This window comes from Enterococcus sp. DIV1767 (genome assembly GCF_050542585.1).
GTDB classification, from domain to species: domain Bacteria; phylum Bacillota; class Bacilli; order Lactobacillales; family Enterococcaceae; genus Enterococcus_D; species Enterococcus_D innesii.
Genome location: NZ_CP172936.1, coordinates 832,844 through 889,257 on the forward strand (window position 1 = coordinate 832,844; position 56,414 = coordinate 889,257).

The 56,414-nt window shown below is 39.3% G+C and carries 68 protein-coding genes, 3 tRNA genes and 2 pseudogenes (2 of these 73 running past the window's edge); 63 read left to right on the top strand and 10 right to left on the bottom strand.

Annotated features, from left to right (window positions below):
* Positions 1–199, top strand: partial view of an SIS domain-containing protein gene (locus IGI78_RS03900; RefSeq protein WP_430618478.1) — the 3' portion only. Its footprint begins 806 nt before the window's first position; only the last 199 of its 1,005 coding nucleotides appear in the window; the start codon falls outside the window, past its left edge; its stop codon occupies positions 197–199.
* A gap of 693 nt (positions 200–892) precedes the next feature.
* Here the strand turns inward: IGI78_RS03900 and IGI78_RS03905 are convergent.
* Positions 893–965: transfer RNA gene (locus IGI78_RS03905), tRNA-Lys, on the bottom strand.
* Between the two features lie 268 nt (positions 966–1,233).
* Here IGI78_RS03905 and IGI78_RS03910 point away from each other — a divergent pair.
* The 10 genes from IGI78_RS03910 to IGI78_RS03955 all read left to right on the top strand — a co-directional run bounded on the left by IGI78_RS03910 (position 1,234) and on the right by IGI78_RS03955 (position 12,041).
* Complete coding sequence (locus tag IGI78_RS03910; protein ID WP_034872437.1) at positions 1,234–1,800, top strand: DUF1836 domain-containing protein; 567 nt, start codon at positions 1,234–1,236, stop codon at positions 1,798–1,800.
* Positions 1,793–2,653: a DegV family protein gene (locus IGI78_RS03915; protein ID WP_195266035.1), complete on the top strand. Its 861-nt coding sequence runs from the start codon at positions 1,793–1,795 to the stop codon at positions 2,651–2,653. The genes IGI78_RS03910 and IGI78_RS03915 overlap by 8 nt, the downstream gene beginning before the upstream one ends.
* Before the next feature lie 132 nt (positions 2,654–2,785).
* Positions 2,786–3,490 carry a response regulator YycF gene (yycF, locus tag IGI78_RS03920; RefSeq protein WP_195266033.1) on the top strand — a complete coding sequence of 235 codons (705 nt, stop codon included), beginning with the start codon at positions 2,786–2,788 and terminating at the stop codon, positions 3,488–3,490.
* A 3-nt stretch (positions 3,491–3,493) separates the two neighbouring features.
* Positions 3,494–5,335 (top strand): cell wall metabolism sensor histidine kinase WalK, encoded by a 1,842-nt coding sequence (walK, locus tag IGI78_RS03925; protein WP_077453585.1) that lies wholly within the window; start codon positions 3,494–3,496, stop codon positions 5,333–5,335.
* On the top strand, positions 5,332–6,642 hold the full coding sequence (locus IGI78_RS03930) for a YycH family regulatory protein (RefSeq protein WP_142963012.1): 1,311 nt from the start codon (positions 5,332–5,334) through the stop codon (positions 6,640–6,642). Before walK ends, IGI78_RS03930 begins: the two co-directional genes overlap by 4 nt.
* Entirely contained in the window at positions 6,643–7,497 is an 855-nt protein-coding gene (locus tag IGI78_RS03935; protein WP_016620617.1) for a two-component system regulatory protein YycI, read from the top strand.
* A gap of 55 nt (positions 7,498–7,552) precedes the next feature.
* A complete protein-coding gene (locus IGI78_RS03940; RefSeq protein WP_005231151.1) occupies positions 7,553–8,359 on the top strand; it encodes an MBL fold metallo-hydrolase in 807 nt (268 codons plus the stop codon).
* Positions 8,360–8,401: 42 nt separating this feature from the next.
* Positions 8,402–9,139: a MurR/RpiR family transcriptional regulator gene (locus IGI78_RS03945; protein ID WP_175632039.1), complete on the top strand. Its 738-nt coding sequence runs from the start codon at positions 8,402–8,404 to the stop codon at positions 9,137–9,139.
* 153 nt (positions 9,140–9,292) lie between these two features.
* Positions 9,293–10,585, top strand: coding sequence for a PTS sugar transporter subunit IIC (locus tag IGI78_RS03950; protein ID WP_142963014.1), 1,293 nt, complete (start codon positions 9,293–9,295; stop codon positions 10,583–10,585).
* Between the two features lie 25 nt (positions 10,586–10,610).
* Complete coding sequence (locus IGI78_RS03955; RefSeq protein WP_430618482.1) at positions 10,611–12,041, top strand: 6-phospho-beta-glucosidase; 1,431 nt, start codon at positions 10,611–10,613, stop codon at positions 12,039–12,041.
* 43 nt (positions 12,042–12,084) lie between these two features.
* Here IGI78_RS03955 and IGI78_RS03960 read toward each other — a convergent pair whose 3' ends face one another.
* Positions 12,085–12,729, bottom strand: coding sequence for a CPBP family intramembrane glutamic endopeptidase (locus IGI78_RS03960; protein WP_430618483.1), 645 nt, complete (start codon positions 12,727–12,729; stop codon positions 12,085–12,087).
* Positions 12,730–12,946: 217 nt separating this feature from the next.
* On the opposite strand from IGI78_RS03960, the gene groES reads away from it, so the two are divergent.
* Positions 12,947–13,231 carry a co-chaperone GroES gene (gene groES, locus IGI78_RS03965; RefSeq protein ID WP_005225291.1) on the top strand — a complete coding sequence of 95 codons (285 nt, stop codon included), beginning with the start codon at positions 12,947–12,949 and terminating at the stop codon, positions 13,229–13,231.
* 32 nt (positions 13,232–13,263) lie between these two features.
* Positions 13,264–14,892: a chaperonin GroEL gene (gene groL / locus IGI78_RS03970; protein WP_005237384.1), complete on the top strand. Its 1,629-nt coding sequence runs from the start codon at positions 13,264–13,266 to the stop codon at positions 14,890–14,892.
* Between the two features lie 84 nt (positions 14,893–14,976).
* Here groL and IGI78_RS03975 read toward each other — a convergent pair whose 3' ends face one another.
* From IGI78_RS03975 to IGI78_RS03990, 4 genes are all read right to left on the bottom strand, one after another.
* Positions 14,977–16,116, bottom strand: a complete 1,140-nt coding sequence (locus IGI78_RS03975; RefSeq protein WP_430618485.1) for a tyrosine-type recombinase/integrase — start codon at positions 16,114–16,116, stop codon at positions 14,977–14,979.
* Between the two features lie 103 nt (positions 16,117–16,219).
* Entirely contained in the window at positions 16,220–17,161 is a 942-nt protein-coding gene (locus IGI78_RS03980; protein WP_430618486.1) for a DUF5067 domain-containing protein, read from the bottom strand.
* A gap of 90 nt (positions 17,162–17,251) precedes the next feature.
* A complete protein-coding gene (locus IGI78_RS03985; protein ID WP_123834873.1) occupies positions 17,252–17,608 on the bottom strand; it encodes an ImmA/IrrE family metallo-endopeptidase in 357 nt (118 codons plus the stop codon).
* A gap of 12 nt (positions 17,609–17,620) precedes the next feature.
* Positions 17,621–17,965, bottom strand: coding sequence for a helix-turn-helix domain-containing protein (locus IGI78_RS03990; protein ID WP_086294642.1), 345 nt, complete (start codon positions 17,963–17,965; stop codon positions 17,621–17,623).
* Between the two features lie 293 nt (positions 17,966–18,258).
* Here IGI78_RS03990 and IGI78_RS03995 point away from each other — a divergent pair, with 293 nt between their 5' ends.
* From IGI78_RS03995 to IGI78_RS04005, 3 genes are read left to right on the top strand one after another with little or no spacing between them, the layout of a single operon-like run.
* On the top strand, positions 18,259–18,447 hold the full coding sequence (locus IGI78_RS03995) for a helix-turn-helix transcriptional regulator (protein WP_086294643.1): 189 nt from the start codon (positions 18,259–18,261) through the stop codon (positions 18,445–18,447).
* 14 nt (positions 18,448–18,461) lie between these two features.
* Complete coding sequence (locus IGI78_RS04000; protein WP_162985197.1) at positions 18,462–18,749, top strand: hypothetical protein; 288 nt, start codon at positions 18,462–18,464, stop codon at positions 18,747–18,749.
* 15 nt (positions 18,750–18,764) lie between these two features.
* On the top strand, positions 18,765–19,505 hold the full coding sequence (locus tag IGI78_RS04005) for a phage antirepressor KilAC domain-containing protein (RefSeq protein ID WP_430618490.1): 741 nt from the start codon (positions 18,765–18,767) through the stop codon (positions 19,503–19,505).
* A gap of 43 nt (positions 19,506–19,548) precedes the next feature.
* Here the strand turns inward: IGI78_RS04005 and IGI78_RS04010 are convergent, their stop codons facing one another.
* Positions 19,549–20,271, bottom strand: a complete 723-nt coding sequence (locus tag IGI78_RS04010; protein WP_430618491.1) for a hypothetical protein — start codon at positions 20,269–20,271, stop codon at positions 19,549–19,551.
* Positions 20,272–20,402: 131 nt separating this feature from the next.
* Here IGI78_RS04010 and IGI78_RS04015 point away from each other — a divergent pair, with 131 nt between their 5' ends.
* From IGI78_RS04015 to IGI78_RS04070, 12 genes are all read left to right on the top strand, one after another.
* On the top strand, positions 20,403–20,591 hold the full coding sequence (locus tag IGI78_RS04015; RefSeq protein WP_430618492.1) for a hypothetical protein: 189 nt from the start codon (positions 20,403–20,405) through the stop codon (positions 20,589–20,591).
* The gene (locus tag IGI78_RS04020) at positions 20,584–20,736 is read left to right on the top strand and encodes a hypothetical protein (protein WP_430618493.1); all 153 of its coding nucleotides are present in this window, start codon (positions 20,584–20,586) and stop codon (positions 20,734–20,736) included. Before IGI78_RS04015 ends, IGI78_RS04020 begins: the two co-directional genes overlap by 8 nt.
* A 26-nt stretch (positions 20,737–20,762) precedes the next feature.
* On the top strand, positions 20,763–20,951 hold the full coding sequence (locus tag IGI78_RS04025) for a hypothetical protein (RefSeq protein ID WP_430618495.1): 189 nt from the start codon (positions 20,763–20,765) through the stop codon (positions 20,949–20,951).
* Entirely contained in the window at positions 20,948–21,640 is a 693-nt protein-coding gene (locus IGI78_RS04030) for an ERF family protein (RefSeq protein ID WP_430618496.1), read from the top strand. The genes IGI78_RS04025 and IGI78_RS04030 overlap by 4 nt, the downstream gene beginning before the upstream one ends.
* Positions 21,641–21,643: 3 nt before the next feature.
* Positions 21,644–22,558 (top strand): DUF1351 domain-containing protein, encoded by a 915-nt coding sequence (locus IGI78_RS04035; RefSeq protein ID WP_430618498.1) that lies wholly within the window; start codon positions 21,644–21,646, stop codon positions 22,556–22,558.
* Positions 22,555–23,280, top strand: coding sequence for a putative HNHc nuclease (locus tag IGI78_RS04040; protein WP_430618499.1), 726 nt, complete (start codon positions 22,555–22,557; stop codon positions 23,278–23,280). The genes IGI78_RS04035 and IGI78_RS04040 overlap by 4 nt, the downstream gene beginning before the upstream one ends.
* Complete coding sequence (locus IGI78_RS04045) at positions 23,273–24,118, top strand: helix-turn-helix domain-containing protein (protein ID WP_430618501.1); 846 nt, start codon at positions 23,273–23,275, stop codon at positions 24,116–24,118. The genes IGI78_RS04040 and IGI78_RS04045 overlap by 8 nt, the downstream gene beginning before the upstream one ends.
* Complete coding sequence (locus IGI78_RS04050) at positions 24,119–24,424, top strand: hypothetical protein (RefSeq protein WP_430618502.1); 306 nt, start codon at positions 24,119–24,121, stop codon at positions 24,422–24,424. It abuts the gene before it with no gap.
* A gap of 75 nt (positions 24,425–24,499) precedes the next feature.
* Positions 24,500–24,637, top strand: coding sequence for a hypothetical protein (locus IGI78_RS04055; RefSeq protein WP_430618503.1), 138 nt, complete (start codon positions 24,500–24,502; stop codon positions 24,635–24,637).
* Positions 24,638–24,646: 9 nt separating this feature from the next.
* Entirely contained in the window at positions 24,647–25,645 is a 999-nt protein-coding gene (locus IGI78_RS04060; RefSeq protein ID WP_430618504.1) for a tyrosine-type recombinase/integrase, read from the top strand.
* Positions 25,646–25,655: 10 nt separating this feature from the next.
* Positions 25,656–25,814 carry a hypothetical protein gene (locus IGI78_RS04065; protein WP_252709178.1) on the top strand — a complete coding sequence of 53 codons (159 nt, stop codon included), beginning with the start codon at positions 25,656–25,658 and terminating at the stop codon, positions 25,812–25,814.
* Positions 25,815–25,930: 116 nt separating this feature from the next.
* Positions 25,931–26,203 (top strand): hypothetical protein, encoded by a 273-nt coding sequence (locus IGI78_RS04070; protein ID WP_430618505.1) that lies wholly within the window; start codon positions 25,931–25,933, stop codon positions 26,201–26,203.
* Between the two features lie 178 nt (positions 26,204–26,381).
* Here the strand turns inward: IGI78_RS04070 and IGI78_RS04075 are convergent, their stop codons facing one another.
* Positions 26,382–27,059 (bottom strand): type 1 glutamine amidotransferase, encoded by a 678-nt coding sequence (locus tag IGI78_RS04075; protein WP_430618506.1) that lies wholly within the window; start codon positions 27,057–27,059, stop codon positions 26,382–26,384.
* 153 nt (positions 27,060–27,212) lie between these two features.
* Here IGI78_RS04075 and dcm point away from each other — a divergent pair.
* A pseudogene (gene dcm / locus IGI78_RS04080) lies at positions 27,213–28,419 on the top strand (DNA (cytosine-5-)-methyltransferase).
* A 383-nt stretch (positions 28,420–28,802) separates the two neighbouring features.
* Here dcm and IGI78_RS04085 read toward each other — a convergent pair.
* Positions 28,803–28,976 carry a hypothetical protein gene (locus tag IGI78_RS04085; protein WP_008377698.1) on the bottom strand — a complete coding sequence of 58 codons (174 nt, stop codon included), beginning with the start codon at positions 28,974–28,976 and terminating at the stop codon, positions 28,803–28,805.
* Positions 28,977–29,475: 499 nt separating this feature from the next.
* Positions 29,476–29,676, bottom strand: coding sequence for a hypothetical protein (locus tag IGI78_RS04090; RefSeq protein WP_008377702.1), 201 nt, complete (start codon positions 29,674–29,676; stop codon positions 29,476–29,478).
* Between the two features lie 660 nt (positions 29,677–30,336).
* Here IGI78_RS04090 and IGI78_RS04095 point away from each other — a divergent pair.
* From IGI78_RS04095 to IGI78_RS04260, 34 genes and pseudogenes are all read left to right on the top strand, one after another.
* Positions 30,337–30,525 carry a hypothetical protein gene (locus IGI78_RS04095; protein WP_430618577.1) on the top strand — a complete coding sequence of 63 codons (189 nt, stop codon included), beginning with the start codon at positions 30,337–30,339 and terminating at the stop codon, positions 30,523–30,525.
* Between the two features lie 3 nt (positions 30,526–30,528).
* Entirely contained in the window at positions 30,529–30,666 is a 138-nt protein-coding gene (locus IGI78_RS04100) for a hypothetical protein (protein WP_208788371.1), read from the top strand.
* A 115-nt stretch (positions 30,667–30,781) separates the two neighbouring features.
* Complete coding sequence (locus tag IGI78_RS04105) at positions 30,782–31,273, top strand: ArpU family phage packaging/lysis transcriptional regulator (RefSeq protein WP_430618507.1); 492 nt, start codon at positions 30,782–30,784, stop codon at positions 31,271–31,273.
* Positions 31,274–31,506: 233 nt separating this feature from the next.
* Positions 31,507–31,580, top strand: a tRNA-Pro gene (locus IGI78_RS04110).
* Between the two features lie 104 nt (positions 31,581–31,684).
* A tRNA-Ile gene (locus IGI78_RS04115) sits at positions 31,685–31,757 on the top strand.
* Positions 31,758–31,850: 93 nt separating this feature from the next.
* A complete protein-coding gene (locus IGI78_RS04120; RefSeq protein WP_430618508.1) occupies positions 31,851–32,666 on the top strand; it encodes a terminase small subunit in 816 nt (271 codons plus the stop codon).
* A complete protein-coding gene (locus tag IGI78_RS04125) occupies positions 32,651–33,946 on the top strand; it encodes a PBSX family phage terminase large subunit (protein WP_430618509.1) in 1,296 nt (431 codons plus the stop codon). The genes IGI78_RS04120 and IGI78_RS04125 overlap by 16 nt, the downstream gene beginning before the upstream one ends.
* Positions 33,947–33,959: 13 nt before the next feature.
* A complete protein-coding gene (locus tag IGI78_RS04130) occupies positions 33,960–35,399 on the top strand; it encodes a phage portal protein (protein ID WP_430618510.1) in 1,440 nt (479 codons plus the stop codon).
* Positions 35,392–35,595, top strand: coding sequence for a hypothetical protein (locus tag IGI78_RS04135; protein WP_086317145.1), 204 nt, complete (start codon positions 35,392–35,394; stop codon positions 35,593–35,595). Before IGI78_RS04130 ends, IGI78_RS04135 begins: the two co-directional genes overlap by 8 nt.
* A 12-nt stretch (positions 35,596–35,607) precedes the next feature.
* Positions 35,608–36,714, top strand: a pseudogene (locus tag IGI78_RS04140) (minor capsid protein); the annotation flags it as partial.
* 150 nt (positions 36,715–36,864) lie between these two features.
* On the top strand, positions 36,865–37,194 hold the full coding sequence (locus IGI78_RS04145) for a polymorphic toxin type 50 domain-containing protein (RefSeq protein ID WP_429961626.1): 330 nt from the start codon (positions 36,865–36,867) through the stop codon (positions 37,192–37,194).
* A gap of 1 nt (position 37,195) precedes the next feature.
* Complete coding sequence (locus tag IGI78_RS04150; RefSeq protein WP_142424825.1) at positions 37,196–37,402, top strand: hypothetical protein; 207 nt, start codon at positions 37,196–37,198, stop codon at positions 37,400–37,402.
* A gap of 197 nt (positions 37,403–37,599) precedes the next feature.
* On the top strand, positions 37,600–38,265 hold the full coding sequence (locus IGI78_RS04155; RefSeq protein ID WP_430618511.1) for a DUF4355 domain-containing protein: 666 nt from the start codon (positions 37,600–37,602) through the stop codon (positions 38,263–38,265).
* 19 nt (positions 38,266–38,284) lie between these two features.
* Complete coding sequence (locus IGI78_RS04160) at positions 38,285–38,611, top strand: hypothetical protein (protein ID WP_429961128.1); 327 nt, start codon at positions 38,285–38,287, stop codon at positions 38,609–38,611.
* Positions 38,612–38,633: 22 nt separating this feature from the next.
* The gene (locus IGI78_RS04165) at positions 38,634–39,656 is read left to right on the top strand and encodes a major capsid protein (protein WP_430618512.1); all 1,023 of its coding nucleotides are present in this window, start codon (positions 38,634–38,636) and stop codon (positions 39,654–39,656) included.
* Positions 39,657–39,667: 11 nt separating this feature from the next.
* Complete coding sequence (locus IGI78_RS04170; protein WP_121262110.1) at positions 39,668–39,928, top strand: conjugal transfer protein; 261 nt, start codon at positions 39,668–39,670, stop codon at positions 39,926–39,928.
* Between the two features lie 13 nt (positions 39,929–39,941).
* Positions 39,942–40,277, top strand: coding sequence for a phage head-tail connector protein (locus IGI78_RS04175; protein ID WP_429961130.1), 336 nt, complete (start codon positions 39,942–39,944; stop codon positions 40,275–40,277).
* The gene (locus IGI78_RS04180) at positions 40,274–40,624 is read left to right on the top strand and encodes a hypothetical protein (RefSeq protein ID WP_429961131.1); all 351 of its coding nucleotides are present in this window, start codon (positions 40,274–40,276) and stop codon (positions 40,622–40,624) included. Before IGI78_RS04175 ends, IGI78_RS04180 begins: the two co-directional genes overlap by 4 nt.
* Complete coding sequence (locus tag IGI78_RS04185; RefSeq protein WP_430618578.1) at positions 40,614–41,156, top strand: HK97 gp10 family phage protein; 543 nt, start codon at positions 40,614–40,616, stop codon at positions 41,154–41,156. The genes IGI78_RS04180 and IGI78_RS04185 overlap by 11 nt, the downstream gene beginning before the upstream one ends.
* The gene (locus tag IGI78_RS04190) at positions 41,156–41,518 is read left to right on the top strand and encodes a hypothetical protein (RefSeq protein WP_086294681.1); all 363 of its coding nucleotides are present in this window, start codon (positions 41,156–41,158) and stop codon (positions 41,516–41,518) included. Before IGI78_RS04185 ends, IGI78_RS04190 begins: the two co-directional genes overlap by 1 nt.
* Before the next feature lie 12 nt (positions 41,519–41,530).
* The gene (locus IGI78_RS04195; RefSeq protein WP_429968666.1) at positions 41,531–41,944 is read left to right on the top strand and encodes a phage tail tube protein; all 414 of its coding nucleotides are present in this window, start codon (positions 41,531–41,533) and stop codon (positions 41,942–41,944) included.
* Positions 41,945–42,267: 323 nt separating this feature from the next.
* A complete protein-coding gene (locus tag IGI78_RS04200; RefSeq protein ID WP_429961135.1) occupies positions 42,268–42,675 on the top strand; it encodes a DUF6096 family protein in 408 nt (135 codons plus the stop codon).
* Between the two features lie 23 nt (positions 42,676–42,698).
* The gene (locus tag IGI78_RS04205) at positions 42,699–43,073 is read left to right on the top strand and encodes a hypothetical protein (RefSeq protein ID WP_429961136.1); all 375 of its coding nucleotides are present in this window, start codon (positions 42,699–42,701) and stop codon (positions 43,071–43,073) included.
* Positions 43,074–43,083: 10 nt separating this feature from the next.
* Positions 43,084–47,979: a transglycosylase SLT domain-containing protein gene (locus IGI78_RS04210; protein ID WP_430618515.1), complete on the top strand. Its 4,896-nt coding sequence runs from the start codon at positions 43,084–43,086 to the stop codon at positions 47,977–47,979.
* Positions 47,980–47,992: 13 nt separating this feature from the next.
* Positions 47,993–48,349 (top strand): DUF6711 family protein, encoded by a 357-nt coding sequence (locus IGI78_RS04215; RefSeq protein WP_159151150.1) that lies wholly within the window; start codon positions 47,993–47,995, stop codon positions 48,347–48,349.
* An 83-nt stretch (positions 48,350–48,432) separates the two neighbouring features.
* Complete coding sequence (locus IGI78_RS04220; protein WP_430618516.1) at positions 48,433–52,731, top strand: gp58-like family protein; 4,299 nt, start codon at positions 48,433–48,435, stop codon at positions 52,729–52,731.
* 31 nt (positions 52,732–52,762) lie between these two features.
* Entirely contained in the window at positions 52,763–53,176 is a 414-nt protein-coding gene (locus IGI78_RS04225) for a DUF1617 family protein (RefSeq protein ID WP_430618517.1), read from the top strand.
* Positions 53,177–53,217: 41 nt separating this feature from the next.
* Positions 53,218–53,466 (top strand): hypothetical protein, encoded by a 249-nt coding sequence (locus IGI78_RS04230; RefSeq protein WP_430618518.1) that lies wholly within the window; start codon positions 53,218–53,220, stop codon positions 53,464–53,466.
* Between the two features lie 58 nt (positions 53,467–53,524).
* On the top strand, positions 53,525–53,989 hold the full coding sequence (locus tag IGI78_RS04235; RefSeq protein ID WP_430618519.1) for a hypothetical protein: 465 nt from the start codon (positions 53,525–53,527) through the stop codon (positions 53,987–53,989).
* A gap of 11 nt (positions 53,990–54,000) precedes the next feature.
* Positions 54,001–54,246, top strand: coding sequence for a phage holin (locus IGI78_RS04240; RefSeq protein ID WP_086299260.1), 246 nt, complete (start codon positions 54,001–54,003; stop codon positions 54,244–54,246).
* A gap of 38 nt (positions 54,247–54,284) precedes the next feature.
* Positions 54,285–55,067 (top strand): peptidoglycan amidohydrolase family protein, encoded by a 783-nt coding sequence (locus IGI78_RS04245; protein ID WP_430618520.1) that lies wholly within the window; start codon positions 54,285–54,287, stop codon positions 55,065–55,067.
* A 45-nt stretch (positions 55,068–55,112) separates the two neighbouring features.
* Positions 55,113–55,493, top strand: coding sequence for a transcriptional regulator (locus IGI78_RS04250; protein ID WP_167827155.1), 381 nt, complete (start codon positions 55,113–55,115; stop codon positions 55,491–55,493).
* 101 nt (positions 55,494–55,594) lie between these two features.
* The gene (locus IGI78_RS04255) at positions 55,595–56,251 is read left to right on the top strand and encodes a peptidoglycan amidohydrolase family protein (RefSeq protein ID WP_008377774.1); all 657 of its coding nucleotides are present in this window, start codon (positions 55,595–55,597) and stop codon (positions 56,249–56,251) included.
* Between the two features lie 22 nt (positions 56,252–56,273).
* Positions 56,274–56,414 carry the start of a lysozyme gene (locus tag IGI78_RS04260; protein WP_430618521.1) on the top strand. The gene runs 555 nt beyond the window's last position, so 141 of the gene's 696 nt are visible here — the first part of the coding sequence; it begins with the start codon at positions 56,274–56,276; its stop codon lies off the right edge, out of view.

Consider the following 56,414-nt stretch of genomic DNA (forward strand, 5'->3'; position numbering starts at 1 on the left):
ATTGCCAAGAATTTGTGGAAACTATACATTGATCGATACCAAGGATTATCCTGTTTCAGGAATCAGTGAGAAATATCGCGGCCGAGTGCTGTCCCACTTACTGATGCATTGTGTGACGCAGCGCATTGATGCCTATGTCGAACAAATGAATTGTCACCCAATGGAAATTCGGCGCTACTATCGCCAATTCGAGTACTGATAGAAAACCAAGAGGAATAGGATCGATAGAAAGATAACCCAAAAGAACACTGAAATATAATGTTTTTATGGAGTGGATAGGGAAGCTACCTTAATAAGAAAAAGTGATCTATTCTTAAACTTCATAAATGAAGAACACCTGAATTCATAATTTAACAATGTATAGAGCGTTTCGTTAACCAAATGTTGATGGAACGCTTTTTTGGTATTTATTGGAGGAGCAAAAAGAAACGAAAAGAAAAAGGGAAAGGATTTGAAGGGACTTAAACAGTTACTAAAATCTAATACTTCCTTGTTGATAACAAACTAACGAAAGGCAATTAAGTTAGTTTAAAGTTAACAGGAAAAAGAGGGAGGCTGAATCAAAAGGTTTCTAATATTTGTAATAAATGGCAGCAATCTATCATTGAAAGACGTCTGAGAAGTGGAAGTTCTTCCTAAAAAGTTAGATCGAATTACCTTGATTTTTGAAAAGAGCATAGCTGAACTACTTAGAAGCGAGGTGTTTTTTGGGGATAGAGATAAGTGTTAAGGAGAGTCATATAAGTTTCTGAATGATCAGCAGTGGAGAAGGAAACCCTGGTGCATCTTTTCAAGGTGATAAAAAAGGCTTAAACAAAAAAATGGAACAGCATAAATGTTTTCGAAATGCTTTCGCACCAACATTTACCTGTTCCGTGGGTTTGGCACCCAATGGGCCGTGAGGGGCTCGAACCCGCGACCCGCTGATTAAGAGTCAGCTGCTCTACCAACTGAGCTAACGGCCCGTACCAAAAGTACTTCATTATCTTAGCACTCCGTTGTTTAAAAATCAATCATTCTTTTGAAAAAAATGTGTGCTTTTTCAGTTGGAAAACAGAGGTTATCTTAAAAAAATACCATTCATTCTCCAATTTCAAATGATAGGAAATTCTTAAAAGATTGATCAGAATGCTTTAAAAACTCAGAAAGCCGTGATAAAATGTATCTAGTTATCGAAACTAGATGATTAGTTTGTGATAATCTAACCTTCTGTTAGTCAAAATGGAGGATGACATGGAAAAATTACAATCGGACATGAAAACATGGGGCGAATCGCTACTGGAATTCCATCTGCCTAGGTGGGAAGAATTACCGACCCTGGAACTGTATATGGATCAGGTAATCACTTTGATTGACCAATATTTATCACCAGTGATTCAAACAGAAAAACATCCGCTATTGACCTCGTCTATGGTCAATAATTATGTCAAAAAAGGGATGATCCCCGCACCAGAAAAAAAACGTTACAACCAAAAGCATCTCGCATTTTTGATCGCGATCACGATGCTGAAGCAAGTGTTGACGATTCCAGAAATAAAGACAGGCATCCTTTTTCAAGGGAAAGCTGTCGGAATCAGAAATGCCTATAATGTATTTTGTGAAGAACAAGAAAAAGCAATTCATCTTGTTGGCAAAGAAGCAATGGGAGAGCCCGAGCAAATGGCATCGGAACCAATCCCGATTGAATTAGTGGCCATGAAAGGTGCAACGCGTTCCTTTGCTAATAAATTGTTGGCAGAAAAAACAATCGAATTAGAAGTCATTTATTTAGAAACACATAAAGGAGAAGCCCATGAATAAAGAGAAAATTGCCCTATTAGTTGATTCAGGTACCGATGTTCCCGCACAGATCATGGAGCAATACGGCATGTATATGCTGCCATTGCAAATTATTTACAAGGATCGGACCTATACCGATAAAGTTGATATTACTGCCGAAGAAATTTATGAACGTTTGCCGCAAGAGATTCCTAGTACTTCATTACCTGATGGCGCGGCGATCGGGGAAATCTTTGATCGGATCAAAGCCGATGGGTATGAAAAAGTCTTTGCCGTAACCATCTCCAGCGGATTGAGTGGAACGTTTAATGTTGTTCGCCTGTTAGGTGAACAACGGACCGACCTTGAGGTTTTCGTGCTTGATACGAAAAATATCGGAATCGGTGCAGGGCTGCAAGCGATTCGTGCAGCAGAACTGTTAGAAAAAGGCGTGACCTGGGAAGAATTGCGGGCACAACTAACGAATGAAGTCCCGAAAAACAAAGTCTTTTTCAACGTAGCTACCTTAGAGTATTTACAAAAAGGCGGCCGGATCGGTCTTGTCGCATCCATCTTAGGTAATGCTTTAAAATTGAATCCCATCATTTCTTGTAATGAAGAGGGAATATACTATACGGTCGCAAAATCTCGTGGACGGAAGAAAAGCTTGGACAAAACCGTCGACTTGATCAAGCAATTCATCGGTGATCATCGCCATGTGCGTTTAGCTGTGGCCCAAGGTGATGCACTACAAGAAGCCAAAGAGATGAGGGCAAGATTAGAAGCCGAATTTCCAAAGGTCAAAGAAATCTTGTTTGGGCAAATCTCTCCCGCATTAGTTGTCCACACGGGTCCTGGGTTGTTAGGGATCGGTATCCAGCTTTTAGAAGAGTAAAAAAGAAAGGCCCCGTGCCTTTCTTTTTTTGTGCTTTCCTTAAGAATGAGGTGGCGGTTTTTGGGAAAGATGAAAAGCCTGTTTAAATAATGTATAATAAGTAAGAAACCAAAAAAAATTGAGGTGACATTTTTGAAAAAGATCCTAGTCGTGGACGATGAGAAACCAATTTCTGATATCGTCAAATTTAATTTAACCAAAGAAGGATATGAAGTATATACCGCCTATGATGGAGAAGAGGCATTAGAAAAAGTAACCGAGGTCGATCCTGATCTGATTTTACTTGATCTGATGTTACCAAAAATGGATGGGTTGGAAGTTGCACGGGAAGTGCGCAAAACCCATGACATGCCGATCATCATGGTCACAGCCAAAGATTCTGAAATCGATAAAGTACTAGGCCTTGAGCTTGGTGCGGACGATTATGTAACCAAACCATTTTCAAACCGGGAATTGGTGGCCCGCGTCAAAGCCAATCTGCGTCGCGGCTCGGCAGCTGCGAAGGAAGCAGACGACAATGCCAACAGCGAATTAACGATTGGTGATTTAACGATTCATCCTGATGCCTACATGGTCACTAAAAATGGTGCAGCCATCGAATTGACGCACCGGGAGTTTGAATTGATGCACTACTTGGCAAAACATCTTGGTCAAGTGATGACCCGAGAACATTTATTGCAGACTGTCTGGGGCTATGACTACTTTGGTGATGTCCGAACCGTTGACGTGACGGTGCGCCGTTTGCGTGAAAAAATCGAAGACAGCCCGAGCCATCCAAACTATTTGGTTACTCGTCGCGGAGTGGGCTATTACTTGCGGAACCCAGAACAGGAATAAGCTATGAAAAATAAGGTTCGCTTTTTTCAATCGGTGAACTTCAAAATCGCCCTGACTTTTATCTTGATCTTATTGATTGCGATCCAGATTATCGGGGCGTATTTTATTCGCGAATTGGAAAGAACAACGGTCGATGCCTTCAAACGCGACATGGAGGCACGGGCCAGCACGTTAGTGGTAACATTAGGCTCTGAATTGAGTCGCATGGACAATGATGACGGTTTGGATTGGGATTCCATGAATGCTTCCTTGAATCGAATCTTAACGAGTACCAACTCTTCGGAAATTTTGGAGATGCGGGTGGTGGATGAGCAAGGGATTATTCGTGCAACCACCAATATCAATGATCGTGGATCGGTGGGAGAAAAAAATGATTACCGTGATTACGATACGAACCGTAGTGAAGTCCTTTATGATGAATCGAGCGGACAACGGGTGTTCAATATCGTCCAGTCGATCCAATCACCGACAGGGGATACCGTCTTAGGAACCCTTTATTTACGGAGCAATCTTGAGTCAAAATACAATGAAGTTAGTACAACAGCGGTCATCTTTGTTACCGCCTCGCTGATTGCGGCAGTGATTTCGATCATTGTGGCACTATTGGTCTCTCGTTCCATTACCCAACCAATTGGAGAGATGCGGGAACAAGCGATTCGTATCGCCAAAGGAGATTATAGCCGCAAGGTCGCGATTCATGGAAAAGATGAATTGGGGCAACTGGCGGAAACCTTTAATCAATTAGGGGAACGAATCGAAGAGACCCAAGAGGCGATGGAGTCCGAGCGAAATCGGTTGGACAGCGTCTTGTCTCACATGACAGATGGGGTTGTTGCCACCGACCGACGAGGCAAAGTCATTACCATCAATGAGATGGCGATGTCTTTATTGAATGTCACTAACGAAGAAGCGATCGGGCAGTCGATTTTGACGTTATTGGAAATCGATGAAGAATACACGTTACGAAAGCTTTTGGAAAACCCTGAAGACATGCTATTGGAGCGTCCTAGCAATGATTCGACGGGAACAAATCTGATTTTGCGCATTGATTTCTCCATGATCCGTCGAGAGTCCGGGTTCATTTCCGGTCTAGTTGCCGTAATGCACGATGTCACGGAACAAGAAAAGAATGAGCAGGAACGGCGAGAATTTGTCTCCAACGTTTCTCATGAGTTGCGAACGCCTCTAACGAGTATGCGCAGCTACATCGAAGCGCTGAGTGAAGGGGCTTGGAAAGATCCAGAAATTGCACCGAACTTTCTGAAAGTGACCTTGGATGAAACGGATCGGATGATTCGCATGATCAATGATCTGTTGAGTTTGTCGCGGATGGATAGTGGCAATTCGCAACTGCAGTTGGAATATATCAATTTCAATGAAATGGTTAATTTCGTGTTGGATCGTTTTGACATGATGGTGACGAATGAAAGTAAAAAATATTTGATTCGCCGCGAGTTTACCAAACGAGAATTGTGGGTGGAAGTCGATACGGACAAAATGATCCAAGTGATCGACAACATCATGAATAATGCCATCAAATATTCCCCAGATGGTGGGATTATTACGGTGAAATTGATGGAGACTCATAACAACATCGTCCTTAGCATCAATGACCAAGGACTAGGAATTCCGAAAAAAGATCTCACGAAGATCTTTGATCGTTTTTACCGAGTCGATAAAGCTCGAGCCCGCCAACAAGGAGGCACCGGCTTAGGGTTGGCGATCTCACGTGAAGTCATCAAAGCTCATGGCGGTGCGATTTGGGCGGAAAGTCGAGAAAATCGCGGGTCAACATTTTACATCATGTTGCCGTATGAACCGTATGAGGAGGATTGGTGGGTATGAGAATCTCAGAAAAAATCATTCGTGTAGGCTTGATCGTGATGATCGCCTTGAGTTTTTATTTCTCCTATATGATTTGGCTAAATCCGACCGGGTTCAACAATGCCAGCACGGAAACAGACACTGGCGTCAATCCTTCGGTTCAAACCTACAAACAAAAAAGCGATTTGTTTTTGCCCCTATATCTGACTTGGAATGATGAAGAGGATATCAAAGAAACCAATTCTGAAGCGGTGATTCGAGAGATCCAAGAGGTGATCAACGAGGCAACGATCAGTGATTTGACCCTGCGGACCTATGGTGAGGAACAAGCTTTTTCAAAAGCCCAAGAAGTCAATCAAGGAATATCCTTAAACTACTATACGACGTTTTACTTGAAAGACTACGAGAAAACCTTTGATAAAGAGCTGTCCTTAGAGGACGAAAGTGAAACAGAGGATTTTCCGTTTTCTCGCATCCAGTTTGATCTCGAAGAAAACACGATCCAATTTGTTGACTTTACCCATCAACGAGTAGTTCGAGGCAAGATCGACTGGGATAAAAGCCAAGTAAAACACTTACTGGCAGACAATCCTCGGGAATGGACGGCAATGAGGACTGATCAAGAACGATCCAGCAATCAATATTATACGCAAGATTCGATCAAGCTGAAAAAATACAGCTACTATTCTTCGACACAGTCTCAGAGTTTATTTCGAGAAGCCTTTTTCAGCAATCCTAAAAACGTCAAAATCAATGATGAAAGTGTCGATACCTACTATTATGAAGGTGGGCAAAACATGACGGTCTTGCAAGATCAACAGCAAGTCAAGTTTGAAACCACCACAGATGGTTCCGATGAAACGGATCTGGCAATGTTGAGTGCGGATTACATTATTCGTCTAGGCAATAACTTTGGGACGATCCGCTATTTTGATCAACAAGACAAACACTTGGATTATCGGGTTTTCGTTGAAGGCTATCCAGTCTTTAGTACTGGCGGCCAGGGGGTGATCAGTGTAGCTTTTTCAGAAAGTGGTCAGACCGGCAGTCGGGAAATGACGATTTCTGCCAGCTTGAATGCGATCCAAGTGCCGATTCCTTCTGAAACCGAGATTGAATTGCCTTCTAGTTTGTCAGTCAAAAACGATCTGATTGCGGCAGGGGCTGATCCTGAATCGTTGCAACAGATCATCGTCGGCTATCAATGGGGGGAGATCAAAGATGCGCCACTTGTTGATTTGACGCCTGCTTGGTATGTCAATTATGACTCATCTTGGATCAGTTATGATGCATTAATGACAAAATTAGCAGAAACGGAGGAGAATTAATTGGATTTTAAACGAATCGAATGGATTTTTTTCCTCGCTTTTCTTGGTCTGAATGTCTTTTTATTCAATGTTTATAGTGAGGCTCGCAGTGAGCATCAGATGGTTTCACAATCAAACCAAACGATTCCTATCGAACAACGACTTGATTCTGAGGACATTCGGTATTCTGGCGAATTATCAGACGAGGTCTTGAGTGGTTATTATTTGAGCGGTGAACAGACGGATTTTGATGCGGAACTACGAAATCCGCAACTCAATACTCAGTTCAAAAGAGGGTCGACGGTCAAAGGGCAGCAGTTGATCCATGTCTCAACCAATGGCTTTTATATCAGTGATGATTCTCAAACGGAAGAAACCGTCAATGGTTTCTTGCAACGAAAAGACCAAGTCCTGTTTGGGGATGAATATGACTATTTGGAAAACCTCTCTGTCTTGAACGCCAATCATCCGACTGTGGTGGCGGTCCAGTCGTATGAAGGCATTCCTTTCAATGACAGCTCAAGTCGGATCGACATCACCTTAGAACAAACGGATGATCTACTGCAGATTGCCCGTTATACGCAAACACATATCTCCAATATCACGCCTCTAAGGGAAAAGATGACGGTCTATTCAGAAAAAGAAGCAGTAAATACGCTTTATCTGAACAACAAGCTGCCAAGTCACTCGAAAATTCTCTGGACGGAATTAGCCTATACGATGATTTTGAAAGTTAGGGAAAAAAATGTGTATATTCCTGCATGGTTTATTGCTTTCCAATTAGATGGCGATGACACCATTCAAATCGAAACGGTCAATGCCTTCAGCAATCGGATCATCACGAATAATGCCGTTCAAAAGGTAGAAAATCCATAAAAAAGCGGGTATAATGGAACTCGTTGAAACAATCAGAGAGGAAGTCACGTAAACCATGATGAAGGAAAATGCCTTTCAAGTAAGTATTCTAGCCAGCGGAAGCTCAGGGAATTCGCTCTATATCGAAAGCAATAAAAAGCGGATCTTAGTGGATGCCGGTTTGAGCGGCAAGAAGATCACTTCATTATTGGATGAAGTAGGGCGCAAACCAGAAGACTTGGACGCCATTCTTGTGACCCACGAACATCGGGACCACATCCACGGTGTTGGAGTACTGGCACGAAAATACAAACTTGATGTCTATGCGAATACAAAAACATGGCAAGCGATGGACCCAATGATCGGCAACGTCGCTGTCGAACAAAAACACATCTTTGAGATGGGAAAAGTGCTAACTTTGGGTGACTTGGACATCGAAAGCTTTGGTGTTTCCCACGATGCTGCAGCGCCACAATTTTATCGTTTCCATAAAGACGGCAAATCATTCGTGATGCTGACGGATACTGGTTATTGCAGTGATCATGTGCGAGGCATTATCAAAGGCGCCGATGCATACCTTGTGGAAAGCAACCATGACCTAGAAATGCTGCGAATGGGCCCTTACCCATGGAGCCTCAAGCAGCGGATTCTTGGAGATCGCGGTCACTTATCGAATGAAGATGGGGCTCTTGTCATGACGGACATCTTGACCGACAACACCAAACGGGTCTATCTTGGTCATTTAAGTAAAGAAAACAACCTGAAAGAGTTGGCGCACTTAACGATGGTCAATACCATGAAAGAACATGATCTAGGTGTTGGAGAAACGTTTGAAGTCTATGATACCGATCCTGACAAAGCGACGGAATTATTTGCGATCTAATCGATCATCAGAGGGATGAATTTGTTGGGTGGAGGCAGTGGGATGTTTGATGAAGAAAAAATCAAGACTTTGAACGAGCTTGAAATGGCAGTTTATAAATACATTGTCCAGAATTTTGAAGAGATCGATCAGCTGACGATTCGCGAATTGTCAGCTGCATGCCACGTCTCAACGTCGACGATTTTACGATGTATCACGAAATTGGGCTATCGTGGATATTCAGAGTTAAAGTATGCGATCTGTCAAAAAAAGGAACAAGACGCACGAGCGTTTGATCTTTTCTATGATGCAACGATTCAAGTCAATACATTCTTAAAAAAAGTCAATAATGAAGATTACCGTAAGTTTATCCAGCCGGCAGTAGAACTGATTCTTTCCGCACGCCATGTGGCGTTTTCTGGAATTGGCACAAGTGGGATTCTTGGTACTTATGGCAGTCGCTATTTTGCCAACTTAGGTATCAATGCTTATAGCATCGTCGATCCCTTTTTACCAGTACCGCCTCGTGGGATGGAAAATACGTTAGCGATCATTTTATCGGTGTCGGGTGAAACCATTCAAATGATCAAGCAAACGGAGGACTTTAAACGGTATGGGGCAAAAGTACTCAGCATCACCAATGATGAAAAATCGACGATCGCCCAAATGGCCGATTACAATATTTCCTACTATATGCCTGTTGTCAGTGGAGGAAAAGAAGTCGATTTGAACCTGACAACGCAAGTCCCGGTGATTACATTGATCGAACTTTTGGCCCACCAAGTCTACAAGCAAATCTAAGCAATGAAAAAAACAGCTTCGGCTGTTTTTTTTGTTGGAACATGTTTCATATCTCAGAGAAGCTATAGGCAAGGAGCATATTATCCATTAAGATTTATTTGTAAGCGGATTCACTGGCCGGTGGATAGAACTTTATTTTAGGAGTGATGTGAGATGAACGAATGGATCAATGAGAAATTATTACCCCCAATATTAAAATTTGTCAATACGAAAGCAATTACTGCATTAAGAAACGGCATGCTCTATACGATGCCCTTTTCAATTGTAGGATCGATTTTCCTACTATTAGCAAACTTTCCCGTCCAGTCGATAGCGGATTGGGTAACGAATAGTGGCTTAGGTGAATACTTCAACCAAGCCTATGGCGCCTCTTTTGCAATTATGGCCTTTTTCGCCGTAATGGGTATCGCCTATTCATATGTAAAAGCAGAAGGTTACGAAGGACTCCCTGCAGGAATGATTGGTTTAGTTATTTTCTTATTAACTATGGAGTCAAGTGTAACGGATGCTGAAACAAGTGTGACCATCGCAAATGTCATTGATAAAACATGGACCGGTGGACAAGGCATGATCAGTGCCATCTTAGTGGGACTTTTTGTGGGCTGGGGCTATACTTGGTTCTTAAAACGCGACATCCGGATCAAACTGCCAGAACAAGTGCCCACCAATGTCGCAAACTCATTTACAGCGTTGATTCCGGCAGCTGTTTTGACGACCATCGCATTAGGCATTTATATTTTCTTTGATAAAGTTTTTCAAACAACCGTGGTCGAATGGATCTACACCGTGATTCAAAGTCCGATGCAAGGGGTGACGGATTCCCTTGGTGGTGCAATGATGTTAGGCTTCTTAGTGCCATTCTTGTGGTTCTTTGGGGTTCACGGTTCGACGATCGTGGGCGGGATCATGGGACCAATTTTACAAGCCAATTCACTAGCCAATACGGCTATTCTTGAATCTGGTAAAGCATTGACATTAGAAAATGGCGGACACATCGTGACCCAGCAGTTTTTGGATCAATTTATGACGGTAACTGGCGCAGGAATGACGATTGGGATCGTGCTATACATGGTGGCTTTTGCCCGTTCGGCGCAGTTCAAACAATTAGGACGTCTTTCCTTGATCCCGGCATTCTTTAATATCAATGAACCAATTATTTTTGCGACACCGATCGTCATGAACCCAATCATGGTATTACCATTTATTTTGACACCGATGGTTTCAGGCGTGATCACGTATTTTGCACTTTATACCGGTATCGTACCGCTATTTACTGCTGTGCAAGTTCCATGGACGACCCCGCCGATCATTTCAGGTTTTCTAGTAGGTGGCATTCGGACCGCTATTTTACAATTTGTTGTTTTAGCAATCGGCTTCTTTATTTACTATCCTTTCATTCGTAAAGTCGATAGTTTGAACTATAAACAAGAAACAGAGATCGTTTAATACCAAGGAAGCAGGTTGAATAGAAATGAATAAACTAAGAAGCGATTTTTTATGGGGTGGCGCAGTCGCTGCTCACCAATTGGAAGGCGGCTATCGTGCGGGTGGAAAAGGCGTGAGTGTTGCTGATGTCATGACTGTCGGAGGCAACGGAATTCCTCGCCGAATCACGGAAGGTATCCAACCGGGCGAAAGCTATCCCAATCATGAAGCGATCGATTTTTATCATCGGTATCCTGAAGACATCAAGCTTTTTGCCGAATTAGGGTTGAAGTGCTTCCGAACATCGATTGCCTGGACCCGTATTTTTCCAAAGGGGGATGAGCGCGAGCCGAATGAGGAAGGCCTGGCCTTTTATGATCGATTATTCGATGAGTGTTTACGTTATGGCATTGAGCCGGTTATTACCCTTTCTCACTTTGAAATGCCCTATCATTTAGTTACCGAATACGGAGGTTGGCGTAACCGTAAGTTGATCGATTTGTTTGTCCGCTTTGCAGAAGTTTGTTTTACGCGCTATCAAAAGAAAGTGAAGTATTGGATGACCTTCAATGAAATCAATAATCAAGCAAACTACAAAGAAGATTTTGCGCCGTTTACCAATTCCGGTCTGTTCTTTACCGAAGGAGAAGACCGAGAAAAAATCATGTACCAAGCAGCCCATTACGAACTCGTTGCCAGTGCGAAAGCAGTGGCGCTAGGGCATGCGATCAATCCTGCGTTTCAAATCGGATCGATGATCGCGATGTGTCCAATCTATCCGTATTCTTGCGAACCCAAAGACATGATGGCAGCCACGGTGGCCATGCAGCGCCGCTATTGGTTTTCAGATGTGCATGCCCGTGGACACTATCCGAGACATATGCGCAGCTATTTTGAGAGAAAACAATTTGATTTAGATATCACCCCTGAAGATGAAGCAATTTTGGCAAAAGGTTGTGTTGACTACATCGGCTTTAGTTACTATATGTCTTTTGCAATCAAAGGTAAGGAAAATGATCCAACCTATGACTATGATGAGAGCCAAGATCTGGTGGACAATCCTTATGTCGATGCTTCTGAATGGGGTTGGCAGATTGATCCTGTAGGCTTGCGCTATGTCCTGAACTGGTTCAACGAACGCTACGAATTGCCGCTTTTCATTGTAGAAAATGGCTTTGGTGCGGTGGATACGGTGGAAGAGGATGGACAGATCCACGATGACTACCGTATTGACTATCTGAAAGCTCATATCGAAATGATGAAAGAAGCAGTAGCTTATGATGGCGTCGACTTATTAGGTTATACACCGTGGGGCATCATTGACTTGGTTTCTGCGGGGACAGGGGAAATGAAGAAACGCTATGGTGTGATCTATGTGGACAAAGACAATGAAGGAAATGGGACCCTTGCTCGTCGGAAGAAAGATTCATTTGCATGGTATCAGCAAGTGATTGCATCCAATGGCATGAAGATATAAAGAAAAAAACGTTACGCGAAATTTCTGCGTAGCGTTTTTTTCTTTAGGGCATTTGGATATAGCCGTAATGAAGCAACAACTGAATAATAATCACTAAAGTGTTCATTCCCACATGGGTGATCATGGAAGTCCAAATGCTGCCGGTCAAAGCATAAAGCCCAGAAAAGAATAGACCAAGGAAGATATAGACTAAGAGATGATTGTCATTGTGGGCAAAAGCAAAGGCTACGGCGCTGACCACTACACCGACCCAGACATTGCTGTATTTTCCAATGATACCAACCAAGGCTCTGCGGAAGACAAACTCTTCCATAATAGGCCCGCCGACCATTGCTGCGAGAGCGAAGAGTGGGTTTTGCACCACGATGGCAATGATGTTTTCGGTATTCTGCGAAGCACTGACCTCACCGAAAAAGGATTCGATAAAAATGGCTAGATTTTGCAACAAAATTGCTGCGACAATGCCTGTTAGCCCATAAATAAGAATCGCTGAGACTTTGGTTTTTTTGTGTTCAAACGATAACGGTTCCGTTTGTTTGAAATACAAGAAAAACATGATCGTAGCACCAACTAAATAACCAATCGTTGTTGCGGCCACTTGATGTCCGCTAGGGATGAAGGCGATCGGTAGAAAAAAAACGATGCCGTAAGTAAGAATCGTGGACAAAGAATATTTTGATAAAGACATAGTTGTTTCCTCACACTCCTTTGCTTCATTATAGACTAGGTTGCTTCTAGAAACAAAAAATCCTACCATTTTTATCAATCAAATAGAAATGCAAAAAAAATTTAGCAAAAGGCTTGCAAAAATTTGGGAAAATGAGTAATATTGAAACTGTAAGTTAGCACTCGATACAAGAGAGTGCTAACGCTAAATTCTATAACATTCATTGGAGGGATTTATCGTGTTAAGACCATTAGGTGATCGTGTGATTATCGAAGTCGCAAAAGAAGAAGAAAAAACTGTAGGCGGAATCGTGCTTGCATCAGCAGCAAAAGAAAAACCACAAACGGGTACCGTTATTGCAGTCGGCGAAGGACGCACGCTCGAAAACGGTGAAAAAGCTCCTGTTGCTGTCAACGTTGGCGAACAAGTTATGTTTGAAAAATACGCTGGCACAGAAGTGAAATATGAAGGAACAGAATATTTGATCGTTGCTGCAAAAGATATCATTGCAGTAGTAGAATAAGAAAAATAAAAAATACTTGAGGTGATGAAATCATGGCAAAAGAAATCAAATTTGCAGAAGACGCACGTGCAGCAATGCTTCGTGGGGTAGATAAATTAGCAGATACAGTAAAAGTAACCTTAGGCCCTAAAGGTCGTAACGTGGTTTTAGAAAAATCTTACGGTTCACCATTGATTACAAATGACGGTGTAACGATTGCTAAAGAAATCGAATTAGAAGATCATTTTGAAAACATGGGCGCAAAACTTGTTTCTGAAGTTGCTTCAAAAACAAACGATATCGCTGGTGATGGAACAACGACTGCTACGTTATTGACACAAGCAATCGTTCGTGAAGGATTGAAAAATGTCACCGCTGGTGCGAACCCATTAGGTATTCGTCGTGGGATCGAAATGGCAACAAAAGTGGCTGTAGAAGAGCTACACAACATTTCATCAATCGTTGATTCAAAAGAAGCAATCGCACAAGTTGGTGCTGTTTCTTCTGGTAGTGAAAAAGTTGGTCAATACATTGCTGATGCAATGGAAAAAGTCGGCAATGACGGTGTTATTACTATTGAAGAATCAAAAGGGATCGAAACAGAATTAGATGTCGTGGAAGGAATGCAATTTGATCGTGGTTACTTATCACAATACATGGTAACTGACAACGATAAAATGGAAGCAGCATTAGAAAATCCATACATCTTGATCACTGACAAAAAAATCTCTAACATCCAAGATATCTTGCCATTGTTAGAACAAATCTTACAACAATCAAAACCATTATTGATCATCGCTGATGACGTTGATGGCGAAGCATTACCAACACTTGTATTGAACAAAATCCGTGGAACATTCAATGTTGTCGCAGTGAAAGCACCAGGATTTGGTGACCGTCGTAAAGCAATGCTAGAAGACATTGCGATCTTAACTGGTGGTACAGTGATCACTGAAGACTTAGGCCTTGAGTTGAAAGATGCAACCATCGATAACTTAGGTCAAGCAAGCAAAGTGGTTGTGGATAAAGACAACACAACGATCGTTGAAGGTGCTGGTGAAAAAGAAGCAATTGACGCACGCGTTCAATTGATCAAAAACCAAATCGCTGATACAACTTCTGACTTTGACCGTGAAAAACTACAAGAACGCTTAGCAAAACTTGCTGGTGGGGTTGCAGTGATCAAAGTTGGGGCACCAACTGAAACTGAATTGAAAGAATTGAAATTACGTATTGAAGATGCATTGAATGCAACACGTGCCGCTGTGGAAGAAGGCATGGTCTCAGGTGGGGGAACTGCCTTAGTCAATGTCATCAACAAAGTTGCAGAAATCGAAACAGATGGCGATGCAGCAACAGGTGTCAAAATCGTTTTACGTGCCTTAGAAGAACCAGTTCGTCAAATTGCTGAAAATGCAGGCTACGAAGGTTCAGTCATCATCGACAAATTGAAAAACGCTGACTTAGGCGTTGGTTTCAATGCAGCAACTGGCGAATGGGTAAACATGCTAGAAGCTGGGATCGTTGACCCAACAAAAGTGACGCGTTCTGCATTACAAAACGCAGCTTCTGTTGCCGCATTATTATTAACGACTGAAGCAGTCGTTGCCGACAAACCAGAACCAGCAGCGCCAGCAGCTCCTGCAATGGACCCATCAATGGGTATGGGCGGCATGATGTAGTTATAATAAAAGAACCTCTATTTATAGGGGTTCTTTTATTTGTTTAATGTCAATTTTATACAAAAGGGGCAAAAAAGGGGCAAATTACAAATTGTTTAATCGATCGATAACCTGCTCTTTGGATTTTTTGGTCACGTGATTATAAATTGATAAAGTCGTGTTGGCATCGGAATGTCCGACTCTCTCCATTATGGTTTTTAAAGGAAGATTCAATTCAGCTAGTAAAGAAATATGACTATGTCTGAATATGTGTGAGGATAAGTTTTTATCCCATTTTAGTTCGTCTTGAACTCTATGCAGTACCATATTAAAGCTATGGAGAGACAACGGAGTACCTCTAGATGATTTAAATATATAATCCTCGTTACTTTGGGAGCCGAATACTAAAGAGTTGTGTTCTATGATTTCATTAACAATTTTTACTGCTCTATTAGGCAAAGAAACCATTCTTTTAGAATAGATATTTTTAGGTGAAGTTTTTATAGCATCTGCCATTTTTAAGAAAGAATAGTCCAATGTGCCGTTAATATCCAAAGTACTCCCGTCAAAGTCCTTTACTTGTAATGCCTGTAACTCTCCGTATCTTAGGCCTGTTAAATATAACAATTCTGCAATGTTAGCGTGCAATAATCTTTTAGTAGATTTTCTCATATATACAAGCAACTCTGTCATTTCGCTTTGATCAAGGTATTTTTCATCCATGTTCTTTTTTCTTTTTTCTTCTTCAGCTTTTTTTCTTTGAATTTTGACATTCAGCGCTAGATTTTGTTTAATATACTTTTTCTCAACTGCATAATTCAACATGATTGAAAGGGTCGTCTTGGTCTGTTTCGTATAATTCAAGGATAGGTCACCGAAAGTATACATTTTTTCTGTAATATTACGAATCATATTCTCGTCTATATTTCGAACAAGAACATCGTCAGATATAACTTTTTGAATATGTTTCATCATCTTTGGAACTTTGGTCCAGCTTGTTCTTTTTACATGTTGTTGATAATAAACAAACCACTCTTCGTAAAGCTCCTTGAAAGTGATGTCAGATTTATCATAAGTACTCAATGCTTCCTCTATTTTTTTGTCTAATATTTTCTGTGCATTCTTCCAGGCTCTGGAAGAATCACTTGTTAGAACAGTACTTGTCTTTTTCCATTTTTCGGTATAGGGATCTTTGTATCTTTCTATAAACTTATATCTTCCGTTGCCTAAAGATTCGCTCCACATTGTGTGTACCTCAATTCTTTGTTACAATAGGCATGACTAAATAAGCCTATCGTTTATTTTGTTTTGCACGCCTGTCTTTGGTCGGAGGGGCGTGTTTTTTTCTTTACTCGTAATAGCCTTGTTCGATAGCTTCTAATGTTTGAATTTCACCAGATGTTAATTCTCTATCTTGAATACTTTTTATTTCATTATATATACGTCTTGCATTTTCAGAAGTTCCTTCAGGCAATGTTGTTTGCTCAGCTTGACTACCATTAAATGAATCTTCATATTGACCGGAACCTACTACATAAGTTTCGTTTTCACTAGCTCTGACTGCTTCTTCCCAATCCTCGGCTGTCCAGCCTTCAGCCTTTGCTTTTTCCCACTCAGCTTCACCTTCTTGCCAGCTTGCTGGCATATCGGAAAGGCCTTCGTTATAGAAACTATCTTCATTGGGATTATTTGTATTGGCTAAAGATTTTGTTTCTTCAGGCTTTTCTAATTCAGTCAAATCAATTTCATAAATACCTATTTCTTTATCTTCATACATAGCTATCATTTTAACTGGGAAATCTAAGTTATCCAGAGAGTAAGTCTCTATTATGTCCACGGTTTTATCGGGTAACAGTTCATCAGAACGAGAGTTTTCTTTATCAACTTGCTCATTATATGATTCGACATCATCTGTTGATCCAAATGCATCTAAGCTATAGTAGGTATTATCGAGATCGACCTCAGAAGTTTCATTCTCTTGTTTAAATAAAACGTAATCATTAATAATATCAATAGGTGTGATATTGTTATCTGAAGTATTCTTTAATGAATACGTTATATATAACCCATAGCCATCTTCAGACGGACTTTTAACTATTTCAGAATTTTTATAAGTAAGTTCAAACTCATCAGTAATGATTTTCCCATATTCGAAGTCAGCTTTTTGTTCTTCAGAAACAGAAGTCGTTTGAGAAGTTGTATCAGTTGGGGGAGTTGTACTTTCTTCATTATTAGAACATCCGGTCATTATTAAACCAACAAACAATAAGCACGGTACGACTTTTTTCATCTTCTTTCCTCATTTCTTTGATATAATATATTTGTACTATCTCAGAAATGAGTAACCCTTATCGAAGCTGGTCCTTTGATAGGGGTATTTTTATCTAGCATATTTAACATCGTAGCCCATCCCAATACTAAATTCTTCTATTAATTGACTATAATTATAAATGTCATCGTATTCGCTGGTGAAGTAGCTTATCATAAATCTATCTGCAGCATATTCCATTTTCGACTTTAAGACAAATGAGAGTTTATAAAGCTCGTAATTATCTTGATCTTCACAAGCATGCCCTAATTCATGAAGTAAAGCCTTCTTCGTATCAAAATCATTTAACTTACTATTCAATACAATTATATTTACAATTGGTAGATATTTCCCATGATCTTCCAAAAATTCATCATAAACTATTGTTATGTTCAACTTTTCAACAATTTCTAAAATCTGAGCATCCAAACAAACACCCTCTTATATTTTTCCGTCCAAGTATGCTTTTGCAATCCTCTCTAAAACTTGACGGTCATTTTCCGAAACTTCTTTACCGTTATAACTCATAACAGATTTCAAAGCTTCTTCTATGGTCATTTCTTTTTGTTTTTCGGACATTCCCATGTGTGGGTTGTCTGTCCTTCCTAAAAGGTAATCTGTCGATACGTGAAAGTAGTTTGCAATAAGCTCTAAAGTCTCAGCTTTTGGACTACTCGTTCTCCACTGATAGATAGCATTTTTAGATAATCCATTATCTTCTGCAACTCGATTTAAACTTTTCCCCTGTTTTTTTGCAAGTTCTGAAACCCTTTCAAATAAACTCATTTTCAACCATCCTTCTTGCAAATGAGTTATTTTTCCCAAAGTATAATAAAAAACACTTTACAATTATAAAGTTATGGGATAATATTAGCTCATAAGCAAATTAAATACGCTAATAAATACAGAAAGACACTTATATTTATTAAAAACAATCGAGGTCGGGAAACTAAGAATGTTTAATATATAGGTATTATTCCGTCTTTTTATTAACCATAAACCAATATTATAAAACTTTGGGATTGATGTCAACTATTTTAGCGTATTTTGTTCGCTTTATTAAAAAAAGGAGGTGTGGTATGTCTAAAGATTTCATCGTTAAAGTTAGGGTTGAGTTAGCACGGTACGATAAAACACAAAATTGGCTTGCTGAGACAATTGGAATTTCGAAAACATATATGTCTGACATTATGAATGGTCGACGTAAACCGGATAAACAAATAAAACCAATCGAAACAGCTCTAGAACAACTTAAGAATTCACATTAGAAAGGAATGTAAATATGAAAAAACCAACTATTCCGGAATTAATCAAAATGGCTACGGATAAGACTTCGATTTCTGAATGGGATAGGCGTGAGGATTTAATGATTCGTTTCAATGGGTTATCTCGTACTACTTTAAATACGTATCAAAAAGAGATGGAGAGTATTCCTGAATTCAAAGAAGGAGTTTTAAAACCAACCCATAGCGTAACTTGGATTCATCTTGGAACATTCCTTTGGTATTTGAAATGGAAAGAAGCTAACCGTTATAGATCAAAAAAATTGAAACCTTCAGAGGTTGCATAAAGAGGAGGAAGCAAAATGAGCACACCGCAAATTTTCAATTTTGAAAAAAACGAAGTTCGAACATTTTTAGTGAATGATGAGCCGTATTTTGTTGGTAAAGACGTTGCAAGTGTTTTGGGTTATTCAAATACGCCAAAAGCAATTAGAGATCATGTAGATGAGGAAGATAAAACGCAGAACGAATCGTTCACCGTTAATGGAACAGCATTAATGCTAATAAATGAATCGGGGCTATACAGCTTAATACTTAAATCCAAGCTACCAAATGCAAGAAAGTTCAAACGTTGGGTAACGAGTGAAGTCCTTCCAACAATCAGAAAAACAGGTAGCTACACAAACGTTCCTCAAAGTTTCGCTCAGGCATTGCGACTAGCAGCTGACCTAGAAGAAAAGAATCAACTGCTCGAACAACAAATAGCTGAATATGAGCCGAAAATCAGTTACTTAGATATGATCCTGTCATCGACTGATACAGTAGCAACGTCTCAAATCGCTGCTGATTATGGAATGTCGGCAATCGCACTAAATAAACTGCTTAATGAGTTAGGTGTTCAACATAAAGTCAGTGGTCAATGGATTCTGTACCACAAACATATGAACCAAGGATACACAAAATCGCACACAAGCGAAATTCCAAAAGCTGATGGCGGCGTAAAAGTTGTGATGAATACTAAATGGACGCAAAAAGGTCGTGTCTTAATTTACAACTTATTAACTGTAGAGGGTTACTATCCTCAAATGGATCTATTGGATTAAAAATAACCCCACACGGAAGTAGGGGCTAAATCTTATTACTTTTTCACTTGTCTGGTTTGATAAGCATTTTGCATAGAATCGAAACAACTAGCATAAGTGTTATGGGTGAGTTAACACCGGTGATAACACCAAAAGCTAATGCAAAAACAGTTTGGTAAATAAAGCCAGAAAGTTCATTGTAAAATGTCTGTTTATTTAGAAGCACATCTAAGAAAGAAGGGTCGATATCTTGATTTATAACTTTTTCTTCGTGTTCGGAATCGTGAGCTTTATTAGAAACCAACTCACTTTTATCACTTATTTCTTGATTGTCCTTGAGCAACGTAGGGGCCATCGAATTAAGATAATTTCGAATCTCATTAGATTCTTGAATGTTCTGATTGGCAATAAATTCCGACGCTAACAACAAACTTTCTTTTTCCTCTTTAGTAAAATCTTGTTTCTCTTTCAACTCAACTAATCTGGAGTCTAAGTTAGTAAGTTGAGTTTCGATTGGAACATCATTTTTGAGTTCAACGGGAGTAGTAATGCCGCTATAAAATTTCTTTACATCTGGGATTAAGGAACGAATCTTTTCGTAATGCTCATTTGCTAATTTCACATTTTCAGTAGCAGCATTCATTATCTTAACCTGTGGAGCAATCATTTCTTCAAATTGTCGGATTTGTTCTAAGGCAGGCTCAATAATTTTCATTCGTTCTTCTAAGTAAGAATTAAATGTTTCGAGATTAAATCCATCCACATTAACACCACCAGTTTTTAACAATTATACCAAAGGAGGAACCGCATGAAAATCACTATCTCAATAGAAACAAACGGATCGACAATGCAGCATACCGTATCGACAAAAGAAGAAGCGCTCGCTTTGATCGATCGATACTTCAAGGAGGAAAAACTATGATTAAGAAATTTTGCATCTGGTATTTACGAATCACTGAAACACCGGTATTTCTCAATTTAGAAACGGTGGATGGCGACATCAACCTTGTCGCAAAAAAAGGGCCGGTTTTCTTAAGTGCTGATACCGGACCATACGGAGTATTCCTTAATTACAAAAGCAAAAGGAAGGTGAGACGGTATGACTAGAGCAGAAGCTTTGCGCATCGGTAAAGCCATTGCTGATCGCAAGTATGAGATTGAAAAGCCGTATATTTTAGCTAAACAATATATCGAACGAATGAAACGAAAAAAAGAGTCTACACCAGTTCCCGCTAGTGTAGACAAAATGTAAACATTATTAGTTAAGGAGATTATACTATGAATTCATTTGACAGTCTAGGGGCAAGACAATTGCCGCCAGATGAACCAGATCCGATTGCATTTGATTGGCGTGGAAATCCTCTTTACCAAGGTGACCTAGTCTATTCCATTGATGATCAATTCATCCATGAGGATGACCTGTTGGAGTACTGCAAATCAAAACTAGGAAAGCCGGTGCCGTTATGAGTGAATTAGAACTGACTTTTAATCAGAAACTGATAAAAATCCAAGCGGAATTAAAGGTCCCAAAAAGTAATTACAGCGACTTTGGAGGATACAACTTCCGAAATGCAGAAGATATTTTGAAAGCAGTAAAGCCACATAATCTTAACCATGGTTTTTTACTGACTTTGACAGACATGCCCATATTTATGGATGGTCGCTTTTATATCAAAGCTACTGCAACACTAACTGATGGAACGGATTCGCTAAAAGTGGAAGCATATGCTCGAGAAGCTGATGCGAAACCCAAAATGGATGATAGCCAAGTGACTGGATCGGCATCTTCATATGCTCGTAAATACGCACTACAAGGTTTGTACCTCATTGACGATGGAATTGATGCTGATTCTCAAAACACAGCTGATAGCGTTTCTGATGACCAAATGCGTGAAGAATTTTTGGAAATATTTCATAGACGTGTAGCAGAAGTTTCTGGCCTTACTCAAACAAAACCAGAAGTCATCGAAGCGAATATTCTTGGGAAAAACGGATTCGATCATTTGGATCAGGTCCCCCCTGAGTATTACCAACAAGTTATTGGTTATATGAAATTACTGTTGAAAAAAGCAGAACAGAAAACACAAAAAGTAAACAAACCTGTGGTAGATCCTAAGCCACAGCAAGAAGCCAAATCTTTTACATGGGGGAAATAGCGGATGAATGAATTAATCAAAACAGACACATCAATTCAGATTGACTATACACCAAGTACCATTGAAATCAAAAATGAAGCGGAGCTTGAAGCGCTTGTTGAAAATACCGCAAATCACTACAAAAGTTTGACCTTTAGTGAAGGAGATATCCAAGGAGCTAAAGACGCACGGTCTTCGCTGAATAACATTATAAAGTTGCTTGAAGAAAAACGAAAAGAAGTGAAAAATGGCTATTCTGAGCCTTTAAAAGCATTTGAAGCCAAGATCAAGAAATTTGTTGATCAGATGGAAGCTGCCAAAGAAGGAATTTCTCAAAGTCTTGATAAATTCGAATCTACAGAACGTGATTCTCGATTGCAGAAAGTAAAAGCAAAAATCAATGAATTATGCGCCGTTGTTGGGGTTGATCCGAATGATATACAAATACATGATAAATGGACAAACAAAGGAGCTTTTACAACAACTAAAGGAGAGTTGAAAAAAGCGACTAGTGAAGACATTGCGGTGGCAATCAATGAGCTTGTAGCTAAAAGACAACAAGCGTTCATTGATAAGAGAGTTGTTGAAGGGTATGCGAAAGCAGTCCACTTGGATCCTGTTTCATGGGTAATATTGCTTGATCAGGGGCTTAACGTGGATGAGGTTATGACTAAAATTGATCAGGTTGTCGCAGAACAAAAAGCTCGTATTTCCAAAGCAGAGGAAGTCATTCACAAAGTTGAGAAGAAAGAGCCAGTTCCTTCAGTACCAATTGATCGAGAAACTGGTGAAATTATTGAGGAGACTACACAAGAAAAGGAAGTATCCGAGCAATGCAACGTGGTCACGCTGAAACTCAAAGGCTCAGATGAACAATTTAGTCTATTAAATCAAAGTATTGTGCAATTAGGGATCGAAGTTGTCTATGTGATTGAATGATGCTAGCCAAGATTCTAAAGCAACAGGGGAACAGATTTCTACTGGAGGTTGACGAGAATGTGAATCCTGAGCACCTTGAAACGATCCGCAGGGGGCAGGAGGGATTCGCAGAAATCCAGTTTATAGATAATGACCCCAGAAGTGCGAAGCAAAATGCATTGTCTCATTCATTGATCAAAGATATCGCTGGGAGTGAAAATATTCCACGCTATGAAGCGAAAGAGAAAATGCGAAAAATTTATCAGGATACCTACGATTGCGAGTTCAGTCATGCTACAGCAACAAAATCAGAGATGAACCAATGGATTGACTTTCTAATCGAATACGTTGTTGCAGAAGGAGTTCAGTTGCCAAGGCGCTATAACTACCTTCTGGAACACGACAGTTTCTTCTACTTCTGCTGTAAGCACCGCAAATGCGCAGTAACTGGTCAATCAGGAGCGCAGATCCACCACGTAACGGCAGTAGGTAATCGCCACAGAAACAAGGTCGATCATCGAAAGTTTCCATTTGTTGCTTTGAGTTGGAAATACCACAATATTGCTCATAACTTAGGTCAAGAAGAGTTTATTCAAAAATATCAAATCAAACCAGTCTACTTAGACCAAGAGGCATTGATCAAGATCGGAATTATGAACAACGCCCAGATCATGCGATTTGATGAAGAATACGAAACGGAATATTTGTTCAAGAAAGCTATTGAGGAGGAGTATCGTGAGTGATCACCGAAGTTATTTTGCGGTAATTCCTGCCAGTGTTAGATATGACGATACTTTAATACCTAACGCAAAACTTTTGTACGGAGAAATTACCGCCTTGTGCAATGAAAAAGGCTATTGCTGGGCAAGTAATGACTATTTCGCCAGTCAGTATAAAGTAGGTAAATCTACTATTCAAAACTGGCTTAAATCCCTTGAAGATAGGGGGTTCATATACAGAGAGGTCAAATACAAAAAAGGGACTAAGGAAATTGAAGCTAGGTATATCAGAATTCTAGACGGCCCCACCCAGAAAAATGTAGGGGGTAGCCCAGAAAAATGGGTGACCCCTCACCCAGAAATCTATCAAGATAATAATACAACTATTAATAATACATTTAATAATACAAATAAAGAAGAAGTTGAAACTTCTCCTGTGAAGTATTCTACCGAACACTTCACGCTTGCTTCAAAGCTTAAAAATAATTTGATCAATGACTTTCCTAAAGAAATGAAAAAAGCCAACTTGGAAAAATGGGCAGATGTTATCCGCCTTATGGAGGAAAAGGATGATCGTACTATCAAACAAATTGAGTATGTGATCAATTGGCTTCCTTCAAGTGAGTTTTGGTTTGGCAATATAAGAAGCGCTAAAAAGCTGAGAGAAAAATTTGACAGTCTCAAGTTTGAGATAAAAAAGGAATCAAGTAACCAAAAGCGAATGAAGAAACCTTTTATTCGAGAAGAACCATTGCCTGAAAGGTTTGTTAATCCTGAACCGGAGCCTGAAATTGCCCCGGAACGCCAAGCGGAAATAAACGCTAAGGTCCAAGCTTATCTAAACAAAAAGGGAGGCGGTTAGATGGACAAACAAAAAAGACTTGAAAAAAAGATTCGCCGGCAGCGGATGGTGTACCTTGCAGAAAAAGTCGATCTCGAAAAAGACCCAGATGCCAAAAAGGAATGGGAAAAGCTTCGGGAGGATCTCTATGAAGGTGTAAATCCTGAAAAACGTTTAGTTGAGGTTCTCTATAAAGGGGATGTCATTTTTACAGGGAATAAGAAAACCGTTAGTGAGAAATGCAAGAAGTCCAAAGTCACTGTTAAAAATTTAATCCAAAGTGGGAGCCCTGATAAACAAGGGCGAATCTACCGCTGGAAGGAGTAACCCCAAAAATGTCCCACCATTTCATAGGAGGTGTCCCACCTGTTGGCTACGAAGAAAAAAAGACCCAGATACGCTATGGATGATGCAACCATCGAAAAGTTTCAGTGGTTGTGTGTGCAGCATCAAAAGCGGTCGGGCAAGAAATTATATCCCAAAGATACATTTAAAGAGTTGATCGACCACGAATATGAAATTCGGAAGAGTTTCGGTTAGGAGTGAACGATGACCAACAAGGAGTCGCTGATTAATAAAATTGTTGGAGATTTAGAAAATGATTTGGATCCAGAACAACTTAGGAAAGTAAATATGCTCCTATTGATGCATTTGGATTCCTTCGACTTAGTTAAAACTTCAACTGATGTAGTGATCTATGATGAGAGATCCGATGCAGCTGCATACCATCAATTTATGGTGTCAAAGAAGATTCAGGGGCTTTCAGACGGAACATTGAAACTTTATATGCAGACGATCAATTTTTTCATGAGTAAGCTTAGAAAGCCATTTAAGGATATCACCACAAATGACATCCGATTATCTATTGCTAACAGGGAAATTCAGGATCGAATATCTGAAGGTACGCTTGCTCGTGAACGTGGCTGCATTGTTAGGTTCTTTCATTGGCTTTATATTGAAGAGTTTATCGATCGAGATCCTGGCGCAAGGGTGGAAAAGATAAAAGTACCCGAAAGGCGCAAACAAGAATTCAGTGAGCTTGAAGTTGAAAAGCTGAGAAGTGCTGCTTCTAATGCGAAAGAAACGCTAATCATCGAACTGCTATTGAGTACTGGATGTCGAGTCTCTGAAGTGGTTTCTCTAAATTTTAGTGACTATGACCAAGAAAATGATTCGATTGAAGTGATTGGAAAAGGCAACAAGCAAAGAACTTTATACTTTAATGCCAAGGCAAAGCTGGCATTGAATCATTACTTAAAAGAGGTGCCTCACATCACTGGTCCATTATTTTATGGACAGACGATAGGGAAAGAGATGACTACTGCCGGAATCCAAAAGTTGGTCAAGCGTCTAGGGGAGCGTGCAGGTGTTTTGAACGTTCACCCACACAGATTCAGAAGGACAGCCGCAACACTTGCGAGAAGACACGGGATGCCTATAGAACTCGTTTCTAGGTTCCTCGGTCATGAAAATATTGAGACCACGATGGCCTACTCGATGATTAATGATGATGAAGTGAAGATCTCCCATCAAAAGTTTGTAAGTTGAGGTGAATATTTTGAAAAGAATTTATTACAACGAATTTCACGCGATTTTAGTAGATGAAACAGCAAGGACCTATCGTTTCATTACTAGTCAAGAAGGAAAAGCCTATGCGGATCAAATTGGTGTACAGGCGATTTATCGTAACGCTTTGAACCAAAGGGAAGAGTTTTGATTGAATTAGGCTATAAAAGAACGAAATAGACAATATATAGTGGGCGAAAATACGTTCCTACAATATATTGTGTATAACTTTGTGGATATGTGCATAACTAAAAATGGAGGTACTTCATGGGAGAAATGGCTGAATACTGGAACGATGTGAAGCCTTACCTGAAACAGCGCAGAACGCATCATGTTAAGCGCATGGGAGATTCAGCGACAAAAAACATCAAGGATTTGGGCTTTGAGTTTAACCATTATCCAAATAATCATCAATTTGCGATCAATACGCCAAAAGGCATGATTGATTATTGGGGGACAACTGGTACTTGGATAGATCGTAAAACGAAAAGACGCGGCAAAGGACTGCATAGTTTAAAGAAATACGTTAGTGGCAGTTAGTCAATAAGCGGAAGAGATTACGGAATAACATTGTATAGGGATAAAAGAAATTCTGTTATGAATGTTTCGATTACGCTTGAGAGTACAGAAGAAAGATGAAAAGTGTCTGTGGGTAAATGCACAGGATTGATTATTTAAAAAAAGCTATCACAAAAGTGATAGCTCAAGTAGTTACTTATTAATAGTGACTAGAAATAAAGTCCAACAGTTTAAACATTATTTCTGTGTTTTCATCAGGGTAAGGTACAGAAATAATATCTTGAGAATTTTGATTAAGTGAATTGTTATCTTCTGGATAAGAAAAATCATTAATAACAATTTCACGAATATCGTCTTGTTGAGGCTCAAAATGAAATTGAAGTCCTATAACATTATCCCCTAGCAAATAGCCTTGGTTATTAACTAAATCACTGCTGAATAAATGGATGGCATTATCTGGGATTTCAAACATTTCTTCATGCCAATGAAGCGCAATAAGTTTATCTGGAATATCTGGGATAATATTGCTTTTAAGGTAAACAGGGGCCCAACCAACTTCTTTATGTGGAGATTTGGTTACACTATATCCTAAGGTTTTTGCAATTTGCTGTGCACCATAACAAGCACCAAATATTGGTATATTTTTATCAAGAAGTTTTTTTATAAGAACTCTTTCTTCAAAAATCCAATCTATTTTATCGTTGGGGCTCATTGGACCACCTAAGATGATAAGCATATCAGTCTCTTTTTCAGAGGGGAGGACACCGTCGAACTGATAAGGGTGATAGATATACATTTCGTGTCCATGTTTTTTTGACCACTCTCGAATTGAACCCGGACCTTCATTAGGTGTGTGTTGTAAAACATTGATACGCATAAAAATCCTTTCACACTACGGCAATGTTGGAATTAGGTATCGCCTGCAATTACCTATTAATGAAAAGAATTATAAGATATTGGCGTTAGCAAGTCAATTACTTAAATCAATTCCACTATTCACCAAAATAACCAACTAGAAAGGAGACGGAAAGTGAAATTTTTAGATCTGTTCGCAGGTATCGGTGGTTTCCGTCTTGGAATGGAACAAGCCGGTCATGAATGTATCGGTTTTTGTGAAATAGATAAGTTTGCTCGAGCAAGTTACAAAGCTATTCATAATACAGAAGGAGAGGTGGAAATGCATGACATCACATCAGTTTCAGATGAGTTTATTCGAGGAATCGGAGATATCGACATTATCTGTGGAGGATTTCCGTGTCAGGCTTTTTCAATCGCTGGAAAGCGGCAGGGTTTCGAGGATACTAGAGGAACTCTCTTCTTTGAGATTGCAAGGTTCGCATCTATTCTCAGACCACGGTTTTTATTCCTTGAGAACGTCAAAGGACTCCTCAATCACGAAGGAGGGGCTACGTTCGAGACAATCCTCAGAGCCTTGGATGAACTTGGGTATGATGCGGAATGGGAAGTGCATAACTCTAAAGACTACGTTCCGCAAAACAGGGAGCGAGTTTTCGTTGTCGGACATCTTAGAGGAGAACGTACCGAGCAAGTATTTCCTTTCGAAAGAGATGACAGATCGATTGATCAAAAATATCGAATCAAAAAAATCGGCAACATAAGAAAAAAAAGGGAAATCTCAAAGCGGAGATGTCGTATCGATCGATGGTATAGCACCAACGATGTGCAGCACAACTACGCAGAAAGATCCGACAAAAATTGCATTGCCAGTGTTAACGCCTGACAGAATTGAAAAGCGACAAAATGGCAGACGGTTCAAAAACGATGGTGAAGAAATGTTTACACTCACTGCACAAGATCGACACGGAGTTGCTATTCTTCAAAAACCATGAGGATATAACGAAGGAGGATTGCATGATATATCGCCTACCTTATCTTCCCATAGTTGGCATGAGAATAATTTGTTATCGATCGGCGGTGTTTATACAAATGATTCTCAGCGATTTAATAGAGGTGTTCTCCCGGGATTGAGCAGAACTTTAAAAGCTAGCAAATCAGATGCAGGGATTTACGATGGGTTTCAAATACGAAAGCTAACACCTAGAGAATGTTGGCGGCTGCAAGGATTCCCGGATTGGGCGTTTGACCGAGCAAAAGAAGTTAACTCCGATAGCCAACTATATAAGCAAGCAGGCAACTCAGTTACTGTGCCAGTGATACATGATATTGCTAGAAGATTAGTCAGCTATCCGACGAAATGCTTTAATCAGAACAGATAATTAAAAGGATTCAAAATCTCTAGAAATAAGTTTAGAAAAACTGTCTTAAATGTCGAATAAAAGGGTTCTTTTCTAAATACGAATCTAAAAAAACTGAATAAAAGAGAAATGATGAGACACAATAAAGAATATACCAAAAAGAATATCGGTACTATTAAAAGTATTTCTTTAATTTTTTCCATAAATAGGGCTCCTATTAAATTTAATAATCAAAGTATATCACTATAAAGAGTGAGCAAACGTTACAGTATTGCAAGGTGGAAATATTTTTATTTCCGCAATCGTCAGCAATTACTTACTAAAAAAAGCCATTAATCAATTAAAATTGATAATGGCTGAAATAACTATCTAAATTGATATTTTTGGAAAAAGCTAGTTACAACTTATTTAAGTTTTTTTAACTCTTCAGGATCTATAAATAACCTTACATCACCTGTTTCTAAATTTACATCTGCTTTTATTTCTGCTGTGTCTTTTTCTTTTAAAAATTTACTTACTTCTGGATTTACTTTCAAAGGTAAATTTCCAAAAGTAACAGTTTTAAAAACCTTATTCATAATATAGCAGCTCCTTTTATTATTTAACTACAAAAAAGTTACACAAATACTATATATTCAAGTCTAAAGCTGTTTATAGATAATGTAAAGAAATTGATTTTATGCGAAAAACTAGATGTATTGGCAATTAAAAAGAAATTAAAGATAAAAATATGATTAGTCAGCACTCCAACGAAGTAAGGAACTATAAGTTCTTTAAAGGATCACACATGAATGTAACTAATTTAAAAAAAGTTCTTTTGAAAGTCTGTTTAGCAGGCGCATCTTCACTAACTAATTTATACAAACTAATAAAAAGAGACAATAAAATGCATATTATCAGGCAAATTAATACCAAAAAAAAGATAAAAAGAAAAGATAAAATCATAACTTTTAGGGTTTGCATAGGTACTCCTTAAGTAATTGTTGTTAAGGGGAATATTATCATAGTACCTATTTACTTGGCGTGACACTAATATAACAAATTTGAAAGATAGCCACATACATTTAAAACAACAAATCAACCTTTTTTGATTTTCTTTTCATAAGCTTCAGTAAAGAAGATAGTAAAAAAATAGCCAAAAAAAAGACCGGAAAATATAAATAGATGTTTCAAGAATGTAGAAACATTCAAGGTGATTTCAGTGAACAAACTAACAACACCAACCATAGGTAGAAAACAAAATAAAGATATAAAAAAACTTTTTTTAAATAATTTCATAATGCTACTCCTCTAAATATATTTTGAAGAAACTTTCGTTATAGAATCATTTTCAAAAATATCACATATCTTTATATTTTTGTAAGGAAAAATTATTTCATACCATAAAATATACATTTCTCTATCATAGATACCTTGAAGCAATAGGTCGTTTATATCTGTGCTATTTGAATCAAATAAATCACATATATCAATTCTCTTACAGTTATCCATAAAAGCACCTTCGAAGTAAAGGATAACAGAACAAAGTGTTTAAGTAAAAAAATTATATATATGCGAAAAAAACCAGTACCTTGGAGCATCCGGGTACTGGAAAGGCTAAATTTAAAATGAATCGGGCCTCAATTGCATTTAGTTAGGAGTTGCCTTTTTTTAAATATTACTTTAATCAGTCTTTTTGAGCAAATAAAAAAACCAACAACTATAAAGTTGCTGGCAATGCCTAAAAACTTGAAAGGGTTAGTTAAAAGAATATAGAGGCATTACAGACATTCTAAAGTAAATATTGAGTATCCGTCAAGGAAACTGCTAGCTACAAAAAAGAGATGGCAAATTACTTACCATCTCAAACAGTGAACTGTCAGTTTTCCGCCTGACAGTTATATTGTATCAAATCAATGTGTGAAAACACTATTAGTAAGGAAGGATGAAATGCTTCGGATGAAGAATAAATCTTTTATTGTAATAATACTATCGGCAATAATCGCTACAAGTTGGCTATCCTATACAATAGTTGACCAGCAGAAACAAATTGAGCAGCTAGAACAGCAGCTGCAGCATGAGCAGATGAAGTACAAGATTATTATCAATGATCCGTTAGTCAGGGATGCGATGGAAGCAGGGGGATAAATGATGGACTTTGCAGTGTTAGTAGCCGTGGCACTTTTTGCCACAGTATTCGCAAGTGTGATTTTCGGGAAAGAATTAGATGAAAAGGAGAAGCAAGCCATTGCCAAAGAAAAAATCGAAAATAAAAAAGAAAAAGCGTAGATTGCAACAAAAGGCAGAAGCTAATGGAACTGCTAAAAAGAAATAAAAAAGCCGGATTTCTCCGACTAAGTTATAAACCACAAATAAATTCTAACATATCGGAGGGGGCGAGGCTATGAGCTTATTTCCAGAAATTGATGAGAATAAAACTCGTGAAAGAGCACGTGAGCTTCTCGGAGACTATATGTCAATGAAGAGGTATGTGAGTTTTGACGACAGTGTCTATGATCTAACTCAAGCCATACAATACAGTGACATGCCCAAAAGCCCAAGAAGCCGTAATGGACAGGAGCATAAAACTGCTATGATGTTTCGAGGAATAACCAAGCAACATCAAAATTATAATAGGAAAATCGCTGAAATCGATCATGCTATTAAGCAGCTGCCTGACATTTATCAGAAGATACTGAAAAAATCATACTGTGTAAAGAACCCGTGTACGATCAACGAGTTGGCAGCAAGCATAACTGGATACAGGATTACCACGTATGGCCAGAAAGAAGAATTTCACTACAGCATCAAGAATATTGAACGCTTAAAAGCACAGGCTTTGATCGCATTTGCTGAAGCATATAAGATGGGAGAATTGATCACTCTAAAAAATTAGGGATAAAATAGGGAAAAGTTAGGGATAAAATAGGACATTTTTGACATTTGGCGTAATACAATAGTATCATCAACAAATTGTAAGTATCAGGGCGCACTCCTTTATGATTCGTTGGCAGACCTACTTTCGTGATTCCCTTTCAGCGCCCTGTATTTAATTAAGACGGCACCCAAAAATTTAAAACGAATGGAGTTGAACACACTCCTTATCTTCATTCGCTAGCCGTCTTAAGACAGGAATTGGCTCAGTTTGGTAGAGCGCTACTCTTGGGCAGTGGAGGTCGTAGGTTCAAATCCTGCATTCCTGATTGGCATTAGTGACTTGATGGTTATTCTGAAAATTCTAGACAAAGTAATATGTAATTAATTAAGGCTGATAACCTTAACCCCATCAAGAAAATCTATTTAAGCCCGACAGATAGCTCAGTTGGTAGAGCGTACGACGGATACTCGTAAGGTCGGTGGTTCAAATCCACCTCTGTCAATTGGGAGTTGTCAATTAGATTACTCACATAATCTTTGATAATTCCTACTAAAGTATAGATGAAAAGAAAGCGGTCCGGGTATGGGCCGTTTTTTTGTGGTTAAAACATTACGGAGGCGGTGGCGTTGATGTGCAGAAATGGGAGTTAGCATACATAGATTATCAAAACGGCATGAAGTACAAAGACATAGCCGCTAAACATGATGTATCTATCAATACAATTAAATCTTGGAAGTCTAGAAAGTGGAATGCACCTCCTGAAAAAAAGGGTGCAACCAAGAAAGAAAAGGTTGCACACAAAAAAGAGGTGCAACCAGTAATAGATAATGATGATCTAACAGAGCAACAAAAACTGTTTTGTCTTTATTATCTAGAGTGTTTCAATGCTACTAAGGCATATCAGAAAGCTTACCAATGCGATTACACAACAGCAAATTCTCATGGTTATCGTATGTTGTCAAATGTGGTAATAAAAGAAGAATTGTATCGTCTTAAAGCCGAATTACAGCAAGATGTTTTTCTTGATGCTAAGGATTTGATACAAGAGTATATGAAACAAGCCTTTTCTGATATCACTGATTTTACAGAGTTTGGACAAGAAATAGTTCAGTTCAGTGATGGTAGCGAGGGCCCAGTTTCTTTTGTACGATTAAAAGATTCGGATTCAGTTGATGGTTCCCTTATTCAAGAAGTGAAGAAAGGCAAAGACGGCGTTTCAGTAAAGCTGTATGACAAACATAAAGCTATGTCAGAACTCATGAAATATCTTGGCGGCGATCGGTTAAGAGAAGCGCAGATTACTGCTGCTATTGCTAAGAATAAAGATGGTAGCGAAGAGTTTGACATGGAAGATGATGGTTTCCTGGAAGCTTTGGAATCTGAAGGTGAAGAACTATGGCCAGAAGAGTAAAACAGGCAGTATTTAAGTTCAAACCTTTCAGTAAAAAGCAGAAGATGATTCTTACTTGGTGGACAAAGAAGTCTGCCGTTAAGGATAAAGACGGAATCATAGCCGATGGCGCTATTCGTAGTGGTAAAACTATTTCTATGTGCTTATCTTATGTTATGTGGGCTATGTCAACATTTGACAGCAAGAATCTTGGGATGGCAGGCAAAACAATCGGCTCGTTTCGGCGGAACGTACTGTTTTGGCTTAAACTTATGCTTCTATCACGAGGATATCGATACAAAGATCATCGTGCTGACAATATGTTGGAAGTTACTAAAAGAGGCAATACCAATTACTTTTATGTTTTTGGTGGTAAAGATGAACGATCCCAAGACTTGATTCAGGGTATTACATTAGCTGGCATGTTCTTTGATGAGGTAGCACTTATGCCAGAATCATTTGTAAACCAAGCGACTGGGCGTTGTTCCGAGAAAGGTTCCAAGTTTTGGTTTAACTGCAACCCAGATGGCCCATATCATTGGTTCAAACTGAATTGGATTGACAAGATTAAAGAAAAAAATCTGGTGTATCTTCACTTTACGATGGAAGACAACCTTAGTTTAGATGAATCAATCAAGAAGAGATATCGCAGCATGTATTCAGGAGTCTTCTACAAACGATATATTCTTGGTTTGTGGACAGTTGCTGAAGGCGTTATTTACGATATGTTTGATCAGTCAAAGCATGTCTACAATAAACTAATTGATTTTATTTTTGGCGATAACTATATAAGCATTGACTACGGTACGCAGAACGCTACCGTATTTTTGTTGTGGCAAAAAGGCAAAGATGGCATCTGGTATTGCGTAAAAGAATTCTATTATTCTGGACGTGATAGCAAGAAACAAAAGACCGATAGTGAATTTGCTGATGAACTACAGAAGTTTACAGAAGGTATACGAATCAAAGAAGTGATTGTAGATCCGTCTGCTGCTTCTTTTATTGCCGAATTAAAGAAGCGAAACTTCAAAATCAGAAAAGCAAAAAATGATGTGCTAGATGGCATTCGTTTTGTTGGTACTCTCCTTAACGAAGAAAAAATAGCGTTTAATTCCTCTTGTGTGAATACCCTGAAGGAATTTAGTTCTTATATATGGGATTCTAAAGCAATGGATCGTGGAGAGGATAAGCCTATAAAGCAAAATGACCATGCAATGGATGCCGTTAGATATTTCGTTTACACGATTATCTTTAAGAGCAATAAAGTTAAAATTACTAATCGTCCTACATGGATGGAATAAAGAAGGTGAAAGAATGGCAATTGCTATTGATCGTGAATTAGCTGGTGATATTAATAACCCTAGTATGGAAGTAATCAATTTCTGCATGGATGAGCATAAGAAAGAAATACCACGGCTAGATATGTTATTTGATTACTACGAAGGTAAACCGCATAAAATTGGGCAAACGAAGATTCGAACACCACACGATATGGACGAAATATTCGTAAATAACGCCAAATATGTAACGGACATGATGGTCGGATTCACAGTCGGCGCTCCTGTATCTTATGCACCAGCAAAGGATAAAGATATTACACCTGTTACCGATGCATTAGAAAAGATGAAAATTAAGAAGCACGATAAGGAATTAGAAAAAGGTTTATCAACAATGGGCATGGGACTTGAGTTACATTACCTTGCTATTAAACCCGGTACCGAAGGAAACGATGTTCCTGAAACCATACCTAAGATTGCTTGGATTGATCCAAGAGGTATGTTTTTAGTGGTTGATGATACTATCGACCGAACGAAGCTATTTGCTGTTCGTATGGTCAAGAAGCGTGACTTGAAAAGAAGAACATTCTGGGAGATAACAGTTTACACTCCAAAGTGGGTGATCACTTATTTATCTAAAACGAAGCGATTAGACCCTACAAGCTTAATCAATAAATCGCCGAATCCTAAAGTTAAACCACATTACTACAAGGATGTACCTGTAGTTGAGTTTCGGAACAACGAAGAAAAACAAGGCGACTATGAGCAGCAATTGTCTCAAATAGATGGTTACAACGTCTTGCAGACGGATCGTATCAAAGACAAGAAGAACTTTGTCAAAGCGATTATGATCATGTTTGGATTTGGTCTGCCAGACGAAAAGCCAGATGAGATTAATGGAACAATGGCTATCGAAGCGCCAGCCAAATCAGATGGCGGAGATTTCCAGTATGCTACTAACACGTTTGATGAAACTCAAGTACAAACACTAGCTGACTCTTTGCTTGATGATTTCCACAAAACAACGTATGTCCCCAATCTGAATGATGAGAACTTTGCTGGCACTCAGTCTGGGGAAGCGATGAAATACAAGTTATTTGGATTGCTACTTGTGTTGTCAATCAAGATCGGATATTTGGAAGATGGCATCATGCAGCGTTTGGAATTGTTGCGAAACATCTTGAATGTGAAAGGTCACAATGTAGATGTCGAAGGAACAACAATCAAATTCAAACCTAACTTGCCGATTAACCGCTCAGATATCATTAACCAGATCAAGGAATCACAAGAGTTTATACCATTGTTGATTAGCCTGGGATGGTTGGATGACATTGACAATCCTCAAGAAGTAGTTGAAATGTTGAATCAGCAAAAAGAGGAAAACATGAAGCTTCAAGCCAAAGCATTGGGTGTACAAGCTGAAGACAGTCATTCGGAATTGGACAACGAGCCAGGGGAGGGCAAAGAAGATGAATGAAAAGCAGCTAAACGAACTAATGAAGATGAATGAGAACAACCAAACACTTGAGGCCACTTTCTTTGAAATGCAAAAAGGTTTAGATTATATAGCCAAGCAAGGGAAATATTTGTTTGATAAATGTTTAGAAGAGGGATTTAACGAAGAGCAAGCTTTAAAATTTTCTATCAGCATTTTAACTGGTGGGGTGAAATAAGGAGCTGATTAAATGGCTCAAAAGAAACGCAAGCTAGCTTATTGGGAACGCCGCGACATCGATGCTGAACAAAAGATAAATGACGGTGCAATCAAAGTCGAGGAAGCTGTGACCAAGGCATACAGACAAGCACAAACGTACTTAACCCAAAAGGTTAGGAAGCTATTTGCTCGCTCTCAGCAACGATCTGGACTATCTGAGGATGAAGCTAAACGGATACTGAATCAAACAACATCAGTTGAAGAGTTAGCGGAGTTAAGAAAACTATCCAAGCAGATTAAAAATCCTGAGTTGCTAGCCTCGGCCAAGAATCGATTGCAAGCATTAGCGTTTAAAGAGCGTATCACTCGTGCAGAGGACTTGAAAGCCAAGTCTTTTTTAGTTTCTAAACATGTTGCTGATGTCCAGTTAGAAAAGCAGACTGAATTTTATGTAGATGCTATTCATGAGACATATCGTGAGGCTACTGCTGAATCAGTCATTCGTAAGGCACAAGAGAATGCTAAAAATGGCGTTGTCATTGAGGTATGGAACAAAAAGGATTATCAGTTCAAAGAATTATCTACCAGGTATACAAAGAACATACTTGATAGCCATTGGCATGGATCAAATTATTCTAAAAGGCTGTGGGGCGACACTGAAGCTTTAGCGGCAAGATTAGAAGAGTTGTTCACTGTCGAATCAATGACTGGCATGTCTGAGTTTGAGATGGCTAAGGCAATAGCTAGTGAATTTGACCGCTCAATTGGTGTTGCTAGGCGGTTGATACGCACGGAAGCTAATTACATGGCTAACCAAGCAAAACTCAAAGCGTGGCAAGATAACGGCGTAAAAGAGTACATGTTAGTGGCTGTGTTGGATTTGCGGACATCTGAGATTTGTCGAGGCAAAGACCATAAGGTTTATTTAGTCTCAGAAGCTGTTGTAAATGGAGCTAGTGGTACATATCCGCCGTTCCATCCTTGGTGTCGAACGATTGCAGTAATGTATAGCAAACGCACGCTGAAATTGCCCAGAAACGCTTTGGATCCTATTAGCGGCAAAGTCATTCCGATAAAAGGCGAAACAACCTATAATGATTGGATGAACAAGCTGAAAGAAAAGTATTCTGACGAAGAAATTGCATTACAGCAAAAGAAAATAAAAAATGCTGCAAAAGATAATGCTGAATACAGAAACTTAAAAAATGTATTAGGTGATAAGAATACACCTTCGACATTGGATAAGTACCAGAATATCAAGTATAATAAGGGTAACGAATGGGAAGAATTGAAAGATCATTACTTTGTTAAATCTCGCCTGAAAGATGGAAGATACGGATCTGTTATAAACGCTGAAAAACAAGCGCCTCATATGAAAAGCACTGCTAAAGCAGGTAAAAGCTATTTCAATGATGATGTCGATGTTCAAGGGCTATTTGATAAGTATGCTGGTACTGGGGTTGTCGAAACTAATAAAAACGGTCGAATGAACAAAGAAAAAATTATGACTGATTCATTTTTAGGCTTTGATTATCGATCAGGTTTAGAGGTAAAGGGGTTTAAGATTCATCATTCAGCAAATAGAACCCATTTAGTACCATGGAAAGGAGAGAGTTAAGATGGATTTAGAAAGCTATCTAGGTAAAGAAGTCCGAGTAACGTTTTTGGATGGTGTTATATTGTCAGGTAGAATAATTGACTATACTACTAGTGAAGATAATGACGATGAAGGAGAATATTTGGTTATTAGGCCGCAATCTGGAAAGCTAAAAGATCGATCTGTTGCTTTCTTTGAACACGAAATAGAGTCAATAATTGAGAAGTAATAGCACCCAATCGTTTATTTGATTAGGTGCTATTTTTATGCCCAAACTTTGATGGCAATAAAAGCTAAGTAAAATCTAATAACGTGTGTGGGTTCAAAATAGAATATCAAAGGTAAAGCACTGTGTCTGGGCGAAAGCGTGGATGGGGTGCTTTTTGTTATGACTGTTTTGAGTGTGCATGGGTAAAGGAGAAAAATATGAAAGAAAATAAATTGTTAATGAACCAATTTGTAGGACATATATGTAGCAATCGGTTGATGAAGATGAAACTGCAGTTCTTTGCTGATGGTGGCGAGGGTGACGGTGCAGACGGCGGTCAAGATGGTGATTCGGGTGATGGGGAAAGCAAGCCAGTTTCTTTTTCCAGTCAATCTGAATTCGATTCTGTAGTGGACAAACGTATTTCTAAAGCCATTGAAACGGCACAGGCTAAATGGCAAGAAGAAGCAGATAAAAAGATCAAAGATGCTGAGAAAAAAGGTCAAATGTCTGCCGAAGAAAAAGCTCAATACGAGTTGCAACAAGAGCGTGATCAATTAGAAGCCGATCGTGTGGCTCTGAAGCGTGATAAAGACGAAGCGGGTGTAATCAAACGCCTTTCTACTGATAAACTGCCTGATTTGCTATCAACTGTTTTGGCACCATTGTTCGGCGGTGATGAAAAGAATTTGGATGAAGCATATGGCAATGTATCTAAAGCATTCCGTGAAGCAGTTGAGCAAGCAGTTAACATTCGTCTTGCCGGATCAGCTGATAACCCAGCAGGTAATGGTGGCGGTTCAGAAGCAGAATCAATCGGTAGTCAATATGCCAAAAATGCAAACAGTCGTACAAAAGCAGACAATGATAACTTTTGGAAATAAAAAATAGGAGGAAATACAAATGTATGTAAAACCAATCAAAACAGCTGAGCAATTAAACTTCTTAGCTAGCGCAACGTTCCAAAACTTTACCTACCAAGCTGACAAATCTTTTAAAGCTGGTGAAATTTATCCAGCTAATGACGGTACAGCTTTAGGTATTGTATTCAATTCAGTAACTGTAGATGCCGAAACAGGTTCGCAACCAGTAGCAATTCTTGTAGGTGGTTATGTATTGGCTGAACGTTTGCCAGAAGCACCCACGGATGCTGCAATCACTGCATTGAAGAATATCACTTTCTTAGATGCTAACAAAAAACCAAAAGTAGCCGCTGGCGGCGGAGAATAAAAGAAAGCAGGAGGAAACAAACATGCCAACAATTATGGAATTATTTACACAAAATGAAGTTTTAAGCTATGTTCGTGATCGCGAATATAAACCTTTACTAGGTGAAACACTCTTCCCAGAGCGCAAACAACCGTCTTTGAAATTGGATCAATTAAGCGGTGGTAGCCGCATCCCTATCGCAGCATCTATCCACGACTTCGATACTGAGGCGGAAATCGGAAGCCGTATTGCTAACAAGCAAGAGTTGGAACTGAGCTTGATCAAACGTAAAATCCAATTGAAAGAAACCGACATTATTGCATTGGAAAATCCACGCACGCCTGCAGAACAAGCATATCTAGTAGGTCAAGTCTACAATGATATCGATTCATTAGTGCAAGGTGTACGTGCTCGTGTGGAAGCTATGCGTATGGAAGTATTAGCCTCTGGTCAAGTGACTGTTAAAGAAAACGGATTGAACTTCACGCTTGATTACCATGTTCCTACTGAACACAAAGAAGCCTTGACCGGTACGAAAGTTTGGACGAACGAAAATTCTGATCCATTGGCTGATATCGAACGTTGGATTGATGCATTGGATACTAAGCCAACTCGTGCGCTCACTTCTCGGAAAATCTATCGTGCGCTTGCTACCCATCCTAAAATCATTGCTGCAATCTTCGGTAAAGATTCTGGGCGTGTAGTTTCACAAGCTGACTTGGATGCATTCATGGAAACTCATAGCTATCCAGTAATTCGTACTTATGACGAGAAATACAAAGTACAGCAAGCTGACGGAACGTATACAACAAAGAAATATTTCCCTGAAAACAAATTTGCTATGTTTAATGATGAGTTGTTAGGTGAAACGCTATATGGACCTACTGCAGAAGAAACTCGTTTGACTCGGGATCCAGCGGTTGATACTACGCTTGTCAGCAACGTATTGGCATCTGTTTACGATGAAACGCGTGATCCTGTCGGAACTTGGACGAAAGCTGTTGCAACTGCATTGCCTTCATTTGCAGCTGCTGATGAAGTGTTCCAAGCACAACCAATCGCATAGGAGGAAAAAATATGTTTAAAGTCAAAGTAAAAGATATCCCCGTATTCTATGCGGGGAAACGTTATGGTTCAGGTGAAGAATTAATCATCGAAGGCGATCATATGAATGATGATTTGTTTGATAAAATCGAAGAAATCGAAAATGTGCCGTTCAAAGGCGTTAAAGAAGCAACTTTACGTAAGGCACTTGAAGCTGCAAAGGTTGAAATTCCTGAAGAGGCTGATCGTGATGCATTGATTCAGCTGATGAATGACAATCAAGTAACTTTGTAAGGAGTGATAGCTTATGAATGAACAAAATCAAATCGTCCTAGATAAGCTTGCTGTCGAACTAGGGCGTAAGTTTTCTATTATGGATCCAACGGCTGTTGAGGTATTGAAAGATGATATCAAAGATGCGATGTATGATGCCTTGGATTATTGCAATCGTGATGTGCTTGTGGGCAATATGCCGTCTTCTGTTAAAGATCTGTATATCTTTCGCAGAAATACTGAAGGCAACGAAGGGGAGACAGCTCGTACTGAGGGCGGTGTATCTCAATCGTTCGAAATTGGTATTCCTGCAAAGATTCAATCAAAACTCAATCGCTATAGAGTGGCAAAAGTGAGGTCGTTCAGATGAGACTTAGGGAACGCGATTTACAAACTGTCTACCTAAAAAAACGAAAAGTCACTCATGACGAAGAAGCAGAAGAAATAATCACATACCCGTTTGATCCGATTGAGTTGCGTATGAATGTACAAGCTGCAAGCGGTACGGTAAACGCTCAGATCTACGGTAGCAAGCTTGAAACAATGAAAGCTTGCAAATATCAAGGCGATACGATTAACGAGGCGCAAAACGAACTAGATGGTGTTTGTGTATATGTTGGCAAAGACGAGGAACCAGACTTCACAATCAAATCTATCCAGACATTTTCGACACACAAGAACATTATGCTAGAAAGGAATGATAATCGTGGGAGTTGAAATCAAAGGACTGGAAAGCTTACATCGAAAAGCCAAAGCACTGCCTCAAATTTTAGATGATGCGATGTGGGATGCGACTTTTGAAATCACCGAGTTGATCAAACAAGCTGCCGAATTGCGGTTATCATCTAGCATGAAATATTCAAGTGGAGAATTATTGGGTAGTTTGAAGAACGAAGTCGTGATCAACGCACAAAACCAAATTGTTGGGCGTGTCTGGTCCGACAAGCAAGAAGCGCTATTTCGTGAAGTTGGTACTGGTCCTGTCGGTGAAGCTAGTCAAAAAGACTTACCAGAAGGATTTACACCAGTTTACTCGCAAACAGCATGGTTTATCCCAGCAAAAGATGTTGCAGTTGATTTGGAAGCTATATACGGTATTCCTCGTGTGACTGTTCAAGGTACAGACTTCTACATTACCAAAGGACAGCCAGCACGACCGTTCTTGTATCCTTCTTTAGTAGATTTGATCGGTGAAGCACCTGAAATCTTCAAAGAACATGTACAACGCAAGTTAAGGGAGTTGAAGTGATGGAACGAGTGAATATGAAGACAGTCACTGTTGAAGTATTACAATCCGTTACTGCTATCAAGAAGATTGCCACGGACTATCCTTCAACTTGGAATACATTCCCATTGGCTATTTATCGAACTGCCAACAAACCACATCAGATTGATTCATTGGGTAATGAGTTACAAACAGATTGGACAATCACAGTTGAATTATACGGAGACAAAAGCCAGACAAGTATTGCTGAAAGTGTTTTAAGCACATTCGGTAGTATTGGTTTTTCTGGTACCGCTAAAGATGCTAACACGGCTGATTTAAAGCGAATCATCGTTGAAGTAACAGCTGTAGTTGATAATGTTACGAAATATGTATACAAAAAATAGGAGGAATTACACATGGATTTTGCAGGACTATTATCAAAGGGCACTGTCTTAACCTACAAAGACGGTGCGACAATTAAAACTGTGGCAGCAGTTAAATCTATCCCAGCTCTGGGTAGCGACCCGGAGAAAGTAGACGTTACACACTTAGGATCAGAAAAGAAAGCTTATATTAAAGGTATCGAAGATACTGACAACTTAGAATTTGCGATCGTATATCAAGGAGATAACTTCCGTGATATTCACGCCTTGGTTGAAGCGAATAAATCGGTCGATTGGACAATCACATATCCAGATGGCTTAAAATCAGAGTTTACTGGTGAACCATATTATAAATTTGATGGTGCAGAAGTCAATCAAGCCATTGGATTTAACTTAGGTGTGGTTGTTAGTGAAGGGCCGACTATGACACCTGCACCGGCAAAGTAATCAACCCCGAGTCGGTTACTTTGTCACCGAAGACATCTACCGCAGTTGCGGGGACTGCATCAAATCGTCAATTGTCAGCAACTGTATCACCTAGTGATGCTACTGATAAAACTGTTAAGTATACAATTGCACCAACTACTGCAGGTTTGGCAGTATCGAACACTGGGAATATTACCTGGACTGCAGATGTGCCGTCAGGAGCCTATACAACAACAGGTATAACAAATTCCGGAAATAAAACAGACACACACGTTTTAACATTAACAGAACCAGTAGAAGGTTAGTCGAAAGACTAGCCTTTTTATCTTAGGAGGAAAACAATTATGTCAAAAAACAATATCGCACAATTTCCACACACAACACCATTTGAATTAGGTAACTTAAACCTACAACTTCGGTTAGATGGTAAAGCAATTATTGCAATCGAAAAGAAACTAGATGAAGGAATCATGGGCCTGTTCGTTAAAAAACAAGGTGAAATTAAACTGCCGCCAGCAAATAGCTTGCTGATTGTTTTGCAAGGAGCAAATAAAACGAGCGGTGTTACTGAAAAAGCAATTATCGAAGCTTTTGAACAATATATTGAATCAGGCAAAACAACCATGGATCTATTTGGTGAAATCAATGACTTCTTGGATGAAGCGGGTTTTTTCGGAAAGAAAGAAACGGCGAACGAAGCGACCGATGGGGAATCTTTGGATCAGACGAACAGCGAAGACAGTCTTCTATAAAAAACTTCGATAATCTATCCGAAATGCTTGAATTCATGTACCCACAAGCGGTCGAATCAGGAATCCCTGCCACTGACTACTGGGGAATGACGCTTGAGGAAATTATGATACAAGTTCAAGCCAACAAGAAAATCAAGGAGGATGAGTTAAAAGAAAAAGCATTATTCGACTATTCTCAGCAAAGGTTAGCCGTTTTTGCATTCAATGATCCGAAGAAGTTTCCAAAATTTGAAGATGCTTATCCATTTCTCAAACAAATTGAACAAGCCGTTGAAGAAGCGAAAACGGAGGAAGAAACAAAGCAAGAAGCTATGCAGCGTGAGCAAGAAATGTTCTTGGCCCAAGCGCAGGCTATCAAAGCAACAAGAGAAAGAAGAAAACTCATAGAAGAAAGGTAGGTGAGAAAGCATGGAATTAGAAACACTTGAAGTCTTGTTAGATATCAATACTGCTCGAGTTGAGCAATCCCTAGAGAGTGTATTGCCAAAAATTGAGGGTGCAATGAGTCGAATCCAACAAATGTCCGGTAACTCAATGGATCGCACAGAAAAAAATATGGATATTGAAAAAGGCGCTAGCAATTTCACGAAACAACTAGAAAAAATGAATCAAGCACTTGAAAAGACATTAGCAAACTTCGAGCGATCGACAAAGCAATCGTCTGAAGCTGCTGGCGACAACTTCGCAACCGGGGTGCGCAAAGCACGTCCGAAGGTTACCAAGGAAATAGATGCGATGGTGAATGAGATCAACGCTAAAATGGGACAAGCGAAAGCAGCACAAGAAAAGGTTGCTTATCTGAAATCGCAAAGGCAAACGGCATCCAGTCAAGGAGATACAGGGAAAGTCGTTAAATACTATGAACAAATCGCTCGAGCGCAAGCTCAGATGACAAAATTTCAAGATCAGGCAAAAGGCATGGGTAATACAATCAAGCGTGAATTAGATGCTGTACCGTCTTCCTTGGAAAGTATAACAAAAGGCATGAGCCAAAACGAAGCCCAAATTGAAGCGATGCGAAAACGAATTCGGACGTTGAAGGCGGAGTACAACGATCAACGTGTGCCAACTGGCAGCTTTACATCTGGATTCAAGAATTATGAAGATACTCCTCAATCACTGAAAACGTCTGGAGAGATTCAAAAACAATCAATCAAGATGAATAAGCTTATAAGTGACAATGATCGTTTGCAAAAGGAATACGCACAAACAGAAGACAGAGCAGATGCGTTGAGAAAGGCTCTGCAACGAGTTAACTCTGCTTTGGGACAATCATCCATTCAAACGGGCAACGCTTCTAGCGGCGCTAGTATGACAGGCACAGGACTGAAGCAATCTGAGCGGGCTGTTTCTAAATATGGCGGTGTATTCAACCGCATGTCCAATGCTGTTTCACACGGATTCGGGAGCGTCGGAAATGGCTTAAGGAACTCTCTTGGATTTATTGGAAAGTTCGGAAGTCTATTTTCTAGTAATTCCAACAAAGTTACAGCTGGAACAAATCGAATGACAGGAAGCACGAATGCTTTTGGTCAGTCAATGAAATATCTGTTACCTTCATTGGTTGTTTATCAGCTGTTAGGTGGCGCAATTACCAAACTAGCTAGCGGTATGATGTCAGCGTTGAAAACGAACGATCAATTCAGCGCCTCGTTGAATCAGATTAAAGTCAATCTTATGACGGCATTCTATCCAATATACACGGCAATCTTACCAGCGTTGAATGCGCTAATGAGCACAGTAGCCCAACTCACGGGGCAGCTTGCCTCATTTATTGCAATGTTATTCGGGACAACCTATGATGCAGCAAAACAAGACGCTAGTGGATTGTATGACAATATCCAAGCGCTAAACGATACTGGGTCTTCTGCAAATAAAGCCAATGAGAAAGTGAAAAAACTACAAAAATCTCTCATGGGATTTGACCAAATCAACAAGCTAACGATGGATACGGATGATGAAAAGAAGGAAGATTCCACAACTCCTGGCATTGATTTTGGTTCAGCGACAGGCACTTATTCAACGCCTAAATGGATGAAAGACATCCAAAAATTATTGAAGGATTTCTTCAAGCCTTTCCAAGATGCATGGAAAAATCAAGGACAACGAGTGATCGATGCTTGGAAGTATGCATTAGGTGAGGTAATGGGTTTGGCTTCTGCTATCGGCAAGTCATTTATGGAAGTTTGGACAAACGGAACGGGTCAATTATTCATTGAGAATATCCTGATTTTATTAGCAGATGTACTTGGCATAATTGGTGATATTGCTGGTGCGTTCAGACGTGCATGGGAAGATGATGGGCGAGGAACAAGGCTGATTCAATCGTTCTTTGATATGTGGAATCGAATTCTTGAATTACTTCATGAAATTGCTGTTGCTTTTCGAAACGCCTGGAACGATGGTCGTGGAGAAAGTATAGCTGCCAATATTCTTGAAATCTATACGAATATCTTCAATACGATCGGCAACATTGCTGAGCAACTTAAAAAGGCGTGGAAAGAAGGAAGAGTTGGAGAATCAATCTTCGGAACGATACTCGATGCAGTAGATGATTTGTTAGGTAATATCAACAGTATGACCAAAGCCACAGAAGAATGGGCAAAAAACCTTGATTTCACGCCATTACTTAAAGCGATAGATGGATTATTCAAATCGATTCGTCCTATCCTGAAAAATGTTGGCGATGGACTTGAGTGGTTGTATAAAAACGTTCTACTACCTTTGGCAAGCTTTTTCATTGAAGACTATGTGCCTAAGTATTTTGATATGTTCTCAGCAGCATTGAAGGTCTTGAACCAAGTGATTGAGATTTTCAAACCAATCTTTAAATGGTTCTGGGACGTCGTTATTGTTCCTCTTACTCAAGTGGCTAAATTCCTGATTATTGGGCAAATTGAACTTTTGACAAAAGGGTTAGAATTTCTTGCTGGTGTGTTAGAAAAAGTTGCTAACGCAGTTAAGAATCCTAAAAAAGCGATTGGTGAACTTAAAGATGTTATCGATGATCGCTTTGGCAAAATAATGAAGACTGTTTCAGATACTTGGGGTAATGTCCAAAAATGGACCAGTGACACTTGGAATAATGCTAAGAAAACAGTTACTGAGAAAGCTTCTGGTATCTGGAATAATGTTAGCGGTCGATGGAGTGACATCAAAAAGAATACAAAGGAAACTTGGGATACTTTTTCCACAGATGTATCAAACAAAGCAAGAACAGCAAAAGATAATGCGTCAAACCGATTACAAGAACTTCGGAATAACGTTTCTGATCGATGGAATAATGTCAAAAATAATACAGTTGATAAATGGAATGAAATTCGTGATAAGGTTTCAACTTCGGCTAATTCAGCTAAAGAAAAAGCAAGTACTGCATTTAGTAATTTAAAAACGAGCATGGGAAGCTCATTTGATACTATGAAAACAAACGCTTCTGAAGCTTTCGGAAAGATTACCGGTTGGGCTAATGAACTAGGAGAAAAAATAGGGAAAGGTCTTGGCAATGGCGCTAAGAAAGTTAAAGAAGGAGCAGGTAAAATTTTCAATGGTATGGTCGGAGTTATCGGAAAAGGTGTCAATGGAGTCATCAGCGGTATCAACTGGGTACTAAGTAAAGTCGGAGCAGGAGACAGCGCTCTGAAGAAATGGACCATTCCTACTTATGCTAAAGGTACCGGCTATCATCCGGGCGGACCTGCTTTAGTAAATGATGGGTTAGGATCTAATTATCAAGAAGCTTACCGGACACCTGATGGACGTACTGGTATCTTTCCGGCGCAAAGAAATCTGATGGTTAACCTTCCAAAAGGAACATCCGTCTTAAGTGGTCCAAAGACTGCTGCAATGTATGGTGTACCAGCCTATGCAAATGGTATAGGCGAATGGTTAAAAGAGAAATGGGATGGCGCAAAAGAAATTGCATCGGATATTTGGTCGTATGCATCAAATCCTAAGAAACTTTTGAATTCAGCAATTTCTAAATTCGTTAACTTGAAAGGTGCAGTTGAACCGGCTCTATCAATGGCGAAAGGTTCCGTTGGTACGATCGCAGAAGGTTCTTATGAATGGTTTAAATCGAAGTTCGATGCAGGATATGAAGCACAAAATAGTTCGTTTGATGGATCAATGGGGAGTTGGGGTGTATACAAATACCTATATGATATCGCAAGAAAAACCGTCGATCGATATCCTGGTATGAGAATCACTTCTGGGTTTAGACCAGGTGATCCACATTCCCACGGAAAGCATCAAGCAATTGACGTTGCGTATCCAGCAAGTATGAACGGATCTTCGAAATACTTTGCTCCAGCAAACTGGGTGTTTGATAACTTTGCTTCAAAAGTAGCTTACGTAATCACTCAAGGTAAAGTTCGAGACCGAAAAGGAATGTCTGGTACTGGATCGAGCGGAAGTTGGGTAAGATGGCCGCAGAATGACCACTACGATCATTTGCATATCAACGGCTCACTCGGAGCAAGCGATATAGACAAGAATGCTTCGTTTGGTGCATCTGGAGGTGCAGCAGTTGCTGGTCAGTATGGTTTATCAGTAGAAAGATGGCGATCGACTGTCAATAGCGCATTGAACAAACTAGGCATTTACTCACTAGCCAATGCAAATCGCACGCTTTACCAAATGAAGACTGAATCAAATGGTAACCCTAACGCCATCAATAATTGGGATATCAACGCTAAGAACGGAACCCCTTCTAAAGGATTGATGCAGGTCATTGATCCAACATTTAGAGCTTATGCAAGAAGCCCGTACAACAAGAATATTTGGGATCCTATGTCGAATATTTTGGCTTCTATGAGATATGCACTCAGTCGTTACGGGTCGCTTGCGTCAGCGTACAGAGGTGTGGGCTATGAGAATGGCGGACTAGTTACTCAAGACGGTTTATATCGTATGGGAGAAGGCAATAAGAAAGAGATGGTCATTCCACTTGAAAAACCGCAACGTGCTGCTGAATTGATTCAACAAGCTGTTGAGTATCTTGGGCTTGATAAGTTCACCTCAAGCATAATGTTGCCAGAAATGTTCCAAACACCAACATTCACACCGTCAAATAGTACGTTTAGTAACAATAACCAAATGAATTATGAAGGTGGCGGCATGAAAGACTTCACTTCATCTATGGTAACAACATTGATGAATGCCATTTCCGCAATGGGTGCAACACCAACACAAGCACCAAATGGAGATATTGTCATTAATATTGGCGGTAAAGAATTCGGTCGTATTGCAGTAAAAGAAATCAACAAATACCATCAGCAGCTTGGTTATACAGAATTAAACATTTAGGAGGATTGATCTGATGGCTGGATATTTAAAAATTAATGGAGTTACGATCAAGACTCCTAAAAAGTTTACTGCAGGCATACAAGCAGTTGATGGTGATTCTGGTCGTAATGCGAAAGGCGATATGACTCGTGATTATATCACTACAAAACGAAAAATGGACCTTGAATGGGGTGCCTTAACGGATGCGGAGATTTCACCAATTTTAAAAGCGGTGATGTCTCCTTTTTTTGAAGTCACTTATCCCGATCCGATGGAAGGCGGCATTATTACGAAAACATTTTATGTCGGCGATCGATCAGCTCCAGCATATTCCTGGCATGACAAATTGCCCAAATGGGAAGGGCTAACGATGAGTTTTATTGAAAGGTAGGTGAGGTAATTTTGTTAGTCACAACAGATGACGTAATAGCAGCTTGGTTAAGTCCCTCAAGACAGCTATCTATTAGAGTAAAAATGAATGACGTTACGTATGGGAGTGAGGATATTACCTCACTCTCTTTTGATTCTGGCAGTATTTCGGGTGAAGTTTTCCAAATTGGCTCAACCCCCCTGAATTCAGTTCAGATAGTTTTTCCGACAATTATAGAAGCAGTGAAAGAAGATTTAGAAATTGAACCAGAGTTGGGGATTTTAATTAATGGTGAATATCAGTTCACTAAATTAGGTAATTTTTTTATAACGGACTTTGAGCGTGATAGAAACAGTAATAAGACTACGATTACTGCAAATGACAAAATGATTTACATGGAAGGAATATATGAATCAAAATTAACCTATCCTAAGCCATATCGGGAAGTTGCGTTAGAAATAGCCAATTTAGCAGGTGTTGAAATCGATCAAGCATCCTTTGCCTCGCTTGGAACTGAGTGGGTTCAGAAACCTGTAGGATATACATTTCGCCAAGCAATCGGTTTGATTGCTCAGTTTGAAGGCGGTTTTGCAAGTTTTAACCGCAAGGGTGAATTAACAATAAAAAGACTAGCACCCACAAACTTTGAAATCACTCCAGACTCATATATGTTAAAGGGATTTACTAAAAATGAGAACAGTTATCGAATTGGTGGCATCACGGTAAAAACTGGTGAAGAAGAAACGGATGTCATTCGCGTTGGTTCTACCAATGGATCACAAGTTGAGCTTGAGAATAAAGTGATGACTCAAACACATTTGAACCAAATGTGGGAACTAGTCAAGACACTTAATTATTTTCCTTACGAATTGAAGTGGCGTGGAAGTCCCATTTTGGAAGCAGGAGACTGGATCTATATTGTTGATAAAGACGGTACTAGATATTCTGTCCCTAATCTGTCGTACAATATCACCTTTAATGGTGGAATGTCTTCAGAATCAAAAGCAAATACCAATTCAAGTTCACAGGCAACTTATAGATACCGTGGTCCTTTAAATCAACGAGTGGATTATGTTGAATCTCTTCTAAGTGCCAATAAATGGAACAGCAATTACTACGATCAAACAGAGCCTATAGATCCAAAAGAAGGCGATATTTGGTTTAAGCCAAGTGGTGTAGATACTGAAATTTGGGTATATGAGAAAAATAGTTCTGGAGAATTGGATTGGGTGTTTAAAGTATCCACTGCAATAGATCCTGATTTGGTGAAAGAAATCGAACAGGCAAAACAAGCCGGAGAAAATGCTCAAGAAGCCGCTGATCAAGCAAAAGCTGATGCACAGTCTGCACAGGCTAAAGCCGATAAAATCCAGATTGATGTCAATGGGCTTGTTTCTGATGTTACTACGATCAATGGGACAGTTAATTCTATTAGTAGTAAAGCTAACGAAGCCTATAATAAGGCGAATGCTGTCGAAAGTAGAACAGCAACGCTTGAAACCTCAGTCACTGGATTAACTGGAAGAATCACAGATGTTGAATCGACTGCCACAAGTACAACGAAGAAACTGAATGAATTGGTAGTAACAGTCGATGGCCAAAAACAAACAATAGCAACTGTGACGTCAACAGCAAACAGCGCTTTGAGTAAGGCGAATGTTCTGGAATCCACCGTTGATGGTGTTAAGCAGACGTTGACAAGTGTGGCAGAATGGCAGAATGATTTCTATATTGGAGCTAGAAACTGGGTTAGTGAATCTGAGGCTCCAAAATTCAGAACATATCAAAGTGCTATTATTACCTATACAACAGTTTCAGTACCTGAGTGGAATGCAACGAATGCAGTTCGACATGTAGTAACTGGTGGTACTGGAACTATCTGTGGTACACTTCCAGGTAATATAATTACGTATGTTAAAGACAATACTGATTATGTTCACTCAATGTATGTAAAAAATAATGGCGATAAACGAGTAACTTTTAATAATAATCTAAGTCAATCAGTTGTTGTTGAACCTGGTGAGACTAAAAGAATTGTTATGAAAGCTCACCATAATGTGAATTTAGCAGCAATGCAATTTGTATTATATCGACCAGTTAATACTGATTCATTAGATTTCACAGTATGGCGTGCACAAATCGAAGAAGGTGTTGCACTATCAGACTGGTCTCCAGCACCTGAAGATAAAGCTCAAACAACAAAAGTCAATCAAATTGAGTCAACAGTTGAGGGAACTATTCAAACAGTAGCCAGTGTCAAGAATACCGCTGATTCAGCTCTAACTAAAGCAACTCAAGTCGAGACAACAGCGAATGGCTTGAAAACAACGATTTCTAGCGTTGAGACAACGGCCAATTCTGCTTTGACTAAAGCTACACAAGTTGAAGCAACGGCTAGTGGATTGACCTCCACTGTATCCGAAATGAATACTACAGCCGTTAATATAGACTGGAAAGGCAGAATGGCAGGAGCATTACAACTATCAGCGGATCCAACATTCCTTAAAGGATCAAATAACCTAATACCGTATAACAATACTGTGGGTGGTAATGTCTTACTAAGTAGACAAAATGTTTCATTATCCGCTGGAGGAACCCAACCCACAGGTAGTGATTATCGTATGCAAATTAAAACGATTGGTCCTAGCTCACCCGGTCTTGGTGGTTTCTATTACAGATTAGATGCACGGGTTAATGCTAAGTTCATTATACGGTTTATAGCCAACATACCTGCAAACGCCTCTGTAATGGACGCCAAGAACAATATCGGTGTTGGTGGATCTACTAGATGGTTAACACCTAGACGAGGAACTGGTACATGGTCTGAATATGCATATTTAGTAGAATGTGGTACTGCTGGACCATTCAGTACTTTCGGTTTCCAGTATATTCCTACAATCGGAACTACACCTAGTGAAACTGATCCATTTATTTGGTACGTTGCAAAATTTGAAGTGTTTGATATTACTAATTCTAATCAATCACAGATTACCCAGTTGTCGGATACCATTAATTTAAAAGTATCAAAAGATGATGTAGTAAATCAAATCAATATCTCGACAGATGGTGTGTTGATTGCAGGTAATAAGGTCCAAATCTCCGGCCAGACATATATTGAAGATGGTGTTATAGGAAGAGCGCAGATAGCAAATCTCGCTGTTAGCACTGCACAGATTGCAGATGCAGCGATCACTGATGCTAAAATCGGTAGTCTATCAGCAACCAAGATTACCACCGGAACGCTAAATGCAGCGAATGTGAACATCATCAACTTGAATGCGAATAGTATTGTGTCGGGCACTTTAAATGCAATTGATTTGACTGGTGGGAAAATAACTCAGTCAGATTCCGGCGAATATAGTATGGAACTTCTAAAAGGAAGCATCTACTTTAGAAGAAGCACAAACGAATTAGCCAGAATTCAGCCTATTTATGTTTCGAAAGAACCTGTGGGATTAGCCATTGTACAGATGCCAGGAGAGGTATTTTCAATAAATACCGGATCAGCAACTGATACAACTTCTATGCCAATCTTTCAAATTCCAGATACGTCTTCACGAACGAATATGGAGTGGAAGATGTATGGTGTGGGAAATGTCGACGCTGTAGTAAACTTCAACAACACAGTGAACGCAAAACTTAGATTTGTTAGTACGAATACCGTTGAAGCAAGAAGAATCGTCACAGGTAATAAAGACACCTACGTCATGCAACTTGATGGGAATAACTATTTATCAATAGAAGGAGAATACGGAGTTCGTATAAAACATAATCAAGCAGGAACACTATATACGCCTATTGAAGCAAGATATAACAATACCAAAATTGCCACGACTACTACTATTAATTTAAACGTTACCTCAGGCGCGAACATGACCTTGAAAACTGATCGATTGGAGTTAAACAATGGAGGGGATAGTTATTATTCCAACGCACCTGCAGGTGTAACACTAGGAATGGATAGTACGCCAAGAATTTGGAGTATGGCCATTTATAATCGAACATACTCTAGTGCATCAAATATGTTTATAACAAGTGCTGGAACGATAGGCCGGTCAACATCAGCAAGAAAGTATAAAGAAGATATTCAAGTTGCTGACGAAGTAATTTCTAAAGCAAAACGATTTTTGTCTATTTTGCCTTCTTCTTGGTACGACAAAGCTGAAATTGCTCGTGGTGGCAAAGCACAAAGGTATTATGGGTTCGTGGCTGATGATTTTGATTTAAAAGGATTAAAAGAAGTTGTTTTGTATGGATCTTCTGGTCAAGTTGAAGGTTTAGCTTATGATCGTTTAACTATGTATCAAAATGTCATCCTTAGTGATCACGAGCGAGAAATTCAGTCTCTAAAAAACGAAGTCGATCAATTAAAAAACAAAGTAATAGAGTTAGAGGCTGCATAGCTTTTAGCTCTTATTTTATGGAGGAATTCAAATGAAAATCACATTGAAGAACAACGAGTTAGCGCCAGCAATCAATTTCTTAGAAGGTATGACTCTCAAAGCAAATAAGGACAGTCGTCATCGTACAAAATTAGTTAAGCGGATTAGAGAAGCGTTCAAAGAATTGTCAGATGAAGAAAAGGCACTCATGGAAAAATTCAGTTTGTTGGATGAAAATGGGCAACTAAAAGATGGCGACGATCAGGATGCGAAAGATGTAGCTGGATTTAACAAGGAACAAACAATCCTCATGGAAGAAGAAGTTGTTATTGAAGGTGGTATGTATGCCCGAAATTTTGACGAAATTCCTCGAATCTTGGATGATTACGATGGCATGCTATCAGGAAAAGATGCAGAAGTCTATGATCGATTACTTGATGAATTTGAAAAAAAGGATACTGAGTAATCAGTGTCCTTATTAAATAAAAAATATTGGAGGAAACTATCATGGTATTAGAAGTAAAGAAAGCAATTAGTATTACTGGAGATTCGAGAATAAACGGTCAGCGTGTAATTTATTTTTCGGCAACTGTAACGACAGATTCAGCTGGCAATACGAATATCAATCAACAGATTGAGAATCAAGATTTGTATCGACAAAATCGCGTAGAATGCCGCAAGGATGTCGAAGATTTCCAAGATAAGGTTTGGACAGTAGAAGATGATTTATTACAAGAAGTTGAGGGACAAGCGTAAGCTTGTTCCTTTTCCTTTTAGAAAGCAGGTGGCATATGTCCAGTTGGGGGAATTTAGAATGAAAGAGCTTTTGGAAATCAATAGCTTTTGGGCTGCTTTGTTCGGTAGCGGTTTATTGGCTACACTTTGGCGAGTTGGTACATGGGTCACTAAATTAGTTAAAGCTAAAAGGGCTGAGAATGATCTTAGGGAACAAACAATCACAGCCTTAGAAACAGCAAATACGGAACAAGATAAGCGCCTTAAAAATGTAGAGGATTATCAGGCGATGGCTGAGATCAGAAGCCAGAAAATCGTCAAAGCTGAGAAGGCTTCACTCCATAATCAAATATGGAACAAAGCAGATGAGTATATCAAACGTGGGTATATCACTGTTGGTGAGTTGAACAACTTTGATTATCTATTTGAAGCCTATAAGAATCTAGGCGGAAATGGAACTGGTGACACGTTGCGTGCTAAGGTATCTAATTTGAATGTACGTGATGAAGGTATTTTGCAACAAAAAGAAATAGATGAACATTAGGAGGAACTATCATGAAATTAACTAATAAACAGTATGATTTAGCTAAAAAAGTTTTAACCGTTGGCGTGCCGGGTGTCACGGCATTTATCGTAACTCTAGGTGGTTTATATGGATTCTCAACAGAAATCATTGTTGGAACGATCACGGCTGCTGCAACTTTAGCTGGTGTGTTCTTGAATATCGCTAGCAGCCAGTATCAAGATGAACAAAAACCAGATTATGGTGATGGACAGGAGTTTACCGACAAGAAGGAGTAGCTGTTAGCTACTCTTTTTAATTTGAAAGGATGATCAAAATGAATATTGAACAAATGATTAAATGGATGATTGATCGTGAAGGTAAAGTAACCTACTCAATGACAAGTCGCTTAGGACCTAAAAGCTATGACTGTTCTTCTGCAGTGTTCTTTTCCATGATAGCTGGCGGGTTCTTACCTAGAGAATCGATGGGAAACACAGAAACATTATTTGCAATGTCAGGTACTAAACTGAAAAAAATCAGCCGATCAGAAGTGAAACGAGGAGATATCTTCGTTGCTGGTACTCCTGGTCAGTCTAATGGGTCAGGTGGGCATACAGGTCTTTTCCTAAGCAATAAGAGTTTCATTCATTGTTCGTATTATTGGAACGGAATCCATACTGATAGTCATGATTCATACATGAGTACCCGGTTAACGCATCATTTTTATCGAATTGTTGCATCCGGTGATGTTAAACCTACCGAAAACAATCCACAGATGATTCAATTAGCAATCGATGGGCAATTCGGCAATGCTACGGCGAGACGCTTGCAAGAATACTTTGATACTGCTGGCAAAGATGGCATTATAAGCCACCAATACAAGCAGAAATTTAATCAGAACGTTTATGCTGCTCAATTCGATAGTTCTTTGATCGGTTCAAATGTTGTTGTAGCATTGCAAAAGTATTTGGGTGTAACACAAGATGGTCTAATGGGCCAAGCGACTATCAGAGCATTCCAAAAACGATTGGGTACTATGCCAGACGGTATTATTAGTCCTGTTTCGAGCATGGTTTCTGCACTACAGAAAGCATTGAACAACAACAAATTACCTTAAACTAATTTCGCAAATAATTGTAAACCATTGATAGGAGTTGTCAGCATGACTAATGAAACTAGGGCACACATTCGCAGTATATTATGGCAATATAAAAAAATAGAAAAAACGTTTAGAGAGTTCTCGGATATTATTGCAACAGATAGAAATCCTTATATGGAGTACCCATTAGGTGAAGAAAATCCAAGTTGGACAATGAATCAAATTTTGTTTTACAAATCATTTTTAAGAGTGGTCAATGGTGTTCTAGAAGATTCAACACTTGATGTTAGAGATATATTCTATGTGAAGTACTACAATGGTCATTCGAAAAAATGTATAGCGGTTGTATCTGCGGAAACTTTTCTAAGCGAATCTACTATAAAGAGAAGAGATGCGGAATTTATTAATGAAATTGCAAAGAGGTTAGGCTGGTTATCGGTTTGACCTCTTTTGATTCATACTTCGATTTATACTGTAAGTGGAGATAGGGAACATGTTTCAAACTCGTGGACGCACGAAATATATTTCCAAAGGAGGCTTTAAATTTGGGTAGTATAAATAATATGATTCAGTGGTTTAAAGACCGAGAAGGTAAAGTAAACTACAGCCAAGATGGACGTTTGGGACCTAATAGTTATGACTGTAGTTCCGCAGTGTATTTCGCTTTGATCGCTGGTGGATTTATCCCAGTGGGAAGTATGGGGTGGACCGGATCGTTACACGATACAACTTTACCGCCTATCGCAAAAAAAATTTCACGAGCAGAATGTCGCAGAGGTGACATTTTCTTATCAAAGTATTGGGCAAATGATGGGCATACGGGAGTCTTTTTAGATAACGGTACAATCATTCATTGCAATGCATATGATAATAACATTCGATCAACTGTAGCAGATGGACGAATGGGGCCAGCACCAACTGAATATTATAGATTGAATAATGCAGATGATGGAAATATGCCAGATACAGAAAGCGAGGAAATGTTAATGTGGGTATTTTACCAAGCAAACAAAAATGTACCAGTTCGTTGGTTCAATGGAGAGCATGCATATGCTATCGGTCACGCTGATGAGATGAAAGCAATTCAGCAAATTTATAAAGCGAACACAGGTAAAGATGTTCCGTTTTTGACAAATTGGACTGATGCAACTCCTTATCATAATCGTTTGGCCAATGTCTTGAATCGAAAACCTGATTTCTAAATCGTCAGGAGGAGGAGAAAGTATGGCTAATGAAAATATGAAACTATCTCAGAATGGTTTTGAGTTGATCAAAGGCTTCGAAGGATTAAGGTTGACTGCGTACCAAGATTCTGTTGGTGTTTGGACAATAGGATATGGTCATACAAAAGGTGTATATGCTGGA

What these genes read in the sequence shown, in the direction of transcription:
- IGI78_RS04205 (WP_429961136.1), top strand. Translation starts at nt 42,699, where the DNA reads ATGCTTGAATTCATGTACCCACAAGCGGTCGAATCAGGAATCCCTGCC.
- IGI78_RS04130 (WP_430618510.1), top strand. Translation starts at nt 33,960, where the DNA reads ATGGCAATTGCTATTGATCGTGAATTAGCTGGTGATATTAATAACCCT.
- IGI78_RS04195 (WP_429968666.1), top strand. Translation starts at nt 41,531, where the DNA reads ATGGATTTTGCAGGACTATTATCAAAGGGCACTGTCTTAACCTACAAA.
- IGI78_RS03950 (WP_142963014.1), top strand. Translation starts at nt 9,293, where the DNA reads ATGAACGAATGGATCAATGAGAAATTATTACCCCCAATATTAAAATTT.
- IGI78_RS04060 (WP_430618504.1), top strand. Translation starts at nt 24,647, where the DNA reads ATGACCAACAAGGAGTCGCTGATTAATAAAATTGTTGGAGATTTAGAA.
- IGI78_RS04190 (WP_086294681.1), top strand. Translation starts at nt 41,156, where the DNA reads ATGGAACGAGTGAATATGAAGACAGTCACTGTTGAAGTATTACAATCC.
- IGI78_RS03980 (WP_430618486.1), bottom strand. Translation starts at nt 17,161, where the DNA reads ATGAAAAAAGTCGTACCGTGCTTATTGTTTGTTGGTTTAATAATGACC.
- IGI78_RS04000 (WP_162985197.1), top strand. Translation starts at nt 18,462, where the DNA reads ATGAAAAAACCAACTATTCCGGAATTAATCAAAATGGCTACGGATAAG.
- IGI78_RS04250 (WP_167827155.1), top strand. Translation starts at nt 55,113, where the DNA reads ATGACTAATGAAACTAGGGCACACATTCGCAGTATATTATGGCAATAT.
- IGI78_RS04240 (WP_086299260.1), top strand. Translation starts at nt 54,001, where the DNA reads ATGAAATTAACTAATAAACAGTATGATTTAGCTAAAAAAGTTTTAACC.
- IGI78_RS04210 (WP_430618515.1), top strand. Translation starts at nt 43,084, where the DNA reads ATGGAATTAGAAACACTTGAAGTCTTGTTAGATATCAATACTGCTCGA.
- IGI78_RS04135 (WP_086317145.1), top strand. Translation starts at nt 35,392, where the DNA reads ATGAATGAAAAGCAGCTAAACGAACTAATGAAGATGAATGAGAACAAC.
- IGI78_RS04225 (WP_430618517.1), top strand. Translation starts at nt 52,763, where the DNA reads ATGAAAATCACATTGAAGAACAACGAGTTAGCGCCAGCAATCAATTTC.
- walK (WP_077453585.1), top strand. Translation starts at nt 3,494, where the DNA reads ATGAAAAATAAGGTTCGCTTTTTTCAATCGGTGAACTTCAAAATCGCC.
- IGI78_RS04090 (WP_008377702.1), bottom strand. Translation starts at nt 29,676, where the DNA reads ATGAAATTATTTAAAAAAAGTTTTTTTATATCTTTATTTTGTTTTCTA.
- IGI78_RS04075 (WP_430618506.1), bottom strand. Translation starts at nt 27,059, where the DNA reads ATGCGTATCAATGTTTTACAACACACACCTAATGAAGGTCCGGGTTCA.
- IGI78_RS04170 (WP_121262110.1), top strand. Translation starts at nt 39,668, where the DNA reads ATGTTTAAAGTCAAAGTAAAAGATATCCCCGTATTCTATGCGGGGAAA.
- IGI78_RS04025 (WP_430618495.1), top strand. Translation starts at nt 20,763, where the DNA reads ATGAATTCATTTGACAGTCTAGGGGCAAGACAATTGCCGCCAGATGAA.
- IGI78_RS04155 (WP_430618511.1), top strand. Translation starts at nt 37,600, where the DNA reads ATGAAAGAAAATAAATTGTTAATGAACCAATTTGTAGGACATATATGT.
- IGI78_RS04050 (WP_430618502.1), top strand. Translation starts at nt 24,119, where the DNA reads ATGGACAAACAAAAAAGACTTGAAAAAAAGATTCGCCGGCAGCGGATG.
- IGI78_RS04095 (WP_430618577.1), top strand. Translation starts at nt 30,337, where the DNA reads ATGAAGAATAAATCTTTTATTGTAATAATACTATCGGCAATAATCGCT.
- IGI78_RS04175 (WP_429961130.1), top strand. Translation starts at nt 39,942, where the DNA reads ATGAATGAACAAAATCAAATCGTCCTAGATAAGCTTGCTGTCGAACTA.
- IGI78_RS03910 (WP_034872437.1), top strand. Translation starts at nt 1,234, where the DNA reads ATGGAAAAATTACAATCGGACATGAAAACATGGGGCGAATCGCTACTG.
- groL (WP_005237384.1), top strand. Translation starts at nt 13,264, where the DNA reads ATGGCAAAAGAAATCAAATTTGCAGAAGACGCACGTGCAGCAATGCTT.
- IGI78_RS03995 (WP_086294643.1), top strand. Translation starts at nt 18,259, where the DNA reads ATGTCTAAAGATTTCATCGTTAAAGTTAGGGTTGAGTTAGCACGGTAC.
- IGI78_RS03960 (WP_430618483.1), bottom strand. Translation starts at nt 12,729, where the DNA reads ATGTCTTTATCAAAATATTCTTTGTCCACGATTCTTACTTACGGCATC.
- IGI78_RS04055 (WP_430618503.1), top strand. Translation starts at nt 24,500, where the DNA reads ATGGATGATGCAACCATCGAAAAGTTTCAGTGGTTGTGTGTGCAGCAT.
- IGI78_RS03975 (WP_430618485.1), bottom strand. Translation starts at nt 16,116, where the DNA reads ATGTGGAGCGAATCTTTAGGCAACGGAAGATATAAGTTTATAGAAAGA.
- IGI78_RS04030 (WP_430618496.1), top strand. Translation starts at nt 20,948, where the DNA reads ATGAGTGAATTAGAACTGACTTTTAATCAGAAACTGATAAAAATCCAA.
- IGI78_RS04230 (WP_430618518.1), top strand. Translation starts at nt 53,218, where the DNA reads ATGGTATTAGAAGTAAAGAAAGCAATTAGTATTACTGGAGATTCGAGA.
- IGI78_RS04235 (WP_430618519.1), top strand. Translation starts at nt 53,525, where the DNA reads ATGAAAGAGCTTTTGGAAATCAATAGCTTTTGGGCTGCTTTGTTCGGT.
- IGI78_RS04035 (WP_430618498.1), top strand. Translation starts at nt 21,644, where the DNA reads ATGAATGAATTAATCAAAACAGACACATCAATTCAGATTGACTATACA.
- IGI78_RS04125 (WP_430618509.1), top strand. Translation starts at nt 32,651, where the DNA reads ATGGCCAGAAGAGTAAAACAGGCAGTATTTAAGTTCAAACCTTTCAGT.
- IGI78_RS03945 (WP_175632039.1), top strand. Translation starts at nt 8,402, where the DNA reads ATGTTTGATGAAGAAAAAATCAAGACTTTGAACGAGCTTGAAATGGCA.
- IGI78_RS04160 (WP_429961128.1), top strand. Translation starts at nt 38,285, where the DNA reads ATGTATGTAAAACCAATCAAAACAGCTGAGCAATTAAACTTCTTAGCT.
- IGI78_RS04220 (WP_430618516.1), top strand. Translation starts at nt 48,433, where the DNA reads ATGAATGACGTTACGTATGGGAGTGAGGATATTACCTCACTCTCTTTT.
- IGI78_RS04100 (WP_208788371.1), top strand. Translation starts at nt 30,529, where the DNA reads ATGGACTTTGCAGTGTTAGTAGCCGTGGCACTTTTTGCCACAGTATTC.
- IGI78_RS04085 (WP_008377698.1), bottom strand. Translation starts at nt 28,976, where the DNA reads ATGAATAAGGTTTTTAAAACTGTTACTTTTGGAAATTTACCTTTGAAA.
- IGI78_RS04245 (WP_430618520.1), top strand. Translation starts at nt 54,285, where the DNA reads ATGAATATTGAACAAATGATTAAATGGATGATTGATCGTGAAGGTAAA.
- IGI78_RS04215 (WP_159151150.1), top strand. Translation starts at nt 47,993, where the DNA reads ATGGCTGGATATTTAAAAATTAATGGAGTTACGATCAAGACTCCTAAA.
- IGI78_RS03915 (WP_195266035.1), top strand. Translation starts at nt 1,793, where the DNA reads ATGAATAAAGAGAAAATTGCCCTATTAGTTGATTCAGGTACCGATGTT.
- IGI78_RS04070 (WP_430618505.1), top strand. Translation starts at nt 25,931, where the DNA reads ATGGGAGAAATGGCTGAATACTGGAACGATGTGAAGCCTTACCTGAAA.
- IGI78_RS04180 (WP_429961131.1), top strand. Translation starts at nt 40,274, where the DNA reads ATGAGACTTAGGGAACGCGATTTACAAACTGTCTACCTAAAAAAACGA.
- IGI78_RS03990 (WP_086294642.1), bottom strand. Translation starts at nt 17,965, where the DNA reads ATGAGTTTATTTGAAAGGGTTTCAGAACTTGCAAAAAAACAGGGGAAA.
- IGI78_RS04105 (WP_430618507.1), top strand. Translation starts at nt 30,782, where the DNA reads ATGAGCTTATTTCCAGAAATTGATGAGAATAAAACTCGTGAAAGAGCA.
- IGI78_RS04165 (WP_430618512.1), top strand. Translation starts at nt 38,634, where the DNA reads ATGCCAACAATTATGGAATTATTTACACAAAATGAAGTTTTAAGCTAT.
- IGI78_RS03940 (WP_005231151.1), top strand. Translation starts at nt 7,553, where the DNA reads ATGATGAAGGAAAATGCCTTTCAAGTAAGTATTCTAGCCAGCGGAAGC.
- IGI78_RS04015 (WP_430618492.1), top strand. Translation starts at nt 20,403, where the DNA reads ATGATTAAGAAATTTTGCATCTGGTATTTACGAATCACTGAAACACCG.
- IGI78_RS03955 (WP_430618482.1), top strand. Translation starts at nt 10,611, where the DNA reads ATGAATAAACTAAGAAGCGATTTTTTATGGGGTGGCGCAGTCGCTGCT.
- IGI78_RS04150 (WP_142424825.1), top strand. Translation starts at nt 37,196, where the DNA reads ATGGATTTAGAAAGCTATCTAGGTAAAGAAGTCCGAGTAACGTTTTTG.
- IGI78_RS04040 (WP_430618499.1), top strand. Translation starts at nt 22,555, where the DNA reads ATGATGCTAGCCAAGATTCTAAAGCAACAGGGGAACAGATTTCTACTG.
- IGI78_RS04020 (WP_430618493.1), top strand. Translation starts at nt 20,584, where the DNA reads ATGACTAGAGCAGAAGCTTTGCGCATCGGTAAAGCCATTGCTGATCGC.
- IGI78_RS03930 (WP_142963012.1), top strand. Translation starts at nt 5,332, where the DNA reads ATGAGAATCTCAGAAAAAATCATTCGTGTAGGCTTGATCGTGATGATC.
- IGI78_RS04200 (WP_429961135.1), top strand. Translation starts at nt 42,268, where the DNA reads ATGTCAAAAAACAATATCGCACAATTTCCACACACAACACCATTTGAA.
- IGI78_RS04005 (WP_430618490.1), top strand. Translation starts at nt 18,765, where the DNA reads ATGAGCACACCGCAAATTTTCAATTTTGAAAAAAACGAAGTTCGAACA.